Origin of the sequence: Cellulosilyticum ruminicola JCM 14822, from assembly GCF_001311925.1 — a bacterium.
In the GTDB taxonomy this organism is placed as follows: domain Bacteria; phylum Bacillota; class Clostridia; order Lachnospirales; family Cellulosilyticaceae; genus Cellulosilyticum; species Cellulosilyticum ruminicola.
The window spans coordinates 1-57671 of record NZ_BBCG01000016.1 but is presented as its reverse complement, the minus strand read 5'-3'; the positions used below and the strand labels follow the sequence as shown (position 1 = coordinate 57671).

The window sequence follows — 57671 nt, the reverse complement described above, 5'->3', positions numbered from 1 at the left end:
TTTAGTAGGAGGTAATGGCACAGGTAAAACGACGAGTTTAGGTATTATGAGTGGGGTGTTGAAACCTTATAAAGGTAAAGTTTTAATAAATGGTAAAAACTTTAAACAAGCAGCAAAAGACACACATATTGTACTGGGCGTATTGCCTCAAGATCCAAAGACCTTGTTTGTGAAGCAAACGGTGGATTTAGAATTAGAAGAAATGTTAAAGCTATATAAGAAGAAGGACATGCACGATTTATTAAACAGTGAAATCATCATGACAAAAGAAGAAATAAGTGAGCAGGTTATAGCAATATGTGAATTACAACATTTATTACAGCAGCACCCTTACGATTTATCAGGAGGGGAGCAGCAAAGAGTGGCATTAGCTAAAGTCTTACTTTTGCAACCACAAATTTTATTTTTAGATGAGCCTACTAAAGGAATAGATGCTTATTATAAAGAAAAGTTAGGACATATTTTAAGTCAGCTTAAATCAAAAGGAATGACTATCGTAATGGTGTCTCATGATCTAGCATTTTGCGCTGCTTATGCGGATAAGTGCGGCATGTTCTTTGATGGTAATATTGTCAGCGAAGCCGAACCTAGAAAGTTTTGCCGGCAAACTTTTATACTACTGCTACTAATCGCATGATGCGAAGCACTTTACCTTATGCTATTTTTCCCGAAGATGTTAATGTGGCAATTCAGGAATCTACGCCAAGGGAAGTAAGAAAAGAAGAACAGAATATAGAAGAGGGAAATGCTAAAAGAAACATAGACAGCAGTCAAAAAAAGAGCAATAAGAAAGGAAATCAGATTACAACTAGCAATATACAGATAAATATATATACGAATATAGATAAAGTAGAACTTACAAATAAGATAATGCCTCAATACAAAGAAAAAACTACTGCTAAGCATAAGCTAATAAGTCTCATAGGTTTTTTGATGATTTTAATGATTGGCCTTACTATTTATATGGGCGTAGCCTTTTTAGATGATCGTAAGTATAATTTTATCAGTTTACTGATTATGGTAGAAACTTTGTTGCCATTTATGATGTTATTTGAGAGCCGTAGACCACGTACTAGGGAAGTAGTGCTCATTAGTAGTTTATGTGCCATAGGTGTAGTGGGGCGGATGGCCTTTTTTATGGTACCTCAGTTTAAGCCTATGGTGGCTATTGTGATTATTTCAGGTGTTTGTTTAGGGGCTGAAAGTGGTTTTTTAATAGGCGCTATGACCAGCTTTGCTTCCAATATATTTTTTGGACAGGGGCCTTGGACGCCATGGCAAATGTTTGCTTGTGGCATTATTGGCTTCTTGGCTGGCAAGCTTAGTAGGTGTGAAAAATTCAAAAGGAATAAAGTATGGCTGTGTACCTTTGGTGCATTGACGACTTTTTGCATCTATGGAGGTATTATGAATGCGGCTACAGTCATTATGTGGCAGGAAAAATTAAATAAAGCTATGTTTGTAGCAGCGTATATACAGGGCATTCCTTTTGATCTCATTCATATGGTTGCAACCATTATCTTTTTAAGTTTATTAGGTGAAACGATGATAGGGAAAATAGAACGGATTAAAATAAAGTATGGCATGCTGCAACAGTAATTAAATCTAAATTGCTTATAAGGAGATATAGAGTATAAAAATGAAGCACTCAAGGAAAGAACTTGAGACTTCATTTTTTATATAGGGATTAGATATGACGAAGGTCGAAGTGGAAAATAGGTTCAGGACCACGGATTACCTGACGTTTGATTTTAACAAAGCCATTTTGATCTGCTAACATACGCCACTGAATGGTCATAATTTCATCATTTATAATTTCAATGCCTGTAAGGCCCTTACTATGAATGCAACAACCTGTATTAAAGTAAGGCAGATGACCTTTTTTAGGAAATTTACTGCGGTGGGTATGACCACAAATAAGCATAATTTTATATTTTTGAATCCATTTATTATATTGTTTTTCCACTTTATGACGTTTGTGATAATTACGAGCAGGGCTAGAGGGATTTTTAAAACCCACTACATGGATGAATCGCCAGAGATAACGAAGGAAAAACATGCTAACAGGCCAGAGATGATCATTGAATAAATCCCCTTGATGCCCATGAACCACAAGGATTTTTTGTCCTGTTTGACGGTGCATTAAGATAAGAGATTCAAGAGGCTCTATGTGATCTAAAAGAGGCATAATTTTGTCTTTATATTGGTCATAAAAATGATAGTAATGTTTTGCCACATAGTTATGATCTTTTAGAAAAATATTATGATTCCCATAGAGCATGATGAAACGATGATCGTCAAAAAAGGCTTTAAGTACAGTAAAAATATCCGTATGGGCAGCACGAATATATTTAAAATGTTTATATTCCCAAAGCTCGTCACCATCGCCTACTTCAATATAAGTATAGCCCCTATCATAATAATATCTAAGGGCACATAGCATAAGTGTTTGATTTCGCGTAAATTCATCAGAAATACTATCATCACCTCTGTGCATATCACTAAAGAAGATAAACTTAGAGTTTCTATCAAAGTGTTTAATTGGTGCTTTAAGGTAAGCTTCAGTAAGTCTTTGATTTGTAAACATAGGGTAAGCTCCTAACTTTTAAATAAAACATTTATCGATAAGAGTATTTCCCGTTTTATATAAAATAATTAAAAATTAAGTGATATTTTTTTCTAGAATTTTATAAAAAAAAAGTAAATATAATATATATTTTGTTGTATAATATATATGATATAGTAATGGAATGGAGGTGATAAAATGGAGAATATTATATTAAATATGAAAGATGCACTTATAACAACATATACGAACTGTGCCTATATTACAAGTATAAGGGGAGATGGTGAAAGTGATTTAAATTGGATTTATAGCAATTTTATTCAAATAGGATATGACCTAGAAGCAGAATATCTTGTTTATGATATTCATAATGTTGTATTTCAGGAATGTCCTTATATTGACATGAATATAGTCACTAGAGAGCAGATTAAGAACATAAGACAAGTCGTTCAAGATGCACTAGATCACCAGAGATATGTATATATATATATCAATCGCAAAGTATTACCTATATATTTTGAAACAGAAGACTTTTATCATGAAATATGTATTTATGGTTATGATGAAGAAAACATCTATTTTACTGATTGCTTACCAATACTATCTTCAGTAGATGTGAATGGTTTATTTGCAGGTGGCAAATACAGGAAAGCAAGTTGTAAGTTTGATGATTTTGAAAAAGCATACGATGCAATGAATTATCCAGCAGAGTATACGCACAATGTTTATCTTATTCAAAGAAAAAACTTAGCATCATATAAGATAGATATTAACAGAATCATAATAGAGTTAGAAGGTTATATTTATTCTAGACCTACCCAATATAGGCTGGTGAATGATGCAATTTATGGTATGGATGGTATTAGAGAAAATATTAAACTTAGTAGAGCTGGTCAATTAAAACGAGATAATGCACTTGATATTAGAGGATTTGATTTGATGTTAGGACATAAGAATCTTATGAAAAAGAGACTGATATATCTTACAGAACAAGGTTATTTAGCAGATAGTGAGAAATATATTGCAGCTTATGAGAAACTAGAAGATCGTTATAAACGTATGAAGGATAATTACTTAAAGTATGTACTTTCTGGTAGAAAGGCAATTTTTAATAAACTTATGGACCAGCTAGAAGTTGAACTAGAAAATGAAACAGAAATAATAAAAGATATGATTAATTATTTAAAAGAAGGAGTGTGCTAAATATGAAAGAAAAGATTAAAGAAATTTTAGTAGAGGTATCAGAAAAACCAGAACTTATGGAAGCATTACAAGGGGATTTTAATATTATAGAAGAAGTTGGTTTAGACTCATTACAAATGATTAACTTTATTCTAAGAGTAGAAGATGAATTTGATGTAGAAATTGATTTTGATGAATTTGATTATGATAATTTACAGTCTGTAAGTAGTTTTTGTGAGTTCTTAAAAAATCAATAAGTAGGGATGGAGATATGAGTAAATCAGTGATTATGGGGTGTTTTAATTCAGAAGCTTTTTGGAAAGAAGGACATACATGTGATTTGCCAACTCTTAGAGAAAAAGAAACTGCTAATATTATAGAAACAATGGATGAAATGCTCTTTGTACTAGGAAAGTCAGGAGACTTTTTAATGACGAAGTATCAAATGCCTAAGTTTTTTGAAAGGTATCTAAATGAGGTAGGCTTTGAATTCGAATGTGTAGCACCAGAAGAGACGGCTAAAATAGCAGGAAGTTATTTGAATACATATGCAGTTTTACCCAATACAGAAGCTATTTTGAACCAGTATGATTTAAAGGGGAATTTCCCTTCCATTAAATGTGTAAGACTTGTGAATAGCAAGAGCTATTCAACGAGACTGTATGAGAAAATTGGTTTAAAACCAATTGGTCAGATTGTAACGAACTTAGATGAGCTTATGGAAGTTGGCAATCAATTGCTAGAAGCAGGTGACTTTTTAATTAAAGAGCCTATGGGGGTTTCAGGACAAGGTAATTTATTAATTGATGGTGAGAAGACTTTATCGCGAATGAAACGTTATTTTGAAAAACAAGAGAAGAAGGGCAAAAAAATAGAATTTATTTTAGAACCTATGCTTCAGAAGAAAATAGACTTTTCATGTGAATTTGAATTAGATGAAGCCGGTAATGTGAATTTCTTATCCATTCAAAAAATATTAAATAAGGGCTTTGGCTATTTAGGCTCAGTGACAGCAGATGCAGATTTTAAGGCATTTCTAGAGTCAAAAGATTATTTTAATGTGATGTTGAAGGTAGGGGAAAATCTTCATGAAGCAGGCTACTTTGGTAGTGTATGTGTGGATTCTATGATTTTAGAAGATGATCAGATTGTGCCGATTGTAGAGATTAATGCAAGGAAGTCTATGGGATTCATTAATTATTATGTGGCACAAAAGGTATTGCCTATGGGATATCAAAGTATGCTTACCTTTTTATCTGTAGGTTATGAGGGTCAAATAAGTTTTAAGGATTTCTTTGAAAGTTTAAAGGCAGCAGGTTTACTTTTTGATAGAGAAAAAGGTTATGTCTTACCTCTTACAAGTCATGCATTAACCATTAATAGTACCGAAAGTAAGACACAGTCTATGCACAAGGGAAGACTATATGTGGCAATTCTTTATAAAGAGAATCAGCAACCTGAAGTACTTCTAAAAGAATTCAAAGACTTTTGTATAAATTATGGGATGAAACTGTACAATTAGGGAGGAGAAAAAATGGAGCTTGTAACAATTTTATGTTCAGGTGTGGCATTAGGTGTCTATATTCCTGCGATACATTTAAATTATGCATTAAAGTGTGCTGGCATAGAAACAGAAGTTGTAGTACTTGAGAACTTAATTTATGAAGAAAAGAAAAATAAGATTAATTTAAATAAAAAGGCCTTTCATGAAAACTTTAAAGTAGCACTCTTAGGTCAAAGAATGGCAGGAGACATTAGACCAAGCTTAAATCAAGATATATTAGATAAAATGTATATCAAGTGGGAAGCAGAAGGTAGAGAGAGATTTGTGGTTTTCTCAGGTTTTTGGGTACCTATTTTACAAGACTATGAAGCAAGGATAGCACCTCGCACTATAGATGTAGAGCTCTGCCATATGGATGTGGCTATCTCTGCATCATGGAAAAAATATATGTATGACTCACCTTATTATCATCATAGATGGTTTTTCAGTATTGATGAACATCAGTTAGGTTATGAATTCCCTGTAGATTACAATACGCCTCTTAGTTTTGAAGAACGCGCAAACCGCTATATGATTCATGGTGGTGGCTGGGGAATGGGAACTTATCAAAGTAAAATCCCTGAGCTTGAAGAGGCACAGATTCCACTAGATATCGTAGCCTATGCAGAAGATGAAATAAATCTTTCACATACAAACAATCGTTATTTTATGACAGATCCTAATTGGTCACCATGGTTTAAGAATCAAGAAGGTGAGCATGAATTTCCACCATTTGCCCAAGTTGTGAAAGATGTTAAATCCACGACATTTATTAATCATAAGAATCGTACGGAAGTGTTAGATGTCATTGGAACATGTAAAGCTATTATTAGTAAGCCGGGTGGGGCAACTTTGGTAGATTCTCTAGCTTCTGCAACGCCAATGATTATGCTAGATCCTTTTGGGGGTTATGAAAAGAAAAATGCCCAGTTATGGATTGAATTAGGATTTGGAATTGATTATGATACATGGCGTGAAAGCAATTATGATGAAGCAATTATTAAGAAATTACATGAAAATTTAATGGCTATTCGAGGCACACAAGAGAAGTATATTACATTATGTACAGAAAAATGGAGGGGATAGAAATGGGTGAGAAAAGTTCAATTAATTTAAGTGCCCCTAAATGGGTTGTGATTCAGCTCTTAGAACAATGTAATTTAAGATGTAAGATGTGCTATGAATGGGGGCAAGAAGGCACATATCATCATAAAGAAAACTTAAGTCAATTAGACCCTAAGGTAGTGAAACGTTTAATCCTAGACTTAAAGGATCAAAAGCCATACTTTGGTTTATTTGGAGGAGAACCTTTAATGTATCCTCATATTGAGGAAGTGTTACAGCTTATAAGGGATTATGATTGCAAAGTGGATATTCCAACCAATGGAACGCTCCTTGAACAAAGAGCTGAAATGCTTATTAAGACTAAGCCTACTCGCTTATGGATTTCATTGGATGGTCCAGAGGAAATCAATGATACCCAGCGTGGAAAAGGCGTATATGAAAAGGTAACAAAGGGCATTCATAAGTTACATGAGTTAAGAGAAATAGCACAAAGTGAATATCCTAAAATAGGTGTAACATTTATTGTAACGCCTACGAATTATCAGTATATAGAAGAGTTCTTTTTACACAGTATCAATTTAAATGAAATCGATCATTTAAGTATAGAGTTCCAATTATTTGCTACAGAGGAAAAATATCAATGCTATAAAGAAGTAATGGCAACAGAATTTGATGTCACTGAAACGCCTTGTGGTAAAGGAATTACGTGGGATATTAATGACTTTAAACAAATTGATGTACCAAGTGTTGTGGCACAAATTACAAAGGTAAAAGAAGAATGTGAAGCAAGAGGTATTTATTTTATTGCCTATCCTAAAACAATTACAGTAGAAAATCTTACCCATTTCTATAATGGACAGTGGGATCAAATGAAGGACAAGCGAAAACATTGTGCGTTCCCTTGGAGTTATGCAGAAGTTAATGCAAGAGGGAATGTTACCACATGTCATACTTTTTATGACTTAACTCATGGTAATGTCAACGAACAAAGTATACTAGATATTTGGAGAGGTGAATCTGTAAATAGATTTAGAAAGTATATCAAGAAGTCGCTATTACCTATTTGTACAGCATGCTCAAGATATTATAGCGACCCTACTAAGAAATAGGTTAGTTATGAAAAAAAGGAGATGAGGATGTGCAACCAAAAACAGAGGTAAAATTCGATAGAGAAAGTTTTAATCGTTTAAAAAGAACGATGCGTAATATGTCCGAGACAAGTCGTAAGAGAAAGTTAGCAGCAGACTATGCAACTGCATTACCAGATGAAGTGGGGATTCAATTAACCAATCGATGCAATTTACGTTGTAAACATTGTTTTGAATGGAATGAAAAAGGATTCCATCACCAAATGAGTAAAGAAAGACAAAATCAAGATATTGATATTGAAGTAGTTAAACGTATATTTGAAGAAACAAAATCAGTAAAATCGAATCTATATTTATGGGGAGGTGAACCTCTCTCATATAAATATTTAAATGAACTAGCAGATTTATTAGTAGAAGATCCTAGATGGACAGTATTTTGTACTAATGGGGTAGAAGTGAAAAAGAATATAGATGCACTCATTAAAATGTCACCCAATATGGCGATGCTCATTAGCTTAGAGGGATTTGAAGTTGAAAATGATGCGATTCGTGGAAAAGGTACTTTTAATAAGGTTATTGAAAATATTAAATACTTATTAGATCTTAAAAAGCAAGGAATCTTCAAGGGAGAAATTTCAGTTAACTGTGTTATTAGTGAGCAGATGTTAGATAAGATGTATGACTTTATGGAATACTTTGAGGAGCTTGGAGTGAATACAGTTTACTTCTGTTTCCCTTGGTATATTTCAGAAGCTTCAGCTAAGAAGATGGATGCGTACTTTAAGCAAGAATTTAGCTGGCTTTATGAATTAGATGATAGTAAGAAACCAAGCTGGTATGCTTATACTTATCATTTAAATCCGGAGATTGAAGAACATCTTATAAAGACTTTAAAACGCATTAATGAGCGTGTGTGGAAGATTAGAATTCGTTATCAGCCAGCCTTAGAACTAGATGAAGTTGGCGGCTTTATAAGGGATGATGGTGAAAGTGCGCAACACCGTAAAGAATGCTTAGCCATTTCTAACCGTATGAATGTTATGGCTGATGGTAAGGTAACGGCATGTAAGTTATTTAATGAGTTTACTATTGGTGATTTAAATAAAGACAGTGTAGAGGTAATATGGAATAGTGAAGGATTTAAGAAAATTAGAGCTAAGATTAATGAAGGACTAATGCCTATTTGTTCTAAGTGTATATTACTCTACTTACATGGAAAGTAGGAGGGGAAGATGAAAAATATAGGGATATTAGGCTGTTCCATGATTACACCAGTTTCTCTCTTAGCACCCATCAAGGAATGTGAAACATTAAAGATTTATGGTATAGCCGGTAGAAATTATGACAGAGCAAAGGTGTATGCAGAAAAATACAGTATTGAGAATGTCTATGCAAGCTATGAAGACCTTTTGGCAGATGAAAATATTGATATCGTCTATATACCTCTTGCAAATTATGTACATAAAGAATGGATTATTAAAAGTGCAAAGGCGAAGAAACATATTTTGGTCGAAAAGCCAATTTGTTTAAAAAGTGAGGATTTAGGAGATATTGAAGAAGCATGTAAGGCGAATGGTGTCTGCCTTGTAGAAGGCATTATGGCAAGACATCATCAGTGGCAAGGTTATATTAAAGAGCTTATTGATAACAAGGTATATGGCAAATTAAAACATATTCAAACAAACCTAGTTTTTGAAGCACCAGTGCCAGAAGGAGAAAGTTATCGCAACCATATGACATGTGGTGGAGGAGTATTTTGGGACATCGCTTCTTATTGGATACAATTTTTACAAGAAGTATTAGGTCTTGAGAAAATTAGTACTTATGAAGGGGCCAGTAAGTTTGATGGGCCTAATGGATGTGATTGGGATTTTGATGCTAAGGTAAGTTATGAGAATGGCGTAACGAGCAGTTTACATGGGGCCTTTGCAAAACCTTATGAAGCAGATTATATTGTAACATTTGAAGAAGCCGAATTTAGCTAAAAAATATATTTCGCCCAACTGTTGGTAAAGTTAAATTAAGAGGAGAACTTATAAAAAAGAAGAAATAGAAAAAATCATTTTTCCACCAAGTAATTATTATAGCAATCAGCTTATTTATTTAAATGATGTTTTAGAAGACAAATGTGTACCAGAGTCAATAGAAGAGATGACAGCACGAATACAGTTGTTAGAATTAATTTATCAAGATGCATTAAAGAGGAGGAAATAGGATTGGCACTTATACATGTAGAAGGTTTATCTAAACAATTTGAGTATTATAAGAAGGAATTAGGCTTAAGAAATTCTATTAAAAATCTTTATCATCGTGAAAGGCTTATTAAGGACGCAGTATGCAATATTAACTTTGATATTGAGGAAGGGGAATTTGTAGGTTTTTTAGGGCCTAATGGTGCAGGAAAGACTACAACTTTAAAAATGTTATCTGGTATTTTATATCCTACAGCAGGTAAAGCAGAGGTGATGGGATATGTGCCATGGGAAAGAAAAAAAGAATTTAAAAAACAATTTTCTATTGTAATGGGGCAAAAAAATCAACTTTGGTGGGACTTACCTGCTCATGATTCTTTTTATCTTAATAAATGCATTTATGAATTAGAAGATAAAGCGTATCAAGAGACTTTAGATGAGCTTGTAGACTTATTAGATGTAAAGGATTTATTAGGTGTACAGGTAAGACGCTTATCATTAGGGGAACGTATGAAGATGGAGCTTATAGCTGCTTTAATTCATCGCCCAAAAGTCATTTTATTAGATGAACCAACTATAGGATTAGATATTATTTCACAAAAGAAAATTAGAGAGTTTTTAAAGATATATAATAAAGAAAAGAAAGCAACCATTTTATTAACCAGTCACTATATGAACGATATAGAAGATCTTTGTAGACGTGTTGTGATTATTAATCAAGGGAAACTTGCTTATGATGGTGATTTAAGTCATGTGAATGACTTGTTTTCACAAAGTAAGATTGTTAAGTTAAATTTTGAGGAAGTAGTGGCAGAAAAAGCATTAACAAAGTTTGGCACAATGAAATCTTATGAAGGCTTAAGTGTAACTTTAGAAATGGATAAACAAAATCTAAAAGAAAAACTTAAGCAAATCCTTGAAGTTTTACCAATCGTAGACTTTACGATAGAAGACATTCCTGTTGAAGAAGGCATTGCTTACTTGTATCAAAAGAAAGAGGGGATGCCAGATGAAGAAGCAAAATAAATATATTGAAACCGTTAAAATAGGAATTCAATCTTCTATGGCATATCGTATGAATTTCTTCTTAAGTTTGTTAAGTACAGCCTTTCCTATATTTATTCAATTCTTTTTATGGCGTGCAGTATTTGAACATGCCACAAGTGAGACAGTATATGGTTATACTTTTCCTCAAATGTTAACCTATGCAGTGCTTTCAGCAATTACAACTAAATTAGTTTCTACAGGTTTTGAATATGAAATTGTAGGTGATATTAAAGATGGTGGTCTTAATAAGTTTATCGTAAGACCAATAGGTTATTTTCCTTATAGAGCAAGCTGTTTTTTAGGTGAAAAAATAATGCAGCTGATCATTATGTTAGTCGTAACAATAGGTGCAATTATGGGAATTCATTACATATGGGGGCTTATCATCGTACCTATAAGGGTTGTACTATTTATTGTTACAATACTATTAGCTGTTTACATGAATTTCTTGATTTTTTATGCCATTAGTGCTGTAGGATTTTGGCTCACAGAGGTAGCGGCCTTATTTGAATGTGCTAGAATACTAGCTATTATTGTAAGTGGAGGAATATTCCCAACAGATATATTTGGCGATAAGATCTGTAAGATATTAAATGTCTTACCTTTTAAATATACCACCCAATATCCAGTTGATCTTTTAAATAATCGATTAAGTTACAGTGAAATTGGACAAGGCATGCTTATTCAGATTGTGTGGATTATTTTACTTATGCTCATTGCACAAAGTATATGGCGCATTGGGATGAAAAAGTATGTGGCAGTGGGAGGATAACAGGGATGAGAGAGATTAAGCGTTACCTTAAAATTTATAAGTTATTTATAAAGAACTGTTTAATGGCGCAAATGGAATATCGTATTAATTTTATTACAGGTGTAATTGTTGAGTCAGGTTATTTGTTAGCGAAAGCTTTATACGCCATTGTAGTTTATAGTACAGGCGTAAGCATTGGGGGATTAAGCTCAGATGCAATTTTGTTATTCATAGGAACCTATACAATGATGACTGGTATTTATATGGGATTATTCTATGTAAACTTTCAAAAAATCCCAGAATATGTTCGTGATGGAAGTTTAGACTTATACATTACAAAACCTATTTCAACACAGTTTATGGTGACCATGCGATACTTTGATTTTGGTATGCCGATTCCTAGTATTATTGGTGGACTTACTATGATAGTCATAGGGTGGAGAAGACTAAATATAGGTATTACACCACTTCATATTATAGGATTTATAGGTTTTATGCTGACAGGGATTCTTTTAACCTATTCTATTTTCTTATTACCTCAGATTTTATCATTTTGGACAGTTAAAACAAGTGGGGTAAATGATATTTCAAATGCCTTATGGGATTTTAATAATATGCCTAAAGGAATTTATAGTAAAAGAGTACAGCAATTTGGAACATTTGTGATTCCTATTTTTCTAATCTCAAATTGTTCACCACTTGTGATATTAGATAAACTCAGTATAGGTGAAAGCGTATGGGCAATTAGTGCAACAATATTATTCTTTATACTTAGTAGATTTCTGTTTTACAAAGCGATGCGTAATTATAGTAGTGCCAGTAGTTAAGAATAAAAGAGACAATGTCATTTAGTTAAGTGATATTATATAAAAAAGTCATCTACGAATAGTTAAATATTTGTAGATGATTTTTTATAGCTTAAGTTTTGTCTAAATATATAATTTTAAGCATGACAAATAGACAGAATACTTATTTTGCTTAAAAAATTGATAAGTACCTATTTTTATGCTACTCTATAGTTGAAGCTTACCGCTTTTTTAAATTTGACCTTGTGAGGGTCAGAGCGGTTTTCACGAATAGGTAATACATTCTTTTGAATGAGAGCTTCAACATCAGGTGGTTGTACATTTTATCAAATTCTCCCTTTGGCAGTCTAAAAGTAGATGCCATTCCTTTACTTTGTGTATCTTTAACTCTAATGATATATTTCCATCCCTTTTCTTGAATATGTGCCAAAACATTATAGCTCGCATATCCTCGGTCGGCCATGATAATAGTATTCATCTAAGTTTGAGCGATCCACTATATCTGTTAATGCTCTAAACTCATTTTCTTCTCTGCTAGGCTGAATATAAGCATCTAGGTAAAGTTTATTACATACATTGCATTAAGATGTAATAAGTTGAAACCTTTTATATTAGGAGAAGACTGAAAATAGGTGCTTGAATCATTGGGATTATGTGAGATATTTAAATCCGACCCATCAACTGCCACTAATCTATATCCTTTATACGTTTTATATTGCTTAAACGAGTTATTAAACTCATGGAGTAAAAACTCAAGTGCAAAAGGTAAAATTTTATCATGTTGTTGCACAAAAGCTGAAGAAGTAGCTATATCAGATGTATAACCACAGTAATCTAGTAATTCTTTGTAAATGCTATTTCCATTCATACTTAAAAGTAATCCAAGTATTGTTTTAAAATTTAATTTGCGATTATGCGTAAAATCCTTTTCAGAATTTTAACAAAAAGCCATTGATAGTCATTCATTTGTTCAATAATCCCTAGTAAATTTTCTTTAATTTGTGCTGTGTAGTTAGTCATTAATATACCTCACTGAAGTTATATATCATCAAGGGGCTTCGACGCAAATTTTATAGCTTTTGTCAAGTTTTTTTACATAAAAAATACCCAAGTACTGGTTTAAGTACTTGGGTATTTAATAAGTATTCTAAGGTCAATGTCTTAACTAAATGACATTGAATAAGGAGAGGCTGCATTTGTCAACATCTCCTTATTTCTCTTTTGTTTTATGTTTGGAATTACGTATAACTTTTTATGGAAAAATAATTAAAGCTTAAAATCCAGTAGAACCTGTTACAGTTGCACCTGTAATATTATTTTTGCCGTTGATAGAAGTACAGTTTTGGATAATAGCTTTACCAAATGTTACTTCATAACCTAAAGCAGATGGTTTACCTTTTAAAGGCCAGTTGAAGTTTTTGTCTTTGTTGCTATCAGCTGTGCAGCCAATCATTGTAACAACCCCACTTTGGTTGTTGCGGTCAAATCCAGATTTGTAGTTACCTTTTGCACTACATCCTGTGAGTTTGTGTTTAAGTGGATCAAGATGAGCAGCTTGACCTGGAGTTTTGTTATCTACACCACCAAGTTTGAAGCCATTACCATCTCCTTTGATGCCATTGCAAAGACCATTGTAGTTAGCTTGACAGTTTTTGAATTCTACTGCGCCATGAGCTGCATATAAATCCCAACCGTCATCAGAGTTATATTCAGATTTACAAGATTCAAAGTAGTTTCCTACACCTGAATGAAGTTTAACTGCAAATCCATCAGCATTTTCACCTGTTGCATCCGAATTATGATGTGAATTACAGTTATAGAATTTATTATAAGCACCACCTTCTGATACTTGAATACCTGCATCATGATTGTAAGCAGTTTCTACATTACGGAAAGTATTATTAGAACCTGTAATATAGATACCATTGTCAGAAGCATTGATGATTTTTAAGTATTGCACTGTAGAACCATTTGTAGCGATTGTGAGCCCGCGTCCGCTGCTACCTGAAGTTTGAGAAAAGTCGATTGTACCATTGTTAATACCATGGATTGTAACACCCGCTGGTACTTTAACGGCGCCAGACTTAACAGTCCCATCGATAAGAATTGTTGTACCAGCTGTAGCTTTTGAAAGCGCTGATTGTAAACTTGTGCCACCATTTTTAACAGTAATAGTAGTAGCACCGAAAGTTGCAACTGGTGCGAGTAATAATGAACATACAACAGTAGTACCTAAAACACTAGAAAAAACCTTTTTTAAATTAGTAGCCATAAAAAATTCCTCCTATAAAATTAAGTTAGTTGTAAAACTATTGAAAAACTTTAAGTTACTTAAGAAAAATAATTTGTTCATGTATATATCATAATTAAAAAGTAATTAGAAAGAAATACCAATAATTCATAAATAGACATATAAAAATTGTTCAAAAACACAAGAATTTATGTTAAAAAATAAATAATTGTTTAAAAATACTATTAAAATAACTAATAAAAGAATAAAAGATCATTATATTTGTTGAAAATTTACAATAAAAAGAATTAATAATAAAAACCGTATTTAACAATAAAATTTATAATAGGTCTAAGTGGTTGCGTTACATAATAAATTGATAGAGAGGTATATAAAAAAGATAATTATAATAAAGTTGAAATAGTATATATTTAATTTAGAATAATATGCTATAATGTGAATTATTATAACTAAATAATGCGCATAAAAGCTAAATTAACAAAATTTTGGAGGATGAAGGCATGGAGAGTAAAAAGAAGAAAGTATTAATCATTGGCTCAGGACCTATTATCATTGGGCAAGCCTGTGAATTTGACTATTCAGGTACACAAGCATGTAAGGCACTTCGTAAATTAGGATATGAAATCGTATTAGTAAATTCAAACCCAGCAACTATTATGACAGACCCAGAAACTGCTGATGTAACTTATATTGAACCACTTAATGCAAATCGTCTTGAAGAAATCATTGCTAAGGAATGCCCTGATTGTTTACTTCCTAACTTAGGTGGTCAATCAGGTCTTAACTTATGTTCTGAACTTGATAAATTAGGAATCTTAAAGAAATATAATGTAGAAGTTATTGGGGTACAAGTAGATGCCATTGAACGTGGTGAGGACCGTGTCGAGTTTAAACATATGATGAATAAACTTGGCATTGAAATGGCAAAAAGTAAAGTAGCTTATAGTGTAGAAGAAGCGTTAACAATCGCAGATAGATTAGGGTATCCAGTTGTACTTCGTCCAGCTTATACAATGGGAGGTGCAGGCGGTGGTCTTGTTTATAATAAAGAAGAATTACGTATTGTCTGTGAAAGAGGACTTCAAGCTAGTTTAGTAGGGCAAGTATTAGTTGAAGAATCTATTTTAGGTTGGGAAGAACTTGAACTTGAAGTTGTACGTGATAAAGCAGGAAATATGATTACAGTATGCTTCATTGAAAATATTGACCCACTTGGTGTACATACAGGAGATTCATTCTGCTCAGCACCTATGCTTACAATTAGCGAAGAAGTGCAAAAAGATTTACAACATAAAGCGTATAAAATTGTAGATGCAATTGAAGTAATCGGTGGTACAAACGTACAATTTGCAAGAAATACTGAAACAGGACGCGTCGTTGTTATTGAAATTAATCCAAGAACCTCTCGTTCATCAGCGCTTGCATCTAAAGCAACAGGTTTTCCAATTGCTTTAGTTTCAGCAATGCTTGCTACAGGCTTAACACTTAAAGATATTCCATGTGGTAAATATGGCACACTTGATAAGTATGTACCAGACGGAGATTATGTAGTTATCAAATTCGCACGTTGGGCATTTGAAAAATTCAAAAATGCTGAAGATAAATTAGGTACACAAATGCGTGCAGTAGGGGAAGTTATGAGTATTGGTAAAACATACAAAGAAGCTTTCCAAAAGGCAATTCGTAGTCTTGAAAATGGTCGCTATGGACTGGGTTTTGCAAAAGATTTCAATAGTAAAACAAAAGAAGAATTACTACATATGCTTCATGTACCAACAAGTGAAAGACAATTCATTATGTATGAAGCTTTAAGAAAGGGTGCAACAGTAGAAGAGCTCTTTGAACTTACTAAAATCAAACCTTATTTCATTAAACAAATGAAAGAGCTCGTAGAAGAAGAAAATGTACTTATTTCTCAAAAAGGTGCAGTACCAGCTAAAGAAATGCTCTTAAAAGCAAAACAAGATGGTTTCTCAGACCGTTACTTAGCAAAAATCTTAGAAGTAAATGAAGCTGATGTAAGAGAAAAACGTTTAAGCTATGATATTAAAGAAGCATGGGAAGCGTACACGTAAGTGGTACACCAGATGCAGCTTATTACTATTCTAGCTACAATATTGCAAATGATACTTCTAAAGTAAACACAGAGAAACCTAAAATTATGATTTTAGGTAGTGGCCCTAATCGTATCGGTCAAGGAATCGAATTTGACTACTGCTGTGTACATGCAGCAAAAGCTTTAAAAGAATTAGGCTTTGAAACAATTATGATTAACTGTAACCCAGAAACAGTAAGCACAGACTACGATACATCTGACAAACTTTACTTCGAACCACTTACACTTGAAGAAGTATTAAGTATCCATGAAAAAGAAAAACCACTTGGTGTCATTGCACAATTTGGTGGTCAAACACCGCTTAATTTAGCTGCTGATCTTAAGAAAGCAGGGGTCAATATTTTAGGAACATCACCTGAAACAATCGACTTTGCCGAAGATCGTGATTTATTCAGAGCTATGATGGAAAAATTAGACATTCCTATGCCAGAGTCTGGAATGGCTGTTAATGTAGAAGAAGCTTTAGCAATTGCTGAAAAATCGGTTATCCAGTAATGGTTAGACCATCTTATGTACTTGGTGGACGTGGAATGGAAGTTGTTCATGAACCAGCTAGCCTTGAAGTTTACATGAAAGCTGCTGTAGGTGTAACACCAGATAGACCAATCTTAATTGATAGATTTTTACACAACGCTACAGAATGTGAAGCAGATGCAATTAGTGATGGCGAAAATGTATTTGTACCAGCTGTTATGGAGCATATTGAACTTGCAGGTATCCACTCAGGAGACTCTGCATGTATCTTACCATCTCTTAATATCTCAGAGAAAAATGTAGCGATTATCAAAGACTATACTAAGAAAATTGCAAAAGAAATGAATGTACGTGGTCTTATGAATATGCAATATGCTATCGAAGATGATAAAGTTTATGTACTCGAAGCGAATCCTCGTGCTTCACGTACTGTACCACTTGTATCTAAAGTATGTAATATCAAGATGGTAAAATATGCAACAGATATTGTAACAAGTGAGATTACAAAACGTCCATCACCAGTACCAACATTAAAAGATAAGAAGTTCAGACATCACGGTGTAAAAGAAGCGGTATTCCCATTCAATATGTTCCAAGAAGTAGACCCTATCTTAGGACCTGAAATGCGTTCAACAGGTGAAGTACTCGGTATTTCAGATAACTTCGGAGAAGCTTATTATAAAGCACAAGAAGCAACTCAAACTAAGATTGCCCTTGAAGGAACTGTACTTATTAGTGTTAATGACAGAGACAAAAATGAAGTTGTAGAAGTTGCAAAAGGATTTGCAGACTGTGGATTTAAGATTATTGCCACAGGTGGTACAGCTAAACTCTTAAATGAAAATGGCATTAAAGCAAATAAAATCGATAAATTACAACAAGGTCGTCCAAATATTTTAGATGCTATTACAAATAATGAAGTAGATATTGTCATTAATACACCAGATGATAATAAAGGTGCTGGAGACGATAGTTATATTCGTAAAGCGGCTATTCGTGAACGTGTATTCTATGTGACAACAATGGCAGGCGCTAAAGCAACTATCGAAGGAATTAGAGCCGTTAAAGCTGGTAAAGGTAAAAAAATCAAATCACTTCAAGAATTCCATAGTGAAATCGAGTAAATGGGCATTAAGTAATATACAAGAAGTATAAAATAAAAGATTGGCTACTAGTATATTTTTGTGTATTCACTGGTAGCCAATTTTTTGTGACTTAGTAAATAGGTTAAAAAAATTTAATCATTTATGATTAAAATATAAATAGATTGTGCAAAAAGAACGATTTGAGGTATTATTATAATTTTTTTTGAATATATTGTTATATAAATGAAGGCTTTGATATAATAGTTAGGTAAAGGATGGGGATAAAGAAAGAAGAAGTACATAAATCTTAACAATTAATTTCTAGAATAAGGAGATAAGAACATGGGTGGATTTTTTGGCGTAGCATCAAAAAAGGATTGTGTAGTAGATTTATTTTTTGGAACAGATTATCATTCACATTTAGGAACAAGAAGAGGTGGTATGGCTGTATATGGAGAGAATGGATTTAATAGATCTATTCACAACATCGAAAATGCACCATTCCGTACAAAATTTGAACGTGATGTAGAAGTGTTAAAAGGAAATTTAGGAATTGGTTGTATTTCAGACTATGAACCACAGCCATTACTTGTACAATCACATTTAGGAAGTTTTGCGATTACAACTGTTGGTAAGATTAATAATATTGATGAGCTTGTACAAGAAGCCTATCGCAAAGGTAGCACACATTTTTTAGAAATGAGTGGTGGTAGCATTAATGCGACTGAACTTGTAGCAGCACTTATTAATCAAAAAGATAGTTTAGTAGAAGGAATTCAATATGTACAAGAGGTTGTAGATGGTTCAATGACCATGCTCATTATGACATCTAAAGGTTTATATGGTGCAAGGGATCGTTATGGACGTACACCTGTTATGATTGGTAAAAAAGAAGATGAGGGCTATTGTGTTTCATTTGAAAACTTTGCGTATATGAATTTAGGATACAAAGATTACTATGAACTTGGGCCATCAGAAATCGTATTTGTTACGCCAGAAGGGATGGAAAAAGTAAGTGCACCTCGTGAAGAAATGAAAATTTGTACTTTCTTATGGATTTACTATGGTTATCCAACATCTACATATGAAGGGGTTAACGTAGAAACAATGCGTTACAAATGCGGTGAAATGCTTGCAAGAAGAGATAATGTCAAACCTGATTTAGTAGCAGGTGTACCAGATTCGGGAATAGCACATGCTGTAGGGTATGCTAATGCTTCTGGTATTCCTTTTGCAAGACCATTTATTAAATATACACCAACTTGGTCACGTTCATTTATGCCTACTAATCAAAGTCAACGTAACTTAGTAGCACACATGAAACTCATCCCAGTTGATCCATTAATTAGAGATAAGAGCTTATTATTAATTGATGACTCTATCGTACGTGGTACACAGCTTCGCGAAACAACAGAATTCTTATATGAAAGCGGCGCAAAAGAAGTGCATATTAGACCAGCCTGTCCACCATTATTATATGGCTGTCCATACTTAAACTTCTCACGTTCTAATTCAGATTTAGACCTTATTACAAGACGTATCATCCTAGAACGCGAAGGCGACAAAGCCGATGAAAGAGTAGGCGACTACACAGACCCAGATAGTCAAAACTACAAAGAAATGAACGATGAAATCTGTAAACAACTTAAGTTTACTTCATTAAGATACCATCGCTTAGATGATATGATTGAATCAGTAGGTATTAAACCTTGTAAACTTTGTACTTACTGCTGGAATGGAAAGAAATAAAAGTGTTTGCTAAATAGCTGTCGGGAGTCATGTGTGACCCCAGCTACACCTTCCGTAATTTGTGATATTCTAAGTTCGATAATCAAAGAAACGGTGTGAACTCGCTTCATTACATTTCGCTCAGACAATACACCTAAAACCTCTTTGATTATCTTCTCTAAGAATATCATCAAATTACTACAGAGGTAGACTGGTGTTCCACATGACTCCCTCTTGCTATTTAGAAAACTTTTAAGTGGAAGAGAAAAGAAGGTTAGAGCAAAAACTTCTTTCATTCTCTTCGCTAAGAATAGCATCAAATTACTACAGATATTTTATAATGTTTTTTTTAAGGTTGGGAACAACGCTATTAGGATTGCAAATTATTATGAATGCTTAATAGTACCTAGTGATATTGAAACAAAAAAGAAAATAATACGTGGTTTTGACTATTTAGATATTGGGGCGATAAATTTATATAATGGAGATAAAATAGTTGGTTGTATAGGAATGAAAAGTGATTTGGTCAGTTTTATATGAGTATTTTATTTTTGAGGAAAATGGGGCAGTAATACATACTATGCCATGAAGAAGTGATATCCATACAATTAATGGATATTTATCATTTATCAATAAAAGAAATAGAACATAAAGTTAAAGAAGTACTATTAAAGTGTTTTGTAGATTTAGGTTTAAATTTCAAAGTAGTAAAATTAGATAAGCAACTAAGGGATAAAGAAGTTAGCAAAGGATATAATTGGATATACAAGAAAAGCAATATGAATCAGAGCCATTAATGTATTTTGATAACGGTGTAGCCACTGAGGATGTAAGAATGAAATATTTAAGTTATTATCAGGTTTTGGAGTACTTTTTTAATCGTGTACAAAACTATAAATTATTAGAGCAAATACAGTTAGGTAATTATATTGAAGCGATTCTATCAATCATAAGGAGTTAAAAGAAATTCTAAAGAAATATGTCAATACATTAAGCGAAAGAGAGTCTTTAAAATTAGTTTTAACAAGAGGTATAAATATTGCAATAATAAAGGCATGGATTAGTGAAAATGTGGAGAGAACAGAGCAATATACAAGGTGTTTAAATGATAAAATTAAAATTGATTTAGCAAAGTCAGACGAGAAGATTATTAATAAATTAGCAGAACAAATTTATTATTTTAGATGACTTTTTAAACTTTTTATACCGTCTTTTATAGAAAAAGTTGCAAAATCAACTGGTTTTATGAAATGTCATTCTAAACTTCTACCTGAGACATTTGTAAAAGCAATGTCTTATGGTAAATAGAACTTCTTTTTAAGGTTCTAAAAAGCACTCTTTCCTTAGATAAAATGCATGTAGGTAAAACTAAATATGTAGAAGCAATTCTTTATGGGAAACTTCTAGGAGCATTACTTACAATGCCACTTTATGATAGTGTAGATCAAAACATACTTAAGAATCAGGGGAGAGGCGTAAGTATGCAAATATCACATAGTGTTTGCATCAAAATTTAGAAGGCAAGAAATATATGGAAAACAAAAAAGAGAAATAGGAAAAAGTAGTCTAATGATATTTGAAAAGTTTAGTAGTCTAAAGTATAAATACGGAAATAGACATTTTTTGTGTAGAGGATATTATGTAAGTACGGTTGGTAGAAATAAGCAAGCAATAGAAAGATATATAAAAAATCAATTGCATGAAGATATGATAACAGATCAAATAAGTCTAAAAGAATATACAGACCCTTTTAAGGGTGGCAAGTAGAGGTTCTCATTTCTCTTTTTCTACTAGATAGAGTGTTCAAAGAGAAGCGGGAGTAGCGTCACTACTAATCTACATGTGGAGTAATTTGATGATAGCTTTAGTGAAGATAATCAATGCGTTTTTAAGGCAGGTGTTTGAGCGAATGGAGTGAGTTTCCGCCTGCTACATTGATTATCGAGCTTAGCCTAGCGCGATAAACCGAGCGCTCATAAATTACGGAAGGAGCGCGCTACCCCAACACGCCCCCAGTTTTTCAACTTTGTGTTACTCGAGATATATATCACGAATTAGAGATAAAGTGTGATATATATTACAGAAAAAAATAGTTAGATTGCATATACTAAGGATAGTAGATTTTTTAACAATCCTATAGCCTAAGCATGAAATTTAGGTTATATATATAGTGTGATTGATATAATTTCAAATGGATAAATACATTTGAATGGGATGCATATAATAAAATTAATTGCAAAAATAATGGCAGGCTGAGAAGGAGGCTTTAGAGCATGAAACAAATTCGTACTGAAGATGCCGTGGGACATATACTTTGTCACGATATTACACAGATTATAAAAGATGTTAAAAAGGGTGTAGCTTTTAAGAAGGGGCATGTCGTAAGAGAAGAAGACATTCCTGTACTGCTTTCTATTGGCAAAGAGCATTTATATATTTGGGAAAAAGATGACAATATGCTGCATGAAAATGAGGCGGCAGAAATTTTATATGGTATTTGTCATAATGAAAATATTGCACCTTTGGAAGTGAAAGAGGGTAAGATTGAAGCTGTAGCTCAGTGTGATGGTGTCTTTAAGGTGGATGTAGAACGTTTGATGGATATTAATAGTATTGATCGTGTTATGATTGCCACAAGACATAATAATTCACAGGTTAAAAAGGGTGAGAAATTAGCGGGTACGCGTGTTATTCCTTTAGTGATTGAAAAGGAAACAATGGAGGAAGTTAAAGCCGCAGCTGGAGAGCAGCCTTTGTTACAATTAGTACCTTATATTCATAAGAAAGTTGGGATTGTGACAACTGGAAGTGAAGTTTATAAAGGGCGTATTAAAGATGCTTTTGGGCCAGTGATTCGTCAGAAACTTGCACCTTTTGGGGCGGAAATTTTGGGGCAAGAAATTGTAGATGATAAGGAAGAGATGGTTACAGCAGCTATTGAAAACTTTTTAGCGCAAGGTGCAGATATGATTGTTTGTACAGGAGGCATGAGTGTAGATCCTGATGATGTGACACCGGGTGCGATTAAAGCTACAGGGGCAGAAATCATTTCTTATGGGGCACCAGTTCTTCCAGGAGCTATGTTCCTGCTTGCTTATAAAGGCGATATTCCGATTATGGGACTACCAGGGTGCGTGATGTATGCTGGGGCCACAGTATTTGATTTGGTGCTGCCAAGAACAATGATAGGTGAGAAACTTACAAAGAGAGATTTAGTGAAATTAGGACATGGTGGCTTATGTACAGGATGTAAACCTTGTACTTATCCACATTGCAGTTTTGGAAAAGGAGAATAAGTATGATGAATTTAAGCCTAGAAGAGGCGCAGGCATTACTCCTTGAAAAAATAAAGTATATACCTAAATACGAAGAAAAATTACTTCAAGAAGCTAATGGATGTATATTAGGAGAAGATATTTATGCCCCGATTAACAATCCGCCTTTTGACCGTTCACCTTTAGATGGTTATGCTTTTGCGGCTAAAAGTAGTGAAGGTGCTAGTAAGGAAACACCAGTTCAGCTTAAGGTAATTGGTGAAGTATGCGCTGGGGATTATTTTGAGGGCATGGTGGGAGTAGGTGAAGCTGTTCGCATTATGACTGGCGCGCCTATTCCTAAAGGGTGTGATTGTGTTTTAAGACAAGAAGACACAGATTATGGTGAGGAAGCAGTAGCCATTTATAAAGCACTTAAAGCTTTTGATAACTATTGTTTCACAGGTGAAGATATTAAAGAAGGTACTATGCTGCTTCAAAAAGGTGAAAAATTAAATGCCATTACACTAGGTATCTTAAGTAGTATGGGCATTCAAAAAGTTAAAGTGGCTATGAAACCAAAGATGCTTTTAATTTGTACAGGGGATGAATTAGTTGAAGCTGGCAGCAGCTTATTACCAGGTAAAATTTATAATAGCAATGGTATGATGATGAGCATTTTAGGCAAGACTTTAGGCATGGAAATTTTATGGCAAAAACATGTTGGGGATACAGCAGAGGCGGTAGCTGAAGCAATCAAAGCTTATATTAATGAAGCAGATCTTATTGTCACAACAGGTGGTGTTTCTGTAGGAAAGAAAGACATTATGCATGATGTGATTAAGCTTTTAGATGGTGAGAGGCTATTTTGGCGTTTAGCCATTCAGCCAGGAACACCTGTACTTGGCAGTATCATTTATGATAAACTTATGATTAGCCTATCAGGTAATCCATTTGCAGCACTTGTGAACTTTGAACTCTTAGTAAGACCAGTTTGCAGCGTGCTTCTAGGAGATAAAGAAATTTTGAATAAACATGTAACCGGCCAAATGGTAAGTGAGTTTAAGAAGATGAGTAAGAAAAGACGCTTTATCCGCGCCATGTATGAAGACGGGAAAGTTTATTTAAATCATCAAAATCATGCATCGGGGGCATTATATACCATGAGCTTATGTAACTGTTTAATTGATATTCCAGCAGGCACAGAAAGTCTTAAAATAGATGATAAGGTAAAAGTTATTTTATTACGTGATTGTATGTAATGTATATAAGATGAAAGTAAGCGTCATAGGGTACGTTTGAGGAGCAGTATATGATAGATAAACAAAACAGACAAATTAACTATTTAAGAATATCTGTTACAGATCAGTGTAACTTTAGATGTACTTATTGTATGCCAGAAGAGGGTGTTTCTTGCATTGCAAATGAAGAACGTCTTACTTTTGAAGAGATTCTTAAAATATGTCGTAGTGGCGCCGCATTAGGCATTCAAAAGATTAAAATCACAGGCGGCGAACCGCTTGTAAGAAAGGATTTACCAGTTTTAATCAAACAGATTAAAGAGATTCCTGGAATTGATGAAGTGACTTTAACGACAAATGGCTTTTTATTAGCCGATAAAATTGAAGACTTAGTAAATGCTGGTGTAGACCGCATTAATGTGAGTTTAGATACTTTAAGAAATGATCGTTTTAAAGAAATTACACGTATAGATGGACTTGATAAAGTATTAGCAGGTATTCATAAAGCTATGACTTATCCTCTTAAAAGTCTCAAAATAAATTGTTTAGTTGCAAAATATTTTAATGACGATGAACTCTGTGATTTAGGCAGACTAGCAAAATTTGGGAAGGTAAGTGTGCGATTTATTGAACTTATGCCAATTGGTATGGGACATAAGCTTGAATCAATGTCAAAAGAAAAGATTAAGTTTAAACTTGAAGAAGAATTTGGATTATTAAAGCCATATAGCGGTAAAATGGGTAATGGCCCAGCTAAATACTATGAAATAGAGGCTTTTAAAGGAAAGATTGGATTTATCAGCGCAGTAAGTGAATGTTTCTGCGAAGAATGTAATCGTATTCGCTTAACGGCAGATGGCTTTTTGAAACTTTGTTTACATTCTAAAGAAGGTGTAGATTTAAAACGCCTTTTAAGAGCTGGTATAACACAAGATAAGTTAACACAGGTGATCGCAGAAGCTACGGCAAAAAAGCCAGTACATCATCATTTTAACGACTTAGGAATTAACAATATAGAAGACAAGATTATGGCACAAATTGGAGGCTAAGATGGGTAAAGTAGTAGCAATATGTATTAGTGAAAAACGTGGGACACAAAAAGTAAAAGTTGAAGAGGCAAAATTCATTGAGAATTTCGGGATTGAAAATGATGCCCATGCAGGTAAATGGCATCGTCAAGTAAGTTTGATTTCCAATGAAAAAATTGAAGAATTCAAAGCAAGAGGCGGTAATGTACATCCAGGTGCTTTTGGTGAAAATGTTATCGTAGAAGGAGTTGATTTTAAAAATATGCCAGTAGGTACAATTTTCAAGTGTAATGATGTGGAGCTTGAAATGACACAAATCGGAAAAAAATGTCATACACATTGCGAAATTTATCACCAAGTAGGTGATTGTATTATGCCAAGAGAGGGTGTATTTGCCCGTGTCCTTAAAGGTGGCACGATTAAAGTGGGCGATGAAATGGAGATAAAATAAAATGATTAGAGTTGGAATTATTACAGTAAGTGATAAGGGCTCAAGAGGTGAAAGAGAAGACAAAAGTGGTCCAGTAATCAAAGAGATGGTAGAAGCTCAAGATTTTAAAGTTGTGGATTATATCATTTTACCGGATGAAAGAGATCAGCTTTCCCAAACAATGAAAACTTGGTGTGATGAAAAGCGTGTAGACCTTATTTTAACTACAGGCGGAACAGGATTTGCAAAAAGAGACTGCACACCAGAAGCAACTTTAGATATTGTAGAAAAAAGGGTTCCAGGTATTCCGGAAGCCATGCGTTATTATAGTTTACAAATTACGCCACGCACTATGTTAAGTCGGGCAGCAGCAGGTATTCGAAAGGATACGCTTATTATTAATTTACCAGGCAGCCCTAAAGCAGTTCGTGAGAACTTAGAAGGCATTATGGGAAGCTTACAACATGGTATTGAAATTTTAATAGGTAGTGCATCAGAATGTGCAATGCCAGATCCAAGAAATAATTAATAAAAATATTTTACAAAACTCCCTCTACTTTAAGCTTAGAGTAGGGGGAGTTTTGTGTGCTTTATTATTAAAAATATTAATAATAAATGGCAAATAATAATGACAATCTAAGGTTTAAATGATAATATTTAATAAAAGATATAATATGTAGAATATTAGTGTAATAAGAGAAATTTTTAAAAATTAAATATCATGAAAGGGAAATAAGATGTTAAATGAAAAATATTATCCTTTTGAAAGAAATCATTATTATTACGGGAAGCTCCTTACAGCAAAAGATTTTGAAGATGAGCAAATATATTTAAACAATAAGAGGCGATTAATCAATAGATTATTAGGTGGATGTGGAATTGTATGTGGTTTAAATGTCTATACACCGGATAACGAATCTATTGTTATAGAAACAGGACTTGCTATAGATGAGAGTGGAAGAGAAATATTAGTAGATGAACCTCTTATAAAAAAACTTGTAACTTTTGAAGGTATCGATGAAATACAAGGGGAAGAGGTTTATTTAGGTATTAAATATGACGAAGAAGGTACGGAAAAAATTTATGCTCCAATGAGTGAGGCAGAAAGCAGTCAGCATACGATTCATAATAAAATCAAAGAGAAATATAAAATCTTCTTAATAGAAGAAGGAAAAATACATAAACCTTTAAGTTTATTAGAAAGATACATTGAAGAAAAAATACTGTATGCAGATGAAGAAATGCAGATTAAACAATACACACCACGTTATGCAAGTAATCATCAACCTTTGAAGGTGAAGGTAGTATTAGAGAAGTTAGCGGGATTACAAAAAGAATATAATATAAGTTATAGTTTACAATTACAAGGATTTAGAGAAGGGGGCGGAAAAAGGCAAGTAGACGTGGTATTTGAAGGCTGTAAACTTAAAACAGGTGAAAAAGTTGTAAAAGAGTATGTATTAAAGCCAGAGAAATGTTTAGATAATAATTTACAGTTTTACATTAATAAAGAGAGTTTCAATTTGACAAGCCATGGCATGCATCGTCATGTATTAGAAGAAAGTGTAAGATTTAATCTTATTGTAAAAAGCACACCAATATGGGAATGGTGCAATGAAGTTTATTATAATCAATCTTTAGATATGCTTAAAACAGAAGGGTCAGAAATCTATTTGGCTAAGATTAAGCTTGTACATGGGCTTAATAAATGGACTATTGAACAGATTGATACAAGGCCGTTTAAACAGTATGTATATCATGCGAGACAATGTATGATTAATCAGCAGATTGAAGAATATTATAAAGAACAGGAAACGGTGCCAGCAGAAAACTATAAACAGGAGACTTATGATGCTGCTTTAAATAGTTTAGGTGATTCTTTTAATAGTCAAGATTACTTTTCAACAGGCATAGTGGAAATTCCAGTGGGATCAAATAGTCATGTGAAGGAAACAATTATCTCAGATGAAATTATGCATGGTTTAGGACCTGGAACAGCTTATATTGAAATAGGTGTGGAATATATTAAAGAAGAAGCAGATAGTAGCGAAATTATTCTAGGGGATGCCTCTTTATTTAATCATATAAATGAAAAGATCGTTAAATTTAAACATGGTATTAGAATTTTTAAGGAGAAAGGAACCTTTGAAATTGCGATAAAATTGGAGGAAACTATAAAATTATCAGCAATGCGTGTAAGATGGTATGCTTTTAAGCTACCTGAAAAAAATGGACAAGCTGTGCAAAAGAATTTAGAAGGACGCATGATGATTGCAAATCCTGATACAGTAGTCATTGCACCTCATGAAACAGTAAGTTTTAGTGCAATATTCTTTAATATGGAAGCAGTTCCTTGTCAGTATGAAGTATTTGAAGAAGGTGGTGGTACAATCACTAATATGGGTGTTTATACAGCGCCGGCTCAGGAAGGTGTTTATACTATTCAAATACAAACTTTATCTGATAATAAAATGACAGCTCAAGCCTTTGTTGTAGTAGATGCCAGTAAGAAAGCCTTAAATAAGGAAGTTTAAATTTAAGGGGGAGAAGCGATGATTTATACTGCTGATTATACTTTGGAGATACGGCGTGTTGTATTAGAGAACGAAGTGAATACAGTTTATATATGTAGTGATAAACGTAGCTTAGACAGAGTACTTTACACATGTATTTGTGTAAGTCAAATGCATCTTCAAAAAAGGATTCTTGCTGAAGTAATGCAGGGTGGACTTTTTAAAAATAATAGAGACTATAAAGGGCATTTCATATATGAAGGAACATTGAATTTACTTTTTACTTACCAAAAAGAACAATTAATGCAAACTTATATGGACTTATATATTGATACTTTTAAAAAGAAAAAATTATTATGTAAGAAGTTAGTAGGGTTATGTCAGACATTAGAAATCGATGGAAGATGGCTGTCACTACTTTTAAAACCTAATTGCATGAACTTAAATAAAGATGGCAGTATTTATTTTAACTATTTCGTTGATCTTAGGCCTCTAGTTTATAAAAATAATACCAGTGAAACACTGGTATTTAAATTATTGGGCGAACAAATTTTAGTATTTTAGCAGATGAATATAGCCAGGAATATGAGATTAAAAAAAATACTAAAGCGTTAGAGGTATTTCAAAAGAAAATGATTTATGGTTTTAAAAGTTATAAGGAACTGTACATGTGTTTAAATCAATTACCAGATGAGCTTGCTAAGAAAGAAGACCTTAGAGAATGGCTGATTATAAGAAAAGAGGAGGCAGGGGAAAATTTTAAGAAGTATGGTTTAAATGCGATGATGTGGCTTCTCATTTTGATTGCAGGGGCTTGTGGCTTTAAAGTGATGCGGTCAAAACAAGATGTAAAGCCTGTAAGCAGTTATACGTATAAAGAGCTATATCATATTGGTAATGTGGTATATCAGCAAGAGGAGGAGGGAAAATGAAAGGAGTCGAAAAGTGGAGCCAGCAAATTAAGAGCTTTTTAATAGATTTATTAAAGCATATGAAAAAGCTGATTATTATTAATATATGTCTGGCAGTAGTATTAAGTATAATTTGGGCTTTTGCAGAGGTTTATATTGATACCCCTTCTTTTGAAAATCGTGTGGAGTGCTTAAGCAGTACGCCGGAAGATATTTGTATGACACTTAATTCTGGAAGCAGGGAGTATATTATCAAGTTAAATCAGAATCTAGATGTCAATTATTTATATAGTGAAAATAAGATTAAGCAAAATGAACTCTTACAAATAGAAGATATTGCAAGTGATATGGCCCATAATATTTACTTACTTACGACCATCACAAATGTAAAGAATCATGAAGTAAAGCAGCAAATCATCAAACTAAGTACAGGATTTTTAAAAAGTAGTCATAAGAAAATATTAGTAGAATGTCTAGAGCCGTCTATTGTATTTAGTAAACTTAATGTTAGTGAAGATGAGGGACAGTTACAATTTAATATTTTGGGTATAAAAAAGGAAAATAATAATTTATGCAGGCAAAAATGGGTACAGCAAACACGTGCAAATACTTTAATTAAAACAATTGATAAAAGTTATAAGATGCCTACTCATGAGAAGTTACATAGTTTATTTAGTGTATATAAAGAAGTAGGTGGCATCACAGATCAAGGAGAATTATATATTAGCAAAAGTGATAGGCTGAGTAAGGTACCTATAGATGGTAAAGAAACAGTTGATTATCATATACTTTCAGCTCAGGTGGATTGGGATAATAACTTATATGTTGCAGTAGAGGAAACGGGAGATATTCGTAGGATTAATGTTGTAACCAATAAGAGCCAATTAATGTTTTGGGGACGAGAAATTTTTAAGGGAAGTACAACAAATTATAGCAGCTGTTATAAGATGGCGTATCAGATGAAGAAAAGTTTAGTAGCTGTCACAAGTGAGGAAGAAGCAAAGCATGTACAGATATTTGTAACGAATAATGGAGGGAAAGATGCAATTAGCGCTGTCACATTAAGATTATCTCCGGTAACAGTTTTGAGATTAATTGCTTATACTATATTGCCGTTATTCTTAAGTCTTTTAGTAATGGTTGCTATAATTATTGTTTTAATGTATTTTATTCAAAATAGCCCTTATGTTTTTATAAGGCTCACATGTTATATTGTCCCTATAGTTGTGGTCAGCATTATAGTTTTTTCAGTAGGGGTTATTCATCTTTATACGCTGCAAGTAGAAAATGATAATCGTAAGGATATAAAAAGCACAAGTGAATTATTATTAAGTGGCATTAACACAGAAAAGGTGGAAGACCTATGGTATAAAAAAGGTAGAGTAGAAGAAAATGAACTCAGCAAAATTTTGTTAAATGATGCGGTATCCACAAGATTAATCTTAGTAAAAGATGAGACATTACTGATTACAATGGATGATGAGATTCCTAACTATTATGCGCTGAAACATTACACAAGTCCTAGTGAATATGCTCAGTATAAGGCAGTTATTAACTCGGGAATGCCTCTAGAGAAGGGAAATGTGATTTATAAGGAAGGAAGACACTTGGTTAGGTTACTACCTATTAAAAATAGTAATCAAGAAGTGGAAGCTATTTTAGAGGTAGGTGAGAATTTTCTTTATGGAAAAACACAAATACAAGCGTTTATTAAGCGAATAATTAGATTAATTATATATATTGCACTAATCATTATAGTAGTTGTAAGTTTGGTCATTAAACAAACATTAGTACCTCTTAAGAAAATAGAGGGATGTTTGAAGTCTTGGAAAGAACAAGAGAAAGCCGAGCATTTACAAAGCTATGGGTATGATGAATTTGCTAATATCAGTAAAATACTCAATACGCTTATAGCAGAAAAAGTTTCAAATCAATATGATTTAAATGAAATTACTAAACATTACTATAGTTTTGTACCGAAGAAGTTTTTTGGCTTATTAGAGAAAAATAGTATTCAAGAAATGACAGTGGGAACCTATAAACAAATGAATAAACCTATCGCAATTACATCCTATCGTTATTTAAATATACTGGAGCAAACGGTAAGTGGAGTAGCGCAAATTATGAATGATAATTTTAGAATTATTAATAAGACAGTAGGAAAATATGATGGTGTATTAAATATTGAACATAGGTATTTCTTTGATGTAACAGCACTTTACGATGAGCCTCATAAGGCATTAGAAGCAAGTTTTATTATTCATGAAAAGTTAAATAAGAATAATAAGGTTGCAGGTATATTAAGGGAAAATATGCAGCAAGTCACATTACTTGATCAGCTAGATATAAGATTAGAACTAGCTGGTGAAATGGATAGAGTAAAACCTGTTTTCCTAGCATATCGTTTAGAATGGCTTTATGGATTTTTACCTTTATTTAGAAAGATGGCATGTAATATTATTGCAACCAAAGAATATATAGAGCAGATACAAGAGAGTTATAAATGTCGTTATATAGGTTATGTATTAGGGCCTAGCAATGAAAAGGTAGATTTATATGATTATTATGAGGGCGATATAAAAGAAGTAAGACAGGCCAAAGAAAGCACACAAGACCAATTTGAAATGGCACTTGATTACTTTTATAAAGCAGATTTTCCTAATGCTAGAAATTGGTTTTTACAGGTTATTAAAGAAAATAAATTAGATGAAATAGCAAAATGGTATCTTACAAAGTGCAATAGCTTTGTATCTAAAGAAACGAAGGTACAAGATATGGCTTTATTAATATACGATGAAAGCTTGAATAGGGCATAAGGAGGTGGGAAAATGAAAGATTTTCTAGGCATTATGCCTACAAGTGAAGAAGATTATATCACAATTGGTAATTGGATGATTGCAAAGAAAGTTGTGATGTTATTCATAATCTTATTGAGCCTCCTTGGAATTGGTTATTTTGTTTATATAGGGCGTGCGATTCCTGTAAGTTTAGAAATAGTAGAGAAGGTCTTTTATTATAATGACAATGACCTTGAAACTTATACTGGACAAGCTAAAATTCTAAAATCAGTAAATGGAAAAGATCAAGTGGTTTATAAAGGTGATATTGTAGAAGGTAAGTGCACAGGACATGGTAAAGTCTATGATTTAGAAAAAAAACTGATTTATGAGGGAGAGCTTGTAGAAAATAGTTATGAAGGTAAAGGGACTTTATATGGCGCCAATGGTATGCATTATGAAGGAGACTTTGTAGCAGGCCGAAAAGAGGGACAAGGTAAATTATACAATAAGAATAATGAGCTGATTTATGAAGGACAATTTAGTAAAAATCTCTATGATGGTATAGGTACATTATATAATAAAATAACGGGTGAATGGTATACAGGCGCTTTTAAAGAAGGTGTAAAAGAAGGCGCAGGCGTTTTATATAATAAAAAAAGCCAAGTAATCTTTGAGGGGACTTATAAAAACAATTTGTTTTCTGGAGAGGCCTTGCGTTATTGGAATAATAAGTATATGTATGTAGGTAATTATACTCATGGTCAAAGAGAAGGTATGGGTAAGGAATATAACCAAGAAGGACAGCTTGTCTATGAGGGCATGCTGTCTATGGGCAAACGTCATGGGCAAGGCATTGAGTATGATGGCATGGAAAATAATAAGGTTTATGAAGGTGAATTTCTGCAAGGGCTAAGGCAAGGAAAAGGTATTTTATATGATGCAGCCCATAAAGCCATTGTAGAGGGTCAGTTTTTTAAGGGACAAATTGATTACAATACTTATTTAGGTGAAAAAATGCCAGTTATTCAAGAAGTCTTTAAAGAAAAAACTGGGAAATATATGGCTGATTTGCAAAATGCTTATTTCTATCCAGAAGCAGGCATTGCCATTATAACAAGGATAGAAGCACAGCAAGAAGAAATCATACAATTAGAAAAAGTTATAAAAGTGGAAGAAAGTACAGTAGTTGAAGAAGCATTGGGCCAAAGCGCAATCAGTGATGGAGAAGGAATTCAAGATGAGATAGGCAGCGAAGAAGGGCTAACTTCAGAAAATGAAGTTGTAGAAAAGATAATTATATTTAATAAGTTAGAGGAATTACCAGAAGGACTAGAACTTGTAGCAGAAGGCAACTATGGATTGAATTTTATAACAAGTTTAGAAGGAAAGATAGTTTCTAAGAAATTTATAGATTTTAATAAGTTATCACAAAAATATTTTATAAAAAGGTTTATGAAACAAAGCTTCTAAAATATGAAATGGTTTATGAAAGTCAAAAGATGCTGCAGCCCCTTTATTATACGGTTCAAAGAAAATGAGGTGATGAAGATGGCAGGGTATAGCATTATAGCAGATATTAGCCAGTATATAGGTAGTTTGCTGAGGCAGCATTTATGTCCTATGTATATAGCCAATGAGGAAATGATTAAATTGATTTCACCAGTAGATAAAGATGCAGATTATCAATTAGGAATTTTTTGTATGATATACAAAGTGCAGATATGGGTTATATGGAAAGTAGGATAGTGGGACAAGCCTATAAAACAAAAGCACCACAGTCATTGAAACTTAAATATATGATTTATGTGAATCATAAAGCGCAGATAGCAGCTAAGGGAGAAGATGAACAGCGTATATTAGGCCTTGTAATGCAAAATTTATATGATCATGCAGTCATTGATATTTCTAAGATTCATCAATTTAGTGAAACGTTTGATGATACTAGCGCTTTACAAGTTATACATATGCCTTTAGAGGAAAAATCGAAAATATGGACAGGATTAGGAATCCCTATGCAGCTTAGTGTGTATTTAGAGGTATCACCTGTATTATTATCTTCTATGCAAAGAGAAGAGGTACAAAGAGTGGTTACAACTAAGTTTGCAGTAGAAGAAATGGGGCAATAAGATGGCAAATGTGATATGTGTCTTTAGATTAATTGATGATTTGACAGGTAAGGTGTTGAAAGGAAAAGACTTTGAGTTTCATATGACGCCTTGTGAAGGCATGATGATGAGCAAAGAGGATGGATATTTTGTATGGACGGGTAATTGGCAAGAAACACTTAAAGTAGTCATTTGCCATCCTAAGTATGTACCTTATGAGGCATCCATAGTATGTAAAGAGCTTGATAAAAGGAATCCAATCATACTATACGTTTAATGCCATATGGGGCGAGTTTAGCGCAAGCGTATAAGATTACTGGCAGTATTGAGGTGCCTTGTGAGAAAGTGTTATTAATACCTAGGCCTGAAAGAAGTCTGCTTAAATATAGTCAAGGTGGAGGAAACAAGGAAATACATATTAATCGTTTACTACCTATGCCGTTAGTAGGTTTTAATTTCATTATATGGGATGAACTCACGGCGCCTTTAGAAGTTTTTGAGATAGAAGAATATAGGATGCCCCATACATTTGTAATCAATAAATCTTTAGAAAAACAATATAAAGTCAATGCTGAAGTCATTAGAGTATATCAGGGCATGAGTGATGAAGAAGGAAAGTATACGATTTTATTAGATGATTTTTATGTATTTACAAGTTATTACATTATTTATAGAAGAGATGATCAGTTTATAATAAGCTTAGAAAGTAGGTGAGTCTATGGGACTTTGTGTATGCGGTGGTGCTATGTTGCAGTGTAGTTTTGGAAATGTACCTTCGAATTTAACAATATTACCACAAAATGGCGTTATGACAAGTATGCCACTAGCGAACATTATGGACAATATACCAATGACCAATATTTTGCCTTTTGGAATGTGTACGAGCTTAGCGAATCCCATAGTGGCTTCAGCTACGTCGGCGGCATTAGGAGTGTTGACACCTCAGCCGTGTATGCCGGTGATTACGGCCCCGTGGGCACCAGGTTCGCCTACGGTACTGATTAAAAATAAGCCGGCTTTAAACAATATTTCTAAGTTGATGTGTGCGTATGGTGGGGTCATTGCAATCAATAATCCAGGACAAAGTACCATTCAGATCAAATAAGTAAAATGAATTAATGAAAGTTATAGTATTTTATACTATTTCCTATATAAAGTTTGTACAAAAAATTTTCTCATGAAAGGGGGAATGGTTTGGCTTATTAAGCGCAAACCGTCAAGTATGCCAGAATATTTATCTCCGGGTGTATATGTTGAAGAATTTGATTCAGGATTAAAAGCTATGGAGGGCGTTAGCACAAGTACTGCAGGTTTTGTAGGTATGGCTGAAAGGGGCCCTGTAATAGGCGCACCAGAATTCATTACAAGTTTTGCTGATTATCAAAGAAAATTTGGTGGGTATTTATCAGCTAATGCGTATGAAGGAAATCGCTTCTTACCTTATGCAGTAGAGCACTTTTTCTTAAATGGAGGTTCACGCTGCTTTGTAATGCGTGTAGCCCCAGAAGATGCTATGCCAGCTCAAGGCGAAGACGCAGGAAAAATCTTAAGTTTTACAGCAGCCAATCCTGGTGCATGGGGCGATAAAATTAAAATCGCTATACGTAAATCAATGAAGGCAAAGACACAAATTATAGGTGCAGAGGGAAAACAATTTATCCTTAAATCTACAGCAGGATTTGTAGAAGGAGACATTGTTGTTTTCAATGATTTATCAGATGAAAAAGCAAAACCAATTTATAATAAAATTATTAAAATTGTAGACCGCATGGTAACTTTTGCAGAAGCATTTGATGAAAAAACAGTTGTAGATACAGACATTGTACCAACAACAGCTCTTACAACTTGCGATTTTGATTTAAGTGTGAGCTATGATAATGTTCAAGAACAATATGAAAAACTTTCACTTAATCCAAATGCTTCAAATTATATTGTGAAAAAAGTGGCTAAATCAAATCTTGTTCAAATCACAGTCAATTTAGTAGAAGATATCAAACATCCAGTAGATTTAATCTTTGGAGAAGAAACAGAAGGTGGTAAGATTACATTAGAAGGCGGTAGCGATGGCACAACGACAACGACAGATGCTTCTGTATTTATAGGCAGTGATAAAGGACCAGGTCAAAGAACAGGGATTGCTTCTTTTATTGAAAATAGCAATGTCAGCATTATGGCTGTACCAGGAATTGTAGATCCAGCCGTTCAACTTGCCCTTGTGGCACATTGTGAAAATTTAGGAAGCCGCTTTGCTGTATTAGATGTCCCTATGGATAAAGTAAAAGTTACAGATGTAGCAGCACATAGAGGCATTATGGATACTTCTTATGCAGCAATGTATCATCCTTGGATTGAAATGTATGATGCCTTAGATAAAAAGTCTAATTATATGCCACCATCAGGGGCAATGATGGGAATCTATGCAAGAAGTGATATGCAGCATGGTGTACATAAAGCGCCAGCAAATGAATCTGTAAGAGGATGTACAGGTTTAAGTTCACTTTATAATAAAGCTGAACAAGATATTTTAAACCCACAAGGTGTAAACCTTATTCGTAACATACCAGGCAAAGGCATTCAAGTATGGGGCGCTCGTACATGTAGCAGCGATGGCAACTGGAAATATGTTAACGTACGTAGATTATTCATTTATGTAGAAGAATCTATTAAAGCCAATACAAACTGGGCTGTTTTTGAACCAAATGATGAAGTCCTTTGGGCAAGAGTAGGTCGAACAATTGGTGCTTTCTTATCTACAATATGGCGAGATGGGGCATTAGCAGGTGCTACAGAAGATCAAGCCTACTTTGTGAATATTGGTAGGGATACAATGACCCAAGATGATATCTTAAATGGCCGTTTGATTTGTGTCATTGGTATTGCACCAGTAAGACCAGCTGAGTTTGTAATCTTTAGAATCACACAAAAGATGGAAGAGTAAAATAAAGGAGGAAAAACATAATGGCAGATTATCCTTTTAGAAAGTTTCGTTTTAAAGTAGACTGTGGCGGCATTAATGTAGCAGGATTTTCAGAAGTGAGTGCACCAGATGTAACAGTTGATGTAATTAAATATCGTGAAGGAGATTATCCAACCCCAGATTATATTAAACAACCAGGGCTTATTGAATATAGCAATATTACCCTTAAAAAAGGTGTTACAAGTTCACTTGCATTCTTCAATTGGATTAGTGATATTCGAAATGGTAAGATTGAAAGACATGATTTAACCATTAGTTTATTAGATGAAACAGGTACAAAAGAAGTGGCAGTTTGGACAGTAACTAATGCGTGGCCTTGTAAATATCGTTCAACAGATTTTAATGCGACATCTGGTACAGAAGTAGCAATTGAAGAAGTAGAACTTGCATGCGAGTCAGTTGTAAGAAAATCATAAAATAGGAATAGGTGAAGAATATGGAATTTAGAACTGAGTATGAATTTGAATTACCAAAAGGATATTTAGACAATCAAGGTGTATTACATAAAAAAGGAAGAATGCGCCTTGCAACAGCAGCAGATGAAATTTTACCTTTAAGAGATCCAGAAGTGCAACGTAATCCGGGGTATTTAACGATTATTTTACTATCAAGAGTTATTTTAAATATAGGCAGTATAAGTTTTATAACACCACAGGTTATTGAAAAATTATTTACAGCAGACCTTCAATATCTGCAAAATATGTATCAAGAAATTAATGGAGTAGAAGAACCTACAATGGTTGTAACATGTCCTGAATGTGGAAAAATTCATAAAGTACCTCTAAATTTTACTCAGGAGGGATAAAGGTTTATCCAACTGATGCACTTTACAAAGAAATGACCTTTATTGCCTACTATTTCCATTGGAGTCATCAAGAGGTCATGTCCCTAGAACATCGAGAGCGAAGACGGTATTGTGATGAAATTTCCGCTATTCATAAACAAAGGGATAAAGGACCTAAAAATCTATTTGATATTTAATGCTTATATAAAGGAGAGAATGCTATGGTTTATCCTTTAACTTCAGCTTGTTTTGATGTGTATATTAATAAACAAGGCTTAAGTTTTCAGCGTATTTCAAGTGTGGTACAAAGTGTAGAAACAGAAATCATTACAGAAGGCGGACTAGGACATGTACATATTTTGCCTGCGCCACCCAAACAAGTGAATACAATGACTTTTATTAAGGGTAGTGGTACTTTTAGAAATGAGGCATTTCCATTTCAAGTGGGCCAATATATAGAAACACCTATACAAATATTTGTATTTGAGCCCAATGGGGCTAGGAAGCTAAGAAAAGAATATTGTGTCTATGGTGCTTTTGTAACGAAGTGGTCATTGTCAGATTTAAATGCAGAAAGTAGTGATAAGCTGCTAGAAACATTTGAAATACAATACGAAAGGTTAGAGGAAATAGCAGTAAACCTGTAATTTATATAAAAGGGGTAATCATATGAAAAGAAGAAAAGGGTTAGGAGAAAATCAAAAAGCTATTAATCGAATAAGTCCAGTGTTTGCAAATAGCATATTTAAAAGGTATCTCATGAAGATGCAAAGTGGACACATGATGAATTTAGAGTATTTAATGCCTCAAGAAGAGATGCCCAAAACCCTTTTCAATTTTCATATGAAGCCTGTAATTCATATAAATAATATAAAAAATATCTTTATGTATCCTTCTGAAAATATAATGAGTTCTTTAGAAATATTACTTATACAGTATCAACGTGAATATATGGGGTTATTACAGAGTGATACAACGAGAAAAAAATATATCGCCCATTTAGAACAATTGGTGAGTCAGGAACAACTCCTAAAGATTAGAAAGCAAATGTATAAGGCAATAAGTCATCAAAAAACAGGATATAAAGAGGTAGATTATAAAGAGACAAATCATAAAGAAACAGATTATAAGGAGATAGATTATCCAGAAATAAGGTATCAAGAAATAGGTTACCAAGAGATAGCATCTAAGGAGAATGGTTATCAGCAGATAAAATATACGGCTACAGTACATCAAGTGTTAGACGATATAACAAGAAAAGTACAAGAAAATCTAGGCCAGAATATAGAAGAGTATTACAAATTGCATAGTGTACAAAGTAAAGAACAGCTTCAAGTAGAAATAACATATATGAGGTATTTAGAGAGGGCCATTAAACCAGAAATATTACTAAGCATAAGAAAAGAAATTGCCCTCAAAGAAGAAAGTCATAGGGCGTACATCAGGCATATTAATAAGCAAGATTTTAGACAGGCACTTCATAAAAGTATTAGTAAAGTATATAGTATAAATTTAGTTAAAAGAATGGCTAGGAAGGAAATACTTAAAAAAGATATCCTTATTAAAGAAGGGCTAAGTACTAAAGAAAGACTAAGTGAGCAGGTTAGAAAGAAGTACATTATAAAAGATACACAAACTTTAGAAGCAGGCAAAATAAAATATATTACCCGCTTAGAACAACTCGTAAGCCAAGAAGAACTATTAAAGATTCGGCAGAAAGTATATAAGCAAATAACTCACTCAGCAATAGGGCAAGAAGAGCAAAATAATCAAGAGATTACTTATAAAGATATAGCAAATCAAGAGGTCATTTATAGTGAAGCAGATTATGAAGCAATCGCACAGAAAGATATAGAGCATCAAGAAGTAATACATACACAGTTAGATAGTATAGCAAAGAAATTACAAGAAAACGTAAAGCAGGTTATAAAAAATCAGTATAACTTAGATAAAGTACAAAGCAAAAAATTCTCTGATGAAGAAGCTATATACATAAGACATCTAGAGCAAGTTAAGCTAGAACTAATAGAGTATATAAGAAAAGCGCTTATGCATGAAGAAAAAAGCCATAGCACTTACGCAAAACACATTTATAATAGTAATTTAAGTGAGTACATTAGGAAGAAATATCTTACTAAGATGGAAAAGCTTCTAAAAGTGACACAGCAAATGTATAAAGAGAATATGGATCAAGAAACAGTCCATGAAGTGTTAGTATATCAAACAACGAAGTTATCAAAAGATATCAGTCAGACAATAATAAATGATGATAGTATAAGAAAGCTACAAAGCGAAAGAAAAACTCAAGTAGAGAGGCTAAATGAAAGTATCATTAGGAAAAATAATATAGATTTAGTTCATAGAATAGCGCATAAAGAAATACGCAAAACGGATATGGTGATTAAAGAAGGGATGAGTGAGCAAGTTAGAAAGAAATACCTTATAAAAGGCACGCAAATCTTAGAAGCTAGGAAGATATTAAGAATAGAGGGTAATATACTAGATAGAAATAGTTATAGCCAGTTACAACGCAGTAACCAAATGCGGAAGAAATATATTGCCCGCTTAGAACAATTAGTGAGTTATGAAGAGCTTTTAAAAATTCAGCAGAAAATATATCAGTCAATAACCAATCAAGAAATAGGGCATAAGGAGAGAGGCAATCAGGAGATAACTTATAGAAATATAAATCATCAAGAAATAACCTATAAAGGTAGAGAAAATCAAGTAATTAGTCATAAAAAGACAGTGCATCAGGTAAACACTCATAAAAATATAACACATCAAGTAAGTAGCTATAAAAATGTAGAGTATCAAGCAATAAGCCGTAAGAATGTAGCGCATCAGGAAATGGTCCATCAAGAGATAGCAGTTTATGAAGAAGTCATCTATATGCAACATCTAGAGCAAGTCATAAGACCAGAGATATTATGGCATATAAGAAAAGAGATTGTCCATGCAGCAAAAAGATATACAGCCCAGATAAGTATTATGCAGAATCATACTTTAAGTGAACACATTAGGAGGAAATATCTCACCAAGATGGAAGAACAGGAGGAAAATACTTATAAAGAAGTAGTCCATCAAGAGTTAGCATATCAAATGGCTAATACTCAAGAAGCTGTAAATCAGATAATAAGAAATCATTATAGTTTGGAAGAAGCAAAAAATGAAAGGCAGACTCAAGAGAAGACATTAAATAAGCGCATCAGTAATAGGTATAGCACAGAACAAATCCGAAGAATGGCTAACAAAGAAATATTTAAAACAGATACGCTTATTAAAAAAGGATTAAGTGAGGAAGTTAGAAAGAAATATATTATAAAAGCACAACAAATCTTGGAAACTAGGAAGATATTAAACTTAGAGAGTAATATACAAGGGAAAAATAATTATAATCAAATACAACGCAATAGGCATATGAGAGGAAAGTATATTACTCGTTTAGAACAATTGGTAAGCCAAGAGGAGATGCTAAAAATTAAGCAGGAAATATATAAGCAGAAAGCTAATCAAGAAATAGTTTATGAAAAGATAAACGTTCAGGACATAAAACATCAAGAAATTGTATATCAACAGATAGAGGGTGTAACAATTAAGGTACAAGAAACTGTAGATCAGATTATCAAAAATCAGTATAACTTGCAGGAAGTATCAAGTAAGAAGTTAGGGCAAGAAGAAATAATTTATATGCAGCATTTAGAAAAGATTATAAAGCCAGAGATGTTACAGGCTATAAGAAAAGAGATTGTACAATTAGAGGAACAAAATAGAATACATACACAGCGCATGAATCATAGAAGTTTAAGTAAAAGTAAACTATATAACAAGCAACTAGTTCAAAAAATAGGTGAGCAGGAGCTGTTAGAAAGAGGAAACACAATTAAGGAACTATTAAGTGAGCAAGTGCGCAGGAAGTATCTTACCAAAGTGACACAAAATATAGACAGGCAGGAAGTGCTAAAGCAAAACATACAATATAGAAATATTGGAGAAACACTAAATGAAAATATCAGAAAGGTAAAAACAGAGAAAATTGAGTTTTTAGAGGAAGTTGCATTGCCATTGCAATATGAAGTAATTCAGCAGCCCCAAGCATCCAATAAAGTAGAAGCGCCCTCCTTACCAGATATTGAATTTACAGAAGTTAAAAAGCAGGTAGATGTTATAAAGGAGACAATGCCTATGAAAGTACAACTCCCTCAAATCAAAGCGGCACCACCTCTTGTAACTGAAAAAACAATTACACAAATTACAAATGAAGTTTATGAGCGTTTATCTAAGAAACTTAGATTAGAACAAATCAAGCGCGGCTTATAGAAAGGAGTTAGAATATGGGACTTGCTAAAGCTAGAATTTACAGTGTTGATGCATCAGACAAAGCAAAGTTAATTATTACAGTTCAATTTAATCCAGAAAGTTATAGTTTAACAAGAACGGTTAACTATAGAGGAAAAGGTGCTATTCAAAAGGGAACGTATGATGTCACACAGTTTGTTAACTGTAATGATTATACTTTTAATGTAGAGTTATTGTTTGATACTTCTACGGATCCTAAAAAAGAAGATGTACGTCGTAAGATTAAACCGCTTTTACAATGTGTTTACTTAAAAAATGAGAAAAATAGTGAGGGGAAAGTCATTAATTTGATAGAACCTAAAAAATTTAGATTTGCATGGGGAACATTTTGTTTCACAGGATTTATTGAGTCATTAAATGAAAACTATACCATGTTTCATAGTAATGGTATGCCAGCTAGGGCAAGGGTAACTATTTCAGCGACGGGGCAGGTAGGAGAAATAAAGTATGATGCTTCTAGTGAAGTAGAGGAGAAGAATATGACAAGTCACCTTATGAGTCAAAGTAAGGTAGGCAACCCTAGAAAAAATAGTTTATAAATCTAAAGGAGGAAGCTATGAAGAGTCTAATGACAGGGCAGACATCGTATAAGGCACTCATGCAAAAATATGCAGGATTTCAAATACCTAATGTGGTTATAAAAGTAGATGGGAAATCATTATCAGATGCAATGTTAGATAGTTTAGAAGAGTTAAATGTGTCTTTAACTTGCAAAAGTCACGAAATGAATGTAGCAGCCATTACCTTTAGTCCCTTAAAGCATGAGGCCATTGAAGACTATTTTACATTAGGTCAAAAAATCGAAATTGCAGTAGGATATGCCAAGACAGAAGTTGTTTTTACAGGCTATATTTATGAAAGTGAATTTAAAATCAGTGAAGAAGAAGGCTGGCTAGTGACCATTGTGTGTAAAGACTTAATGGGTATATTAGAGAATAAGCAAGATGATACCCATCATGTGGGCGGAAATCATATTAAGGAGATTCGAAAGATTTTAGAAGATAGTACATATAGGCAGTATGGTAAGCTTGCAGCTTCTCAAAATAAATACCTGAAGGAATTAGAAAACTTATATGCACCACTTGATAAAATGGGAGACTTTATCCAAACACATACGACAATGACCCATTTAGAGAAAATCAGATGGATAGCACAAAAACATCATTATGAATTTTTTGTAGTAGGTGATGAGGTGTATTTTAGACCAAGTTATTCAGATAGCAGCAGTCCTATTATGACTTTATCACCTAATGAAGGTCTGATGACACTTGTGGTAAGTCAATGCATTGGTAAACTTATAGCCAGTAGTGAGATAAGGGGCCAAGACGAAGAAACCTTTGAACCCATTGCAGGTAAGAAAAAGAGAAGTATTCATGCAAAAGTAACCAAAAATAAAGCTGCCGCGGCTACAGTGCTACATTATGATGAGGAAATTAGAAAAGAATCGGAAGCTAAAGAAATAAGTAGTGCAATCCTTGATCAAAATAGCTGGGAAGTGAAATCAGCCCAAGGACAGACCATAGGTATACCAGAGCTTGTACCTGGCAGGAAAGTTAAAATAGATGGTTTAGGAAAAGGGATGAATCAGGTGATTTACTTGCGTAGTGTAACCCATGAAATAAGTAAATCAATGGGTTATCATACTTACTTTGAAGGAGGGATTAAAATAGATGAATAATTTTGGAGAAATTATTTTTGATACAAGACAGCAGCGAGAAGGCATGCAAATGCCAGTAGGACTTACAATTGGTAAAGTCAATAAATTATATGATAAGAATCTTCCTGATAAAGTAGAAGTAGAAATCCCTATAGGTGGGCCTCAAAAAAACATGAGAGTGTGGGCTAAATTTATGAATACCATGGCCGGTACTAGTTGGGGAAACTATAATAGACCAGAAGTAGGAGACTATGTGATTATAGGTTTTTAGATGGGAATATTACAAAACCTATTGTATTAGGTGGAGTTTATCAAAGTAATTCCCAAATGATGAGTGAATGTGCTAATGAGAAAAATAGTATTAAGCGTTTTAAAACCAAACAAGGTGGCCAGCTAAGCTTTGAAACTGTAGATGACAAGGAAAAGGTGATTCTTCAAACGAAGAATCAAAGTCAAATCATTATAGATGAGGGGAAAGATGAGATTAGCATTATTGGATCTAGTGGCAAGAATTTAGTAACAGTAAATAGTGAAAATGGCAAGATTACAATAACTGCTGAAGAAGAGATTAATCTGCAAGCAGGTGAGGCTAAGGTAAATATGAAAAAAGATGGCAGTGTGGACATGACTTGTAAACAGCTTAATATAAAAAATAAGCCTAATATTAAAGTTGAGGCAAATACCTTAAAGGTAGAAGGGATGCAGGTACAGATGAAAGGTTCAACGGGCTTTAAGGCAGAATCAGGTGCAATGTTAGAAGTTAAAGGAAATGTGGTAAAAATTAATTAAAAGGAAGGTGACATAGTGACAGATTCATTTTTGGGTAAGGGTATGAAATTTCCACCTCAAATTGATCCGCTTACAGGGCTTTTTAAAACGGTTAGTGAAGAAGAAGCCATAAAGGATGCAATTTACATTATTTTAAAGACCAATAAGGGGGAACGCAAGATGCAGCCAGAGTTTGGCTGTGACCTTTTAAGTTATATTTATGAGGTGAATGATAGCACTATAGTTAATCTTTTAAAACTAGAAATTGTAAATGCCTTAAATCTTTGGGAGCCCCGCATTAAAGAAATAGATATAGAAATCCATACAGAAGAATTAGTAGCAGGTAAGGTTATCATTGAAATAAGCTATACGCTAAGACATACGAGCCGTAGAGATAATCTTGTATTCCCATATTATTTGCAGGGGAGGGAAGAAGATTTATGACAAAGTATCCATTTATTATAGAAATGACTAAGGAAGAAACCATTCAAAAAATATTAAATCTAGCTAAAGCCTATACACCAGAATGGCAGTTTAGAACGGAAAAACCAGATATTGGTTCGGTCATTGCACTGATTTATGCAGATTTATTGAAGGAAAGCAGTGAGGAAGTTAATAAATCTTTTATAAGGCATCATATAGGCCTTTTAAATTGCTTAGAGGTGACACCTAAAGTGGCAAAACCTGCCCAATGTTATGTCACATTTGAAGTTGTTCCTACTTTGAAAACAGGTGTGATGATTAAAAAAGGGACACCCCTTATAGGACATAATGAAGAAGGAGATGAAATTCCTTTTGTGACTTGTCATAGCATGTATGCAAGTAATGTCAAACCAACAGCACTTTTTATAACTTCTAAAAACCAAGATTATATTGGTAAACCTTATGACGCAGAAAGACCTCTTAATGCTTTAAACTTTAAGTTGTTTGAAAAAGATAAATCTAATTTGCAGACCCATAGATTTTATTTTAAGCATGATTATATATTAGATGGCATGCAAAGTGGGACATGCACTGTACAAATTCAAAGCGATGAGCCAAACATCCTAGAAAAGTTTTCAGCAGTGGAGTGGTATATACTTACCAAAAATAAATGGGAGAAAGTGTCAAGCATTATAGGTGACAAAGAAATTAAATTGCAATTTGGTGAAGGTCAAATTGAGAAGCAAGTTTTTAAAGACGAAGGAGGCTATTGGTTTGGGGCATTTATAAAAGATAAAATACCTGATATTTCTTTTAAAAGTTTAAGCTTAAGTACAAATAATTTAGAGTGCAGCGTAGAGACTATTTGCACCCAAGATAAAGTGTATGATTATCATGAAGTCATCTATCCTTTTGGACCTGATTTACAGCTTTATGGAGAATGCTATATACGTTGTGATGAAGCTTTTGCAAAGAAGGGAGCAGAGGTTAGCTTATCTTTTTTATTAGAATATGAAATAAACGAAAACAAAGGCTATGAGACTGAGGTAAAACCAATTTATAAACTGATTATGCGCAAACAAACGCCTAAACAAGAAGTCATCCCTGTAGAGATTAGGGCAGATGAAGTGGTATGGGAATATTTAAGTGAAAGAGGTTGGGCAAAATTAAATGTGGCATCTTGGTGTGGCACACTTTTTAATGGACAATTAGAAGGTGTACAAAACATATGGTTTAAATGTCCAGACGATATGCTATTAGGTGAAATAAATGCCTATGAAGGGCGCTGGATTCGCTTTCGTTTAATCTCTGCTGACAATCTTTATAAGTTACCAAGTAAGACTTATGTTCCTAAAATAAGTGGCGTTCGAATTGGCTATGTTTATGATGAGGCTGTAAGGCTTAAGGAAATATATATAGAAAATAATACACAGTGTCAAAGTGTTAAATTAGAGGAAGAGAAAAGTGTAACGGTATTTGAACCTTTTTATTATGAGGCGGCAAGTTTATTTATAGGATTTGATGAAATACCTGAAGTCTCTCCCATGTGCTTGTTTTTTGAAATAGAAAATAAAGCACCTTATGCTTTACCGGAGCTAAAGTTTGAATACAGTAGTTTAAAGAATGAACAAAGAAATTTTAAAATACTTAAAGTATCAGATGGGACTCATCATTTTAGTCAGTCAGGGAATATTATGATGGTGATTCCGGAAGATTTAAAAAAGGTAAACCTATTTAGTGAGGAGAAATATTGGCTCAGGATTAGTAATCCTGATGGAAAATATGAGATGGGTCAGTGGCTCATGCCTTGTATTAAAGGGATTTATCCTAATACGGTACGGATAATTAATAAAGTCCCTCAAAAAGCAGATTTTTATATTACAGAAACAGTAGGGCAAAAGAAGATTACTTTACAAGATGAAAATATTATTGCAGTAGAAGTGTATATTAATGAAAATCATACATCAGAAGCAGCTATAGAAGAAGTTATTTCAAACCCTAGATATATCACACAAATAGAAAAAGATATGAATGGGCATTTAAAATCACTTTGGGTGAAATGGGAGCAGGTAAATTGTGAAAGTGATTTAGTTGCTACACGAAGATGCTATTATTTTAACCCAGTAACTTATGAAATTGTTTTTCCAGAAAATGTGTTTGTGTATATACCAGTTAAGCTGAATTATGAAGCAATTAGAGTTTATTATAGTGTATGTGCAGGTACAAAGGGAAATGTGGCAAAGGAAGCCATTGATACATTAGGACAAAATATTTCTTATATTAATCGTGTGTATAATCCTATGGAAGCCTTCGGCAGCAGTGATTTTGAAAGTATGGAGGCAACTTTAAAACGTATGGCAAGGTATTTGATGCATCGGGACAAGATGGTGACAACGAAAGATTATGAAATGGTGGTACGTGATTATACTTCAGATATATGTAGGGTGAAGTGCTTAGTCCAAATCAATGATCAAGGGCATCAAGAAGAAAATGCCATGACAATTGTAGTGTTATTAAAGGAATATGCAAAAGGAAGCCATGTATTTTTAGGCTATAAAGACAATCTAGAAAAATATATTTTGGCACGTAGTAATTTAAATATAAGGGGTATTAAACTTTACTTAAGAGAACCCCTATTCATTAAATTATCAGTACGTATTTGGGTGACCACAAGAGATATGGAAAGTGCTTATGAATATCAAAACACAATTAAAGAAGCCATAGATCGTTTTATAAATCCTATTACAGGCCACTTTGATGGCAAGGGATGGGAGATTGGTGTATTACCACAAAAAAGGCAGTTAGAAGCACATTTAAGAGGTATGCATTTAGAATGTGAAATACATAATATGATTTTTACAATGTCTATTCTAAAAGAAGATAAATGGGTTCAAAGAGAAATTGAAGATTTAAAAAACGAAAGATTTTGCATTGCCATTAGTGGCACACATGAGATTAGTGTGAAGCTTATAGATGATGCAATAGATGAGGCAGGCACATTCTAAGAGGATGGAGGGATGTAGATGTTACCTGTATGGGAGGCTTATCATAAAAGTAACGAAGAATTGTTTGAAGAAAGTCGCAATAAAATACCGACCTTAACAAAAGAATGGACCAATTTCAATGCCCATGACCCAGGCATTACTTTATTACAAACTTTTGCATGGCTTTTTGAAATGCAAGGGCGTTATGCAGCTTACAGTGGTGAAGAACACCTTTTTAAATACTTGAAGCTTCTAGGATATACAAGGCAAAGGGAACAACCCTCTATAGGTAAAGTGACACTAAGGCATGTGACAAAAAATTTTATATTACCAAGAGGCATGAAATTTTATGCAGGTGAAACTGTCTTTGAGACAATTCGAACAGAGTATGTAGTAGCCAATCAGTTAGAATGTATTTTGAGAGATGAAAATCTGGAAGATATTACAGAAATGATTGCCTACTTAGATGGTGGGGCTGAAAAACTTTTTTCTCATACACCTAATAGTCATTTTTATTTAGGATTTAGTGAAAAGATAGATTTAAGTAAGGAGTTAAGGCTTTATTTTACTATTAATGAAGCTGAATATAAAAGAAATGATTTTAATAAAGAAATGTTTAATATGGGAGAACTTAAATGGGAGGCGTATACAGAGAAGGGATGGAAGGAAATTAAAGGGGTGAAAGACCAAACAAGGAGCTTTTTAAAGTCTGGTTATGTGTCACTGGAGGCACCTTTTCAAACGGCAGCTTGTTGTTTAAAAGAAGGTGAATCAGTAAGGCATTATTTAAGATGTACTTTAATTAAAAATGAATATGACCTATTGCCTTGTATAGATTATATTGGAATTAACTGCTTTCAAGTGGCGCAAAGAGATACAAAGGTTGTCAATGTCTATTTAAGTGGCACAGGAAAAGAAGGGCAGTGTTTTTTAATAAAACATTATTTAGCTTTACGAGGAGAAGTTGTTGTGCTAGTTAAAGAGGGGACAGATCTTTGGAGAGCGTGGGAAAATACTCCAGAGGAAAAGTGTTATGAAATAAGAGAAAAGGAAGGATTATTAAAAGAAATCGTTTTCTTTAAAGCACCACCAAAGGGCAAGAAAAATATTCGGTTAATTTGTTATGAGAAAAATTTTTATCCTAAAAGGCTGCTAGGTAATTTTGGGATGATGAGTCATCCGGCTTTTAAAATACCTTCTGAAATAGTGGATCGAAAAGTAATGGGATTAGATAGTGTCTTTATTAAGGAAGGGCAATTAATAGTCCAGCATTATCATCAAAAAAGAGATTTAAATATGGGTAAAGAGATGGACTGTATTTATAAAGTAAGCCGACAAGGACAAATTGTTTTTGGAGATAAAAGGCATGGCAAATTACCAGAGAATAAGGATGAGCAGCTGATGATAACGGGACTAGCAGAAACGAAAGGAAGCGGTGGAAATGTTAAAAGTGGTACAATTAATGGTATGTCAGTAGAAGACCAGCAGCTTTTAGGAGCTATAACGGTTATTAATTATGAAGATACAATAAGCGGTGTGGAGGAAGAGACTCAGGAAGAAGCATTGTATCATTTTCGTCAGAATTTTAAAGAAGAAAAAAGAATGATTACAGCCAGTGATTATGAAGCATATGTCTTTAAGACGCCAGGCCTACTTATTCACAAAGTCCGTGCCATTGAATCTAATCAGTTAAAAGAAGAGGAAGGGCATAAAGTTATAATCATTGTAAAGCCATATAGTGAAGAAAAGATGCCTAAGCTTTCAAGAATTTATGAGGAAGTCATTAGAGCTCATATGGAACAATACCGCATGATAGGCACGGAGATTAAGTTGGTATCCCCAACTTATGTAGGAATAGATGTAAATGGACTTATTTATAAAAAATCAGGTTATGAAAAAGCACTTTTAGAAGATAAGATTCATCATTATATAGAAAATGCCATAGATAGTTTAAAGACGGAAAGAAGATTTGGTGAAAGCATTAATATAGGCACATTATTTGGAAAGCTGGAAAGTTTAGAGGGCGTCGCTTATGTGGAACAAATCAGTCTAACGCCTAGTGGCACAGGTGCTAAGAAAAGTTTATCAGGAGATATTATTTTAGAACCTGATGTGCTTACTTATTTATGTCATTATCATATAGAAGTAAGAGGATAGAGGAGGGCTTATGTATAGTGTAGATCAAGAAATGAAATATTTTAATACAAGTCCTCATTTATTAAAAGAGGGCATAAGTCATAGTTTTTTAAACTCAGAAATAGGAACTTTAAATTTACAAAAAGCTAAGCAAAGAGGGTATTATTTCTTAAAGGCTATTGATAGTGAAATAGAAGGAATGACTTGGAATCGCCTTAAAATTAGTGATTTAGCTGAAGGTGAAGTTTTAAGGGAAATATATATTTTAGCCACCGATTCTCCTTTTGGAGAGTTAGCAGGTGAAATGGTAGATTATGAAGAAGTTTTACAAAGCACCACTAGGGAGCCTAAAGAAAAGATAAGCTTTTTAGTTTCAGAAGGTGCGAAGGTCTATAATAATCATCAAGATATATTACTTCACCATTTTGAGGGAAGATATTTATGGGTGGCCATAAGTTGTTATACATTAGCAGAGAAAGAATACATATTACAGGGATTAGAAGTTGAATATCCTATGCAAACTTTTGTAGATTATTTACCAGAGATTTATGCAGAAGGTGGGGAATTTTTAAGACGTTATATGGGAATTTTTCAGTCTCTTTATTTAGATATTGAACGAGAGATTGATCAGCTACCCAAATATCTAGATGCAGATACGGCTCCAGAGCGTTTTCTAAATGAGCTAGGCAAATGGGTAGGCCTTGATAATAGTAAGGGGATTTTTAATATAAATCAAATGCGCACCATTATTCCTAAAGCCACTCTCCTTAATAGTGGTAAAGGCACAAAGCGGACACTAGAACAAATGATTAGACTTTATACAGGGATAAAACCTGTTATTGTAGAGTATTTTGAATGGTCTAATCTGATAAAAGATGAGCGTATAAGGAAGATTTATAAAAAGTTATATGGCAGTACTTCAAGTCATTTCACGGTTATACTAGAAGTTGGGGAAAGTAATACTCCTATTAATCAGGAAAAGCTGCAAATTTTAATTGATCAGTATAAGCCAGCTATGACCCAGGCTCATTTGGTGATTTTACAAAAAGCACAACGTAGTGATTGGCATAGTTATTTAGGGGTTAATAGTTATTTAGCAGATTATAAGACAGCAAAACTAGATGGCATGCAGCTTACAGGAGAAATAATGCTACAGCTTAAATAAAACCTTGAAAAGTATATAATAATTATATCTGCTGATTTATAATAAAATAATAAAGAGGACGAGATGCGTCTATGCAAAAACAAGAAAAAATGATAGAAGCCAAGGTAATAAAGCCTGTAAATACAGCTTTGAAAGAGCAAACAGATATAAATACGAAAGATTATACAGCAGCTTATAAAACACAAAGAAATAGCACAAAAAAGCAAAATTTACGGCCTGCAGCTTATACGAACTTAGAATTAGTACAAAACAAAGCATCTATTCGCCAAGAAGCAAGAACATATATTAAAGCAGCTAAATCGAGTTATGATGACTTTAAAAATAGAGGACAAGGAGACAGCTGTGTAAGAAGTATATTATATGCTTCATGGCAATTAGGCATAGTATGTAAAAGAATTTTAAGGCAGGAAGTCACACCTAAGGTCATTTATGATTTTCAATATGCCAAACATTTATTTGAAGTGGCGAAGAAAATGAAAATGATAGATACATTAGAGCTACCACTAGAATATAGTACGAAGTTAGAAGCTTTACATAAGCGAGAAGAAGAGGAAGACTATGACTGGTATACATGGGACGATGAAGAGGATGAAAATGCGCAAGAGGGAGAATAAGATAAGGGGATGAGCAGATGCATAAGCTGTTACAAACACAAGAAGAACAATCCATAAAACAAGTACAAATGAAAAAAGGAGACTTTGAAAAAATATATCAAAGTCATCCAAGGGGACCATATATACAACGCAAATTAAGCAACAACCGCACAGGACTGCCAGATCAGCTAAAAGCTAGAGTAGAAGCCGCTTCAGGATTTTCAATGGATGATGTCAAGGTTCATTATAATTCAAGTAAACCAGCACAACTTCAGGCCCTTGCCTATACCCAAGGCACACAAATCTATGTAGGACCAGGCCAAGAAAAGCACTTAGGCCATGAAGCCTGGCATGTGGTCCAGCAAAAACAAGGCAGAGTAGCAGCTACCACAAACATAAATGGTGAAGCTGTAAATGATCAATCTAGCTTAGAAAAAGAAGCCGATGAATGGGAGCGGCAACGCTTAGTAGTCCAAGCTAAATCATATCATTGTGAAAGAAAGGCAAATTATAAAACAAGTAATATCATCCAAAGGTATGGCAAGAAATTCGTTGTAGCAAGGACAGAAAATCCTTTAAAGGGAGAAGCAAAAGCTGTACAAGATATGGTTATTAATACGTATTATAAGATGAAACTAGCACGAAAAAATAAAAGAGATGAATTAGACAGTAGAATTAAAGATAAACTAAGTAATGTAACAGAACAATTTAAGGCAGCAACAAATTTTATAAAGTCTTATTATAAAGAAGAATTAAAAAAAGAAATGGTAGGTAAAAAAAAAGAACAACTTAAAAATTATGTGGAAAATAAAATACCAGCAATAGCTCTAAAAGATAAAGAATATGTTGTTGCCCCAATAAGTAATGGAAAATCAAATATAATAGATTTAAGTGTTTTTAACCAAAACATAGATAATAAAATACCAAGTTTAAAGTTAGCAAATAAGATAAGAGAAAGAACAGTCGAAGGACTTGTTGAGGAGGCTATTAAGCAAAGTAAAGCCAATATTAAACACCAGATTAGTGATCCCATTGTAGAGAGCTATGAAGAAAAATATAAGGAATCTAAATTAAATTTTGAGGAATTTGAGAATAATTGTAGAGGGAACTTAACTAAAAATCAAGAAATAAGGTTTAAAGAAGAGACTAAAAATATGGAGGTAACTATAGAAGGGGGGAGTAAAAAAGAAACACCACCTAAAATAGCTAAGGCCTACTTTGATAATGCACGATTTAAAGAAAAGAGAAAAGAAAAGGGAATTTATATTAAAAAAGATATTAACGAAAACATTGATAAAAATAAATTGAAAGGAAGAAAAGAAAAAGCGTATCAAAAAGAATATGTTCAAGATGCAAGAGGAAATTATGTACCACGTTATGTATATCGGGCATTAAATCAGTTTGATAATCAAGAGGGTTCAGACGCTCAAAGTGACCTAAGCAAGTTAACAATTGATATTGATGGAAGAAAAGGTAAACAAGGAGAAAATTGGAAGGAGGTAGCGGAAGGAATTTCGATTGATAGTAAAAAAAGTGAAGAGAGAGCGGATGTAAATAAACAAATTTTAGCACATCAAAGAAGTAAAGAAGCCCAAGGGGGAAGTCCATTTATTTCATTTACAACTACTAAACGTCCAATATTTGGTTCTACAGGGAGCTTCTTTAAATCTAAATATGGAGTTGTTAAAATTGATTTAGCAGAGATAGATTCATCTAAGTTTTTGGATACACATGCGCAAAAATCTATGACAGAGCTATATGGAAAAGATATTTTGGATAAAGAAATGACTTTTAATCCAAATGCAACAGAAGAAGAGCAGCAGGAATATGAGAAGTATGCTGCTGCTAGAGATGCAATGCGTACAAGAGAAATTGTAATAGCAGAAGCTATTCCTGAGAAAGCCATTAAGGAGCTTTGGATGGATTAGTTTATAAAAGTCTTAATAAGGCATCATGCGATTATTTTTCTCATATTCATATTTAATGCTTTCAAGTAAATCTTCCATTGTAACAGCTCGGTTTTCGCTGCTTGCTAAAAAAGCTGCATAAAGAACGATGGATTTAATTACACTAGGACTTAAATCATATTTTTCACCAAGTAAATCAAAATCAATATTAGCACTAATAGGCGCTGTGGCAGGAAAAGCTTTTTGCCATAGTGCTTTTCTTGTGTCTGCATTTGGAAGGTTAAAGCGCACCATAAAGTTAATACGGCGTTTAAAGGCTTCATCGAAGTTTTGAACAAGATTAGTGGCCATAATGACAATGCCATTATAAAGTTCCATTTTTTGCAGTAAATAAGAGACTTCTATATTGGCATATTTATCGTTAGAAGAACTGATTTCTGTACGCTTTGCAAATAAAGAGTCAGCTTCATCAAAAAAGAGGACATAGTTATTTTGAGCAGCACACATAAAGATTTCATCCAGACGCTTTTCTGTTTCACCAATATATTTATCTACTACTCTAGAAAGGTCTACCTTAAGTAAAGCAAGTCCCCAAGCATTGGCAAGTACAGAGGCGCACATGGTTTTACCTGTACCTGGTGCCCCGTAAAAGAGAATATTTAAGCCCCTGCCATAGGCGTAATTTTGTCCATAGCCCCATTCTTCAAAGACTGTATAGCGGTAAGTTACATAATTACAGATTTGGTGTAATGTTTTTAAAGTCGGTGCATCTAAAATTAAATCGTCAAAGGTATAAGGATGCTGGATTAAAGTGGCATTACCTTGAATCTGATTAGCATTCAGAATACTTTGTATGATATGGTGTTCTTGAATTTTAGGATGAATTTCAGCAGAATCTACAATTGCAGAATCTCCAATTGTAGAAATAATAGCTTCATAAGCAGCAAGGCATTCACTATTTTTTAAAATAGTTTCTAATTTGCCAATGACAAGATTATATTTGCTGGCATAAAGTTTAGGGTCAATTGTAAGATTATATTGCTCTTTCATAAATGTCCACATCATAATTTTTTCATGTAAAGTAGGAAGCCCTAATGGAATATGTAAGTAGTGATAATTTGTGACTTCAAAAGGTTTAGGAGTCGGCGCATCAAAGCAAAGAAAAACGACTTTGCAAATAGAGCTAAGAATATTAAGCATTTTTTCATAAATTGCAGGAGCTTCTTTGATTTCACAATGTGTAAGACAAAGGAGGCTATTACTCATAAGGAGCTTAAAGCATAAATTTTTAATATAAATAGGAGGAAGGTCTGTAGCTTGAAGTTTAGAAAGGTCTAAAAAAAGACAATTTACATGATGCATAGCGCAGACTTGCTTAAGCACAGTTTGCTTGCCAAGTCCTTTGAGTCCTTCTAGGCCAATAGCTTGTTTCGTGGAAGATTCAAAAATATATGTAAGATGTTGTACTAACTTTTGTGTAACTTCTTTATGAAGAGGGGCGAGATTAAGTGGCGTACTAGCTAAAAAGTGGGTGCTATAATCATCTGTAATTGTTAAGTTACCAGTTAAATAAAGCATGACATTTTTGTGGAGACAAAGAGATTGGCGCATAAGGGTAGTAGTGTTTTCTTCATAATGTAATAAATATTGTAAAGACGATGTAGTTAAATCAGCACTAGCAAAGATTTCATCTTCTATAGGTTCTGTTAAACCATAAAGACACATGGCAAGATGAAAACTAGGATGAGCATTGCCACAGAGAGTGGTATAAGTTAGGCAGAGATTTTCATCCAGTTCTGTACTGAGGGCTAAAGTAATACAGAGATATTCAAAGAAAGATAGGTTGAAAGTATCTTTAAGTACAATAAGGGGTAAATAAGTATTAGTACTTGCGGTTTCACGAGAAATAATGTATTGCCAAGCCTCACTTAAAAGTCTAGTAAATTCATGAGTTGCATCAGGTGATTTAGCAAATTCATCATAAATTTTAAGATAAAGATGTGTGAGCGAAAGCATATCTTGTAAATGTGAAATAGGTGCTGTATAACTTGTATGTTGAAGATTTGAATCGAAGTAAGTATCTAATGAAAGCATTAATAACATCTCCTTATAAAATAAATTCTAGCATGCATATATTCTATCATAGCATAATTTGCAGTATGACAAAGCATAAGGTGATAAATGAAGTAGAAAATAATATAAAAAAGTATAACCCTGAAATGCATTGTCCTAAGTTAAGATAATTTGTTTCAAGGTTATACTTTATTATTTAAGGGAAGCATATTCTTCAGGCGTATTAATATTACTTAAAATCACCTCAGAAAATGGTGTTTGGGTAATAGGTAAAATAACTGCATCTGATATTTTAAGCAACTTACCTAGACGATAGTGTTCATTTTGGATAAGTTCTTCTATATAAGGCAAAAGCTTTTTTGAATAAATACCGCCAAGGGGAGAAAACTTACCTTCTAAGTTACTTAAGACAAGGACAGCAGGCTGTGGATTTAAGCTTTTCATGTGAGTATACATATAGCGTGCAAATTCAGCGCTCATAAAGGGCATATCGCAAGCGGTGATAAAGAGATTGTCGCAGTCTAAATTTTTGAGGGCACTGTAAATACCACCCATAGGGCCGATACCTTTCACTTCATCAACAATCATAGGATAGTCTAAGTCTTTAAATTTCTCCCTATCATTAACTGAAAGTACCACAGGGGAGAAGGTAGACATTTCTTTTATAATATGATTTAAAAAACTTTCCCCATGAAAATCAAGGAAGGCCTTATGTTTGCCATGCATACGTTTGTTTTTTCCTCCCATTAAGATAAGGGTCATAATATCATTTTTCATCCATAAAATTCCTTTCACATGCAATAAAATAGTAGCGTACTACTATTTAAGTAGGATAAACCATAATTCAATAAATTTAAGACTAAGTTTTTCAAGCAACAATAAGTTGTTCTAAATAACCTTCTATTTTAGAATAGGTGGTTTGGCTTAAACGTTTTTCATGCAAAGCCAACTTTCCTATTCTTTGAACTAAGTTAGAAAACGTCTCGTAAGTATGTAGTGTGATTTTTTTAGTGTATAGAATTGAGATAAGTCTACAAGCAGTAATGTATAAAATCTTTGCATACTGACGCCTCTCCCATGACTATTAAGTATGCTTTGATCTACACTATCATAAAGTGGCATTGTAAGTAATGCTCCTAGAAGTTTACCATAAAGAATTGCTTCTACATATTTAGTTTTACCTACATGCATTTTATCTAGGGAAAGGGTACTTTTTACAACCTTAAAAAGTAGTTCTATTTGCCATCTTATACGATAAAGTTCTGTAATAATAGATGTATTAAGGGTTTCTTTGCTGATGTTAGTAATCATAAGATTCCAATGTAAAAGCTGACGATTATGTGAGTCGATATCTTCACCATTATTTTGGAGGATTGCCTTTTTAATACGTTTAGTCGCAATCTCATTAGAAAGCTTATTGCCTACTAAACGAACTTTTAACTTATTACAACTTTCTGTACCAATATAAACTTGTTGATCAATAGAATCACTGTCTTGACTAAGGAATTCCTTTAAATCTAGTTTTTCATAGATAGCATACGTTTCTGAAACTGCTTTATAGAGCTTTAAATTTATCTTGATGCGACTAATAAAAAAATTTTCTTGTAATTTACAAAGAAAAACTGTATCAAAATAACCTAAATCAGCTAAAAATAATTCATTTTCAGTAAGTTTACTAAGAATTATAGA

At 33.5% G+C, this 57671-nt stretch carries 54 protein-coding genes and 1 pseudogene (1 of these 55 running past the window's edge); 48 read left to right on the top strand and 7 right to left on the bottom strand.

The window, feature by feature from the left end:
• Positions 1–637 carry the 3' portion of an ABC transporter ATP-binding protein gene (locus JCM14822_RS07725; protein WP_242861441.1) on the top strand. Its footprint begins 1010 nt before the window's first position, so 637 of the gene's 1647 nt are visible here — the last part of the coding sequence; its start codon lies beyond the left edge, outside the window; it ends in the stop codon at positions 635–637.
• Positions 638–681: 44 nt separating this feature from the next.
• On the top strand, positions 682–1599 hold the full coding sequence (locus JCM14822_RS07720; RefSeq protein ID WP_242861440.1) for an ECF transporter S component: 918 nt from the start codon (positions 682–684) through the stop codon (positions 1597–1599).
• Positions 1600–1687: 88 nt separating this feature from the next.
• Here the strand turns inward: JCM14822_RS07720 and JCM14822_RS07715 are convergent, their stop codons facing one another.
• Entirely contained in the window at positions 1688–2587 is a 900-nt protein-coding gene (locus JCM14822_RS07715) for a metallophosphoesterase family protein (protein WP_054741179.1), read from the bottom strand.
• 177 nt (positions 2588–2764) lie between these two features.
• Here JCM14822_RS07715 and JCM14822_RS07710 point away from each other — a divergent pair, with 177 nt between their 5' ends.
• From JCM14822_RS07710 to JCM14822_RS07665, 10 genes are all read left to right on the top strand, one after another.
• Positions 2765–3769, top strand: a complete 1005-nt coding sequence (locus JCM14822_RS07710; RefSeq protein ID WP_054741178.1) for a hypothetical protein — start codon at positions 2765–2767, stop codon at positions 3767–3769.
• Positions 3770–3771: 2 nt separating this feature from the next.
• Positions 3772–4005 carry an acyl carrier protein gene (locus JCM14822_RS07705; protein WP_054741176.1) on the top strand — a complete coding sequence of 78 codons (234 nt, stop codon included), beginning with the start codon at positions 3772–3774 and terminating at the stop codon, positions 4003–4005.
• A 14-nt stretch (positions 4006–4019) separates the two neighbouring features.
• Complete coding sequence (locus JCM14822_RS07700) at positions 4020–5270, top strand: hypothetical protein (RefSeq protein ID WP_054741174.1); 1251 nt, start codon at positions 4020–4022, stop codon at positions 5268–5270.
• A 12-nt stretch (positions 5271–5282) separates the two neighbouring features.
• The gene (locus JCM14822_RS07695) at positions 5283–6377 is read left to right on the top strand and encodes a hypothetical protein (RefSeq protein WP_054741172.1); all 1095 of its coding nucleotides are present in this window, start codon (positions 5283–5285) and stop codon (positions 6375–6377) included.
• 2 nt (positions 6378–6379) lie between these two features.
• A complete protein-coding gene (locus tag JCM14822_RS07690; RefSeq protein WP_207643259.1) occupies positions 6380–7465 on the top strand; it encodes a radical SAM protein in 1086 nt (361 codons plus the stop codon).
• A gap of 29 nt (positions 7466–7494) precedes the next feature.
• Positions 7495–8667, top strand: a complete 1173-nt coding sequence (locus tag JCM14822_RS07685) for a radical SAM protein (RefSeq protein ID WP_054741168.1) — start codon at positions 7495–7497, stop codon at positions 8665–8667.
• A 9-nt stretch (positions 8668–8676) separates the two neighbouring features.
• Entirely contained in the window at positions 8677–9429 is a 753-nt protein-coding gene (locus tag JCM14822_RS07680; RefSeq protein ID WP_054741166.1) for a Gfo/Idh/MocA family protein, read from the top strand.
• 231 nt (positions 9430–9660) lie between these two features.
• The gene (locus JCM14822_RS07675; RefSeq protein WP_054741164.1) at positions 9661–10662 is read left to right on the top strand and encodes an ABC transporter ATP-binding protein; all 1002 of its coding nucleotides are present in this window, start codon (positions 9661–9663) and stop codon (positions 10660–10662) included.
• On the top strand, positions 10646–11455 hold the full coding sequence (locus JCM14822_RS07670; RefSeq protein WP_054741162.1) for an ABC transporter permease: 810 nt from the start codon (positions 10646–10648) through the stop codon (positions 11453–11455). The genes JCM14822_RS07675 and JCM14822_RS07670 overlap by 17 nt, the downstream gene beginning before the upstream one ends.
• A 5-nt stretch (positions 11456–11460) precedes the next feature.
• A complete protein-coding gene (locus JCM14822_RS07665) occupies positions 11461–12261 on the top strand; it encodes an ABC transporter permease (protein WP_242861439.1) in 801 nt (266 codons plus the stop codon).
• 199 nt (positions 12262–12460) lie between these two features.
• On the opposite strand, the gene JCM14822_RS24915 is transcribed toward JCM14822_RS07665, so the two are convergent.
• The 3 genes from JCM14822_RS24915 to JCM14822_RS07650 form a co-directional block, all read right to left on the bottom strand.
• Positions 12461–12703 carry a transposase gene (locus tag JCM14822_RS24915; protein ID WP_054741160.1) on the bottom strand — a complete coding sequence of 81 codons (243 nt, stop codon included), beginning with the start codon at positions 12701–12703 and terminating at the stop codon, positions 12461–12463.
• Between the two features lie 90 nt (positions 12704–12793).
• Positions 12794–13108: a hypothetical protein gene (locus JCM14822_RS07655; RefSeq protein ID WP_054741159.1), complete on the bottom strand. Its 315-nt coding sequence runs from the start codon at positions 13106–13108 to the stop codon at positions 12794–12796.
• Between the two features lie 405 nt (positions 13109–13513).
• Positions 13514–14512 (bottom strand): right-handed parallel beta-helix repeat-containing protein, encoded by a 999-nt coding sequence (locus tag JCM14822_RS07650; RefSeq protein WP_054741157.1) that lies wholly within the window; start codon positions 14510–14512, stop codon positions 13514–13516.
• Positions 14513–14991: 479 nt separating this feature from the next.
• Here JCM14822_RS07650 and carB point away from each other — a divergent pair.
• The 36 genes and pseudogenes from carB to JCM14822_RS19235 all read left to right on the top strand — a co-directional run bounded on the left by carB (position 14992) and on the right by JCM14822_RS19235 (position 53930).
• Positions 14992–18205 (top strand): annotated as a pseudogene (gene carB, locus JCM14822_RS24485) (carbamoyl-phosphate synthase large subunit).
• 303 nt (positions 18206–18508) lie between these two features.
• Positions 18509–19915 (top strand): amidophosphoribosyltransferase, encoded by a 1407-nt coding sequence (locus tag JCM14822_RS07640; protein ID WP_054741155.1) that lies wholly within the window; start codon positions 18509–18511, stop codon positions 19913–19915.
• Between the two features lie 736 nt (positions 19916–20651).
• Complete coding sequence (locus JCM14822_RS20130; protein ID WP_157047676.1) at positions 20652–20855, top strand: hypothetical protein; 204 nt, start codon at positions 20652–20654, stop codon at positions 20853–20855.
• Positions 20856–21246: 391 nt separating this feature from the next.
• The gene (locus JCM14822_RS20125) at positions 21247–21411 is read left to right on the top strand and encodes a hypothetical protein (RefSeq protein ID WP_157047675.1); all 165 of its coding nucleotides are present in this window, start codon (positions 21247–21249) and stop codon (positions 21409–21411) included.
• Positions 21389–21661 (top strand): IS200/IS605 family transposase, encoded by a 273-nt coding sequence (locus JCM14822_RS07625; RefSeq protein WP_054741148.1) that lies wholly within the window; start codon positions 21389–21391, stop codon positions 21659–21661. Before JCM14822_RS20125 ends, JCM14822_RS07625 begins: the two co-directional genes overlap by 23 nt.
• Before the next feature lie 506 nt (positions 21662–22167).
• Positions 22168–23190, top strand: coding sequence for a molybdopterin-binding protein (locus JCM14822_RS07620; protein ID WP_054741147.1), 1023 nt, complete (start codon positions 22168–22170; stop codon positions 23188–23190).
• A 2-nt stretch (positions 23191–23192) separates the two neighbouring features.
• Entirely contained in the window at positions 23193–24410 is a 1218-nt protein-coding gene (locus JCM14822_RS07615) for a molybdopterin molybdotransferase MoeA (protein WP_054741145.1), read from the top strand.
• A 50-nt stretch (positions 24411–24460) separates the two neighbouring features.
• Positions 24461–25438 (top strand): GTP 3',8-cyclase MoaA, encoded by a 978-nt coding sequence (moaA, locus tag JCM14822_RS07610; RefSeq protein WP_054741143.1) that lies wholly within the window; start codon positions 24461–24463, stop codon positions 25436–25438.
• A 1-nt stretch (position 25439) separates the two neighbouring features.
• Positions 25440–25868, top strand: coding sequence for an MOSC domain-containing protein (locus JCM14822_RS07605; RefSeq protein WP_054741141.1), 429 nt, complete (start codon positions 25440–25442; stop codon positions 25866–25868).
• A gap of 1 nt (position 25869) precedes the next feature.
• Positions 25870–26376, top strand: coding sequence for a molybdopterin adenylyltransferase (gene mog / locus JCM14822_RS07600; RefSeq protein ID WP_054741138.1), 507 nt, complete (start codon positions 25870–25872; stop codon positions 26374–26376).
• 208 nt (positions 26377–26584) lie between these two features.
• The gene (locus tag JCM14822_RS07595) at positions 26585–28381 is read left to right on the top strand and encodes a hypothetical protein (RefSeq protein ID WP_054741136.1); all 1797 of its coding nucleotides are present in this window, start codon (positions 26585–26587) and stop codon (positions 28379–28381) included.
• Positions 28382–28399: 18 nt separating this feature from the next.
• A complete protein-coding gene (locus JCM14822_RS07590) occupies positions 28400–28924 on the top strand; it encodes a hypothetical protein (protein ID WP_054741135.1) in 525 nt (174 codons plus the stop codon).
• 68 nt (positions 28925–28992) lie between these two features.
• Entirely contained in the window at positions 28993–29292 is a 300-nt protein-coding gene (locus JCM14822_RS07585) for a hypothetical protein (protein WP_054741133.1), read from the top strand.
• A complete protein-coding gene (locus JCM14822_RS07580; protein WP_054741131.1) occupies positions 29289–32087 on the top strand; it encodes a hypothetical protein in 2799 nt (932 codons plus the stop codon). The genes JCM14822_RS07585 and JCM14822_RS07580 overlap by 4 nt, the downstream gene beginning before the upstream one ends.
• 12 nt (positions 32088–32099) lie before the next feature.
• A complete protein-coding gene (locus tag JCM14822_RS07575) occupies positions 32100–33521 on the top strand; it encodes an MORN repeat-containing protein (RefSeq protein WP_054741129.1) in 1422 nt (473 codons plus the stop codon).
• Positions 33522–33599: 78 nt separating this feature from the next.
• A complete protein-coding gene (locus JCM14822_RS07570; protein WP_054741127.1) occupies positions 33600–33797 on the top strand; it encodes a hypothetical protein in 198 nt (65 codons plus the stop codon).
• The gene (locus JCM14822_RS07565; protein ID WP_172674788.1) at positions 33782–34177 is read left to right on the top strand and encodes a Pvc16 family protein; all 396 of its coding nucleotides are present in this window, start codon (positions 33782–33784) and stop codon (positions 34175–34177) included. Before JCM14822_RS07570 ends, JCM14822_RS07565 begins: the two co-directional genes overlap by 16 nt.
• A 1-nt stretch (position 34178) precedes the next feature.
• Complete coding sequence (locus tag JCM14822_RS07560; protein WP_054741123.1) at positions 34179–34433, top strand: hypothetical protein; 255 nt, start codon at positions 34179–34181, stop codon at positions 34431–34433.
• A gap of 53 nt (positions 34434–34486) precedes the next feature.
• Complete coding sequence (locus JCM14822_RS07555; RefSeq protein ID WP_172674787.1) at positions 34487–34870, top strand: hypothetical protein; 384 nt, start codon at positions 34487–34489, stop codon at positions 34868–34870.
• A 4-nt stretch (positions 34871–34874) separates the two neighbouring features.
• Positions 34875–35261: a DUF4280 domain-containing protein gene (locus JCM14822_RS07550; RefSeq protein ID WP_054741119.1), complete on the top strand. Its 387-nt coding sequence runs from the start codon at positions 34875–34877 to the stop codon at positions 35259–35261.
• A gap of 84 nt (positions 35262–35345) precedes the next feature.
• Positions 35346–37094: a phage tail sheath family protein gene (locus tag JCM14822_RS07545; RefSeq protein WP_306307311.1), complete on the top strand. Its 1749-nt coding sequence runs from the start codon at positions 35346–35348 to the stop codon at positions 37092–37094.
• A gap of 20 nt (positions 37095–37114) precedes the next feature.
• Complete coding sequence (locus JCM14822_RS07540; RefSeq protein WP_054741117.1) at positions 37115–37549, top strand: phage tail protein; 435 nt, start codon at positions 37115–37117, stop codon at positions 37547–37549.
• Between the two features lie 20 nt (positions 37550–37569).
• Positions 37570–37938, top strand: a complete 369-nt coding sequence (locus JCM14822_RS07535) for a hypothetical protein (RefSeq protein ID WP_054741115.1) — start codon at positions 37570–37572, stop codon at positions 37936–37938.
• Between the two features lie 32 nt (positions 37939–37970).
• On the top strand, positions 37971–38114 hold the full coding sequence (locus JCM14822_RS24910; RefSeq protein WP_308417181.1) for a DUF6760 family protein: 144 nt from the start codon (positions 37971–37973) through the stop codon (positions 38112–38114).
• 24 nt (positions 38115–38138) lie between these two features.
• A complete protein-coding gene (locus tag JCM14822_RS07530) occupies positions 38139–38564 on the top strand; it encodes a phage tail protein (protein ID WP_054741113.1) in 426 nt (141 codons plus the stop codon).
• A gap of 22 nt (positions 38565–38586) precedes the next feature.
• Positions 38587–42237 (top strand): hypothetical protein, encoded by a 3651-nt coding sequence (locus JCM14822_RS07525; protein ID WP_054741111.1) that lies wholly within the window; start codon positions 38587–38589, stop codon positions 42235–42237.
• A gap of 14 nt (positions 42238–42251) precedes the next feature.
• Positions 42252–42815, top strand: coding sequence for a CIS tube protein (locus JCM14822_RS07520; protein WP_054741109.1), 564 nt, complete (start codon positions 42252–42254; stop codon positions 42813–42815).
• A 17-nt stretch (positions 42816–42832) separates the two neighbouring features.
• Positions 42833–43954: a phage late control D family protein gene (locus JCM14822_RS07515; RefSeq protein WP_054741108.1), complete on the top strand. Its 1122-nt coding sequence runs from the start codon at positions 42833–42835 to the stop codon at positions 43952–43954.
• A complete protein-coding gene (locus JCM14822_RS07510) occupies positions 43947–44204 on the top strand; it encodes a phage baseplate assembly protein V (protein WP_054741106.1) in 258 nt (85 codons plus the stop codon). The genes JCM14822_RS07515 and JCM14822_RS07510 overlap by 8 nt, the downstream gene beginning before the upstream one ends.
• A gap of 56 nt (positions 44205–44260) precedes the next feature.
• Entirely contained in the window at positions 44261–44722 is a 462-nt protein-coding gene (locus tag JCM14822_RS07505) for a hypothetical protein (protein ID WP_054741104.1), read from the top strand.
• Positions 44723–44737: 15 nt separating this feature from the next.
• The gene (locus tag JCM14822_RS07500; RefSeq protein WP_054741102.1) at positions 44738–45145 is read left to right on the top strand and encodes a GPW/gp25 family protein; all 408 of its coding nucleotides are present in this window, start codon (positions 44738–44740) and stop codon (positions 45143–45145) included.
• Entirely contained in the window at positions 45142–48129 is a 2988-nt protein-coding gene (locus JCM14822_RS07495; protein ID WP_054741100.1) for a baseplate J/gp47 family protein, read from the top strand. The genes JCM14822_RS07500 and JCM14822_RS07495 overlap by 4 nt, the downstream gene beginning before the upstream one ends.
• Before the next feature lie 18 nt (positions 48130–48147).
• Complete coding sequence (locus tag JCM14822_RS07490) at positions 48148–50265, top strand: baseplate J/gp47 family protein (RefSeq protein WP_054741098.1); 2118 nt, start codon at positions 48148–48150, stop codon at positions 50263–50265.
• A 10-nt stretch (positions 50266–50275) separates the two neighbouring features.
• A complete protein-coding gene (locus JCM14822_RS07485) occupies positions 50276–51409 on the top strand; it encodes a phage tail protein (protein ID WP_054741096.1) in 1134 nt (377 codons plus the stop codon).
• Positions 51410–51480: 71 nt separating this feature from the next.
• Positions 51481–52023: a hypothetical protein gene (locus tag JCM14822_RS07480; protein ID WP_054741093.1), complete on the top strand. Its 543-nt coding sequence runs from the start codon at positions 51481–51483 to the stop codon at positions 52021–52023.
• A 17-nt stretch (positions 52024–52040) separates the two neighbouring features.
• Positions 52041–53930 carry an eCIS core domain-containing protein gene (locus JCM14822_RS19235; RefSeq protein ID WP_242861438.1) on the top strand — a complete coding sequence of 630 codons (1890 nt, stop codon included), beginning with the start codon at positions 52041–52043 and terminating at the stop codon, positions 53928–53930.
• 12 nt (positions 53931–53942) lie between these two features.
• Here JCM14822_RS19235 and JCM14822_RS07470 read toward each other — a convergent pair whose 3' ends face one another.
• The 3 genes from JCM14822_RS07470 to JCM14822_RS07460 form a co-directional block, all read right to left on the bottom strand.
• Positions 53943–56003 carry an ATP-binding protein gene (locus JCM14822_RS07470; RefSeq protein WP_054741091.1) on the bottom strand — a complete coding sequence of 687 codons (2061 nt, stop codon included), beginning with the start codon at positions 56001–56003 and terminating at the stop codon, positions 53943–53945.
• 171 nt (positions 56004–56174) lie between these two features.
• Positions 56175–56759: a molybdenum cofactor guanylyltransferase gene (gene mobA / locus JCM14822_RS07465; protein WP_054741089.1), complete on the bottom strand. Its 585-nt coding sequence runs from the start codon at positions 56757–56759 to the stop codon at positions 56175–56177.
• Positions 56760–56948: 189 nt separating this feature from the next.
• Positions 56949–57671 (bottom strand): transposase (locus JCM14822_RS07460; protein ID WP_157047673.1); only part of this gene is annotated, 723 nt, incomplete at its 5' end.

Bases quoted from the DNA above. Each gene is read 5' to 3' on its own strand.
- JCM14822_RS07715 (WP_054741179.1), bottom strand. From the start codon at position 2,587: ATGTTTACAAATCAAAGACTTACTGAAGCTTACCTTAAAGCACCAATT.
- JCM14822_RS07710 (WP_054741178.1), top strand. From the start codon at position 2,765: ATGGAGAATATTATATTAAATATGAAAGATGCACTTATAACAACATAT.
- JCM14822_RS07705 (WP_054741176.1), top strand. From the start codon at position 3,772: ATGAAAGAAAAGATTAAAGAAATTTTAGTAGAGGTATCAGAAAAACCA.
- JCM14822_RS07700 (WP_054741174.1), top strand. From the start codon at position 4,020: ATGAGTAAATCAGTGATTATGGGGTGTTTTAATTCAGAAGCTTTTTGG.
- JCM14822_RS07695 (WP_054741172.1), top strand. From the start codon at position 5,283: ATGGAGCTTGTAACAATTTTATGTTCAGGTGTGGCATTAGGTGTCTAT.
- JCM14822_RS07690 (WP_207643259.1), top strand. From the start codon at position 6,380: ATGGGTGAGAAAAGTTCAATTAATTTAAGTGCCCCTAAATGGGTTGTG.
- JCM14822_RS07680 (WP_054741166.1), top strand. From the start codon at position 8,677: ATGAAAAATATAGGGATATTAGGCTGTTCCATGATTACACCAGTTTCT.
- JCM14822_RS07670 (WP_054741162.1), top strand. From the start codon at position 10,646: ATGAAGAAGCAAAATAAATATATTGAAACCGTTAAAATAGGAATTCAA.
- JCM14822_RS07665 (WP_242861439.1), top strand. From the start codon at position 11,461: ATGAGAGAGATTAAGCGTTACCTTAAAATTTATAAGTTATTTATAAAG.
- JCM14822_RS24915 (WP_054741160.1), bottom strand. From the start codon at position 12,703: ATGGCCGACCGAGGATATGCGAGCTATAATGTTTTGGCACATATTCAA.
- JCM14822_RS07655 (WP_054741159.1), bottom strand. From the start codon at position 13,108: ATGAATGGAAATAGCATTTACAAAGAATTACTAGATTACTGTGGTTAT.
- JCM14822_RS07650 (WP_054741157.1), bottom strand. From the start codon at position 14,512: ATGGCTACTAATTTAAAAAAGGTTTTTTCTAGTGTTTTAGGTACTACT.
- JCM14822_RS07640 (WP_054741155.1), top strand. From the start codon at position 18,509: ATGGGTGGATTTTTTGGCGTAGCATCAAAAAAGGATTGTGTAGTAGAT.
- JCM14822_RS20125 (WP_157047675.1), top strand. From the start codon at position 21,247: ATGCATGTAGGTAAAACTAAATATGTAGAAGCAATTCTTTATGGGAAA.
- JCM14822_RS07620 (WP_054741147.1), top strand. From the start codon at position 22,168: ATGAAACAAATTCGTACTGAAGATGCCGTGGGACATATACTTTGTCAC.
- JCM14822_RS07615 (WP_054741145.1), top strand. From the start codon at position 23,193: ATGATGAATTTAAGCCTAGAAGAGGCGCAGGCATTACTCCTTGAAAAA.
- moaA (WP_054741143.1), top strand. From the start codon at position 24,461: ATGATAGATAAACAAAACAGACAAATTAACTATTTAAGAATATCTGTT.
- JCM14822_RS07605 (WP_054741141.1), top strand. From the start codon at position 25,440: ATGGGTAAAGTAGTAGCAATATGTATTAGTGAAAAACGTGGGACACAA.
- mog (WP_054741138.1), top strand. From the start codon at position 25,870: ATGATTAGAGTTGGAATTATTACAGTAAGTGATAAGGGCTCAAGAGGT.
- JCM14822_RS07595 (WP_054741136.1), top strand. From the start codon at position 26,585: ATGTTAAATGAAAAATATTATCCTTTTGAAAGAAATCATTATTATTAC.
- JCM14822_RS07590 (WP_054741135.1), top strand. From the start codon at position 28,400: ATGATTTATACTGCTGATTATACTTTGGAGATACGGCGTGTTGTATTA.
- JCM14822_RS07585 (WP_054741133.1), top strand. From the start codon at position 28,993: ATGATTTATGGTTTTAAAAGTTATAAGGAACTGTACATGTGTTTAAAT.
- JCM14822_RS07580 (WP_054741131.1), top strand. From the start codon at position 29,289: ATGAAAGGAGTCGAAAAGTGGAGCCAGCAAATTAAGAGCTTTTTAATA.
- JCM14822_RS07575 (WP_054741129.1), top strand. From the start codon at position 32,100: ATGAAAGATTTTCTAGGCATTATGCCTACAAGTGAAGAAGATTATATC.
- JCM14822_RS07570 (WP_054741127.1), top strand. From the start codon at position 33,600: ATGGCAGGGTATAGCATTATAGCAGATATTAGCCAGTATATAGGTAGT.
- JCM14822_RS07565 (WP_172674788.1), top strand. From the start codon at position 33,782: ATGGAAAGTAGGATAGTGGGACAAGCCTATAAAACAAAAGCACCACAG.
- JCM14822_RS07560 (WP_054741123.1), top strand. From the start codon at position 34,179: ATGGCAAATGTGATATGTGTCTTTAGATTAATTGATGATTTGACAGGT.
- JCM14822_RS07550 (WP_054741119.1), top strand. From the start codon at position 34,875: ATGGGACTTTGTGTATGCGGTGGTGCTATGTTGCAGTGTAGTTTTGGA.
- JCM14822_RS07545 (WP_306307311.1), top strand. From the start codon at position 35,346: ATGGTTTGGCTTATTAAGCGCAAACCGTCAAGTATGCCAGAATATTTA.
- JCM14822_RS07540 (WP_054741117.1), top strand. From the start codon at position 37,115: ATGGCAGATTATCCTTTTAGAAAGTTTCGTTTTAAAGTAGACTGTGGC.
- JCM14822_RS07535 (WP_054741115.1), top strand. From the start codon at position 37,570: ATGGAATTTAGAACTGAGTATGAATTTGAATTACCAAAAGGATATTTA.
- JCM14822_RS24910 (WP_308417181.1), top strand. From the start codon at position 37,971: ATGACCTTTATTGCCTACTATTTCCATTGGAGTCATCAAGAGGTCATG.
- JCM14822_RS07530 (WP_054741113.1), top strand. From the start codon at position 38,139: ATGGTTTATCCTTTAACTTCAGCTTGTTTTGATGTGTATATTAATAAA.
- JCM14822_RS07525 (WP_054741111.1), top strand. From the start codon at position 38,587: ATGAAAAGAAGAAAAGGGTTAGGAGAAAATCAAAAAGCTATTAATCGA.
- JCM14822_RS07520 (WP_054741109.1), top strand. From the start codon at position 42,252: ATGGGACTTGCTAAAGCTAGAATTTACAGTGTTGATGCATCAGACAAA.
- JCM14822_RS07515 (WP_054741108.1), top strand. From the start codon at position 42,833: ATGAAGAGTCTAATGACAGGGCAGACATCGTATAAGGCACTCATGCAA.
- JCM14822_RS07510 (WP_054741106.1), top strand. From the start codon at position 43,947: ATGAATAATTTTGGAGAAATTATTTTTGATACAAGACAGCAGCGAGAA.
- JCM14822_RS07505 (WP_054741104.1), top strand. From the start codon at position 44,261: ATGATGAGTGAATGTGCTAATGAGAAAAATAGTATTAAGCGTTTTAAA.
- JCM14822_RS07495 (WP_054741100.1), top strand. From the start codon at position 45,142: ATGACAAAGTATCCATTTATTATAGAAATGACTAAGGAAGAAACCATT.
- JCM14822_RS07490 (WP_054741098.1), top strand. From the start codon at position 48,148: ATGTTACCTGTATGGGAGGCTTATCATAAAAGTAACGAAGAATTGTTT.
- JCM14822_RS07485 (WP_054741096.1), top strand. From the start codon at position 50,276: ATGTATAGTGTAGATCAAGAAATGAAATATTTTAATACAAGTCCTCAT.
- JCM14822_RS07480 (WP_054741093.1), top strand. From the start codon at position 51,481: ATGCAAAAACAAGAAAAAATGATAGAAGCCAAGGTAATAAAGCCTGTA.
- JCM14822_RS19235 (WP_242861438.1), top strand. From the start codon at position 52,041: ATGCATAAGCTGTTACAAACACAAGAAGAACAATCCATAAAACAAGTA.
- JCM14822_RS07470 (WP_054741091.1), bottom strand. From the start codon at position 56,003: ATGCTTTCATTAGATACTTACTTCGATTCAAATCTTCAACATACAAGT.
- mobA (WP_054741089.1), bottom strand. From the start codon at position 56,759: ATGAAAAATGATATTATGACCCTTATCTTAATGGGAGGAAAAAACAAA.